The sequence below is a fragment of the Rhodococcus opacus B4 genome (assembly GCF_000010805.1).
GTDB lineage: Bacteria > Actinomycetota > Actinomycetes > Mycobacteriales > Mycobacteriaceae > Rhodococcus_F > Rhodococcus_F opacus_C.
In genome coordinates this window covers 3320393-3377715 of sequence record NC_012522.1, presented here as the reverse complement: position 1 = coordinate 3377715, position 57323 = coordinate 3320393, and the positions used below count along the sequence as shown (strand labels likewise).

At 65.4% G+C, this 57323-nt stretch carries 54 protein-coding genes and 2 pseudogenes (2 of these 56 running past the window's edge); 30 read left to right on the top strand and 26 right to left on the bottom strand.

Annotated elements, in window-relative coordinates:
* On the bottom strand, positions 1-609 hold the 5' portion of the coding sequence (locus ROP_RS15520) for a LysR family transcriptional regulator (protein WP_012690339.1). 339 nt of this gene lie to the left of the window's left edge; the window shows 609 of its 948 coding nt (coding positions 1-609); the start codon lies at positions 607-609; its stop codon lies beyond the left edge, outside the window.
* Positions 610-775: 166 nt separating this feature from the next.
* Between ROP_RS15520 and ROP_RS15515 the strand changes: the two genes are divergently transcribed.
* From ROP_RS15515 to ROP_RS15440, 16 genes are all read left to right on the top strand, one after another.
* Entirely contained in the window at positions 776-1567 is a 792-nt protein-coding gene (locus tag ROP_RS15515; RefSeq protein WP_012690338.1) for an RraA family protein, read from the top strand.
* Between the two features lie 35 nt (positions 1568-1602).
* Entirely contained in the window at positions 1603-2628 is a 1026-nt protein-coding gene (locus tag ROP_RS15510) for a tripartite tricarboxylate transporter substrate binding protein (protein WP_012690337.1), read from the top strand.
* The gene (locus ROP_RS15505; protein WP_063721419.1) at positions 2609-3160 is read left to right on the top strand and encodes a tripartite tricarboxylate transporter TctB family protein; all 552 of its coding nucleotides are present in this window, start codon (positions 2609-2611) and stop codon (positions 3158-3160) included. The genes ROP_RS15510 and ROP_RS15505 overlap by 20 nt, the downstream gene beginning before the upstream one ends.
* A gap of 15 nt (positions 3161-3175) precedes the next feature.
* Positions 3176-4771 (top strand): tripartite tricarboxylate transporter permease, encoded by a 1596-nt coding sequence (locus tag ROP_RS15500; RefSeq protein WP_012690335.1) that lies wholly within the window; start codon positions 3176-3178, stop codon positions 4769-4771.
* A 117-nt stretch (positions 4772-4888) separates the two neighbouring features.
* Positions 4889-5791, top strand: a complete 903-nt coding sequence (locus ROP_RS15495) for a LysR family transcriptional regulator (protein WP_012690334.1) — start codon at positions 4889-4891, stop codon at positions 5789-5791.
* A 122-nt stretch (positions 5792-5913) separates the two neighbouring features.
* The gene (locus ROP_RS15490; RefSeq protein WP_012690333.1) at positions 5914-6762 is read left to right on the top strand and encodes an SMP-30/gluconolactonase/LRE family protein; all 849 of its coding nucleotides are present in this window, start codon (positions 5914-5916) and stop codon (positions 6760-6762) included.
* Between the two features lie 5 nt (positions 6763-6767).
* The gene (locus ROP_RS15485) at positions 6768-7556 is read left to right on the top strand and encodes an HpcH/HpaI aldolase family protein (protein WP_012690332.1); all 789 of its coding nucleotides are present in this window, start codon (positions 6768-6770) and stop codon (positions 7554-7556) included.
* Entirely contained in the window at positions 7553-8980 is a 1428-nt protein-coding gene (locus ROP_RS15480) for an MmgE/PrpD family protein (protein WP_012690331.1), read from the top strand. Before ROP_RS15485 ends, ROP_RS15480 begins: the two co-directional genes overlap by 4 nt.
* Positions 8981-8993: 13 nt before the next feature.
* Complete coding sequence (locus tag ROP_RS15475) at positions 8994-9242, top strand: tautomerase family protein (RefSeq protein WP_012690330.1); 249 nt, start codon at positions 8994-8996, stop codon at positions 9240-9242.
* A complete protein-coding gene (locus ROP_RS15470) occupies positions 9239-10216 on the top strand; it encodes an ABC transporter substrate-binding protein (protein ID WP_012690329.1) in 978 nt (325 codons plus the stop codon). Before ROP_RS15475 ends, ROP_RS15470 begins: the two co-directional genes overlap by 4 nt.
* A gap of 131 nt (positions 10217-10347) precedes the next feature.
* The gene (locus tag ROP_RS15465) at positions 10348-11199 is read left to right on the top strand and encodes an ABC transporter ATP-binding protein (protein WP_050785078.1); all 852 of its coding nucleotides are present in this window, start codon (positions 10348-10350) and stop codon (positions 11197-11199) included.
* Positions 11196-12026, top strand: coding sequence for an ABC transporter permease (locus tag ROP_RS15460; RefSeq protein ID WP_012690327.1), 831 nt, complete (start codon positions 11196-11198; stop codon positions 12024-12026). The genes ROP_RS15465 and ROP_RS15460 overlap by 4 nt, the downstream gene beginning before the upstream one ends.
* 268 nt (positions 12027-12294) lie before the next feature.
* Positions 12295-12867: an ABC transporter substrate-binding protein gene (locus ROP_RS44140; RefSeq protein WP_012690326.1), complete on the top strand. Its 573-nt coding sequence runs from the start codon at positions 12295-12297 to the stop codon at positions 12865-12867.
* A 576-nt stretch (positions 12868-13443) separates the two neighbouring features.
* The gene (locus ROP_RS15450; protein ID WP_012690325.1) at positions 13444-14970 is read left to right on the top strand and encodes a class I adenylate-forming enzyme family protein; all 1527 of its coding nucleotides are present in this window, start codon (positions 13444-13446) and stop codon (positions 14968-14970) included.
* 109 nt (positions 14971-15079) lie between these two features.
* Positions 15080-15691: a TetR/AcrR family transcriptional regulator gene (locus tag ROP_RS15445; protein WP_231868925.1), complete on the top strand. Its 612-nt coding sequence runs from the start codon at positions 15080-15082 to the stop codon at positions 15689-15691.
* A 434-nt stretch (positions 15692-16125) separates the two neighbouring features.
* Positions 16126-16968, top strand: a complete 843-nt coding sequence (locus ROP_RS15440; RefSeq protein WP_005250628.1) for a mycofactocin-coupled SDR family oxidoreductase — start codon at positions 16126-16128, stop codon at positions 16966-16968.
* A 613-nt stretch (positions 16969-17581) separates the two neighbouring features.
* Here the strand turns inward: ROP_RS15440 and ROP_RS15435 are convergent.
* From ROP_RS15435 to ROP_RS15420, 4 genes are read right to left on the bottom strand one after another with little or no spacing between them, the layout of a single operon-like run.
* Positions 17582-18340 (bottom strand): SDR family NAD(P)-dependent oxidoreductase, encoded by a 759-nt coding sequence (locus ROP_RS15435; RefSeq protein ID WP_012690323.1) that lies wholly within the window; start codon positions 18338-18340, stop codon positions 17582-17584.
* Positions 18337-19902, bottom strand: coding sequence for an acyl-CoA carboxylase subunit beta (locus ROP_RS15430; RefSeq protein WP_012690322.1), 1566 nt, complete (start codon positions 19900-19902; stop codon positions 18337-18339). The genes ROP_RS15435 and ROP_RS15430 overlap by 4 nt, the downstream gene beginning before the upstream one ends.
* 41 nt (positions 19903-19943) lie before the next feature.
* Positions 19944-20693, bottom strand: coding sequence for an SDR family NAD(P)-dependent oxidoreductase (locus tag ROP_RS15425; protein WP_012690321.1), 750 nt, complete (start codon positions 20691-20693; stop codon positions 19944-19946).
* 1 nt (position 20694) lies between these two features.
* Entirely contained in the window at positions 20695-22485 is a 1791-nt protein-coding gene (locus ROP_RS15420; RefSeq protein ID WP_012690320.1) for an acetyl/propionyl/methylcrotonyl-CoA carboxylase subunit alpha, read from the bottom strand.
* A gap of 189 nt (positions 22486-22674) precedes the next feature.
* Between ROP_RS15420 and ROP_RS15415 the strand changes: the two genes are divergently transcribed.
* Positions 22675-23538 (top strand): acyl-CoA thioesterase, encoded by an 864-nt coding sequence (locus ROP_RS15415; RefSeq protein ID WP_012690319.1) that lies wholly within the window; start codon positions 22675-22677, stop codon positions 23536-23538.
* A gap of 15 nt (positions 23539-23553) precedes the next feature.
* Here the strand turns inward: ROP_RS15415 and ROP_RS15410 are convergent, their stop codons facing one another.
* The 3 genes from ROP_RS15410 to ROP_RS15400 form a co-directional block, all read right to left on the bottom strand.
* Positions 23554-23871, bottom strand: a complete 318-nt coding sequence (locus ROP_RS15410) for an EthD family reductase (protein ID WP_012690318.1) — start codon at positions 23869-23871, stop codon at positions 23554-23556.
* Positions 23872-23985: 114 nt separating this feature from the next.
* Entirely contained in the window at positions 23986-25572 is a 1587-nt protein-coding gene (locus ROP_RS15405; RefSeq protein WP_012690317.1) for a solute symporter family protein, read from the bottom strand.
* A complete protein-coding gene (locus ROP_RS15400) occupies positions 25565-25909 on the bottom strand; it encodes a DUF485 domain-containing protein (RefSeq protein ID WP_012690316.1) in 345 nt (114 codons plus the stop codon). Before ROP_RS15400 ends, ROP_RS15405 begins: the two co-directional genes overlap by 8 nt.
* 295 nt (positions 25910-26204) lie before the next feature.
* Here ROP_RS15400 and ROP_RS15395 point away from each other — a divergent pair, with 295 nt between their 5' ends.
* The 5 genes from ROP_RS15395 (at position 26205) to ROP_RS15375 (ending at position 32221) form a co-directional block, all read left to right on the top strand.
* Entirely contained in the window at positions 26205-27377 is a 1173-nt protein-coding gene (locus ROP_RS15395) for an acyl-CoA dehydrogenase family protein (RefSeq protein WP_012690315.1), read from the top strand.
* A 41-nt stretch (positions 27378-27418) separates the two neighbouring features.
* The gene (locus ROP_RS15390; protein ID WP_012690314.1) at positions 27419-27820 is read left to right on the top strand and encodes a cupin domain-containing protein; all 402 of its coding nucleotides are present in this window, start codon (positions 27419-27421) and stop codon (positions 27818-27820) included.
* A gap of 28 nt (positions 27821-27848) precedes the next feature.
* On the top strand, positions 27849-28952 hold the full coding sequence (locus tag ROP_RS15385) for an NADH:flavin oxidoreductase/NADH oxidase (protein WP_012690313.1): 1104 nt from the start codon (positions 27849-27851) through the stop codon (positions 28950-28952).
* Positions 28953-29139: 187 nt separating this feature from the next.
* Positions 29140-30603, top strand: coding sequence for an aldehyde dehydrogenase family protein (locus ROP_RS15380; RefSeq protein ID WP_012690312.1), 1464 nt, complete (start codon positions 29140-29142; stop codon positions 30601-30603).
* Between the two features lie 334 nt (positions 30604-30937).
* Complete coding sequence (locus ROP_RS15375; RefSeq protein WP_012690311.1) at positions 30938-32221, top strand: MFS transporter; 1284 nt, start codon at positions 30938-30940, stop codon at positions 32219-32221.
* Between the two features lie 267 nt (positions 32222-32488).
* On the opposite strand, the gene ROP_RS15370 is transcribed toward ROP_RS15375, so the two are convergent.
* The 11 genes from ROP_RS15370 to ROP_RS15320 all read right to left on the bottom strand — a co-directional run bounded on the left by ROP_RS15370 (position 32489) and on the right by ROP_RS15320 (position 43441).
* Positions 32489-33271, bottom strand: a complete 783-nt coding sequence (locus tag ROP_RS15370) for an SDR family NAD(P)-dependent oxidoreductase (RefSeq protein ID WP_012690310.1) — start codon at positions 33269-33271, stop codon at positions 32489-32491.
* A gap of 80 nt (positions 33272-33351) precedes the next feature.
* Positions 33352-33864, bottom strand: coding sequence for a nuclear transport factor 2 family protein (locus ROP_RS15365; RefSeq protein WP_012690309.1), 513 nt, complete (start codon positions 33862-33864; stop codon positions 33352-33354).
* A 43-nt stretch (positions 33865-33907) separates the two neighbouring features.
* A complete protein-coding gene (locus tag ROP_RS15360; RefSeq protein ID WP_012690308.1) occupies positions 33908-34768 on the bottom strand; it encodes an LLM class F420-dependent oxidoreductase in 861 nt (286 codons plus the stop codon).
* 48 nt (positions 34769-34816) lie between these two features.
* Positions 34817-35170 (bottom strand): EthD family reductase, encoded by a 354-nt coding sequence (locus ROP_RS15355; protein WP_012690307.1) that lies wholly within the window; start codon positions 35168-35170, stop codon positions 34817-34819.
* 46 nt (positions 35171-35216) lie between these two features.
* Positions 35217-36068, bottom strand: a complete 852-nt coding sequence (locus ROP_RS15350) for a mycofactocin-coupled SDR family oxidoreductase (RefSeq protein ID WP_012690306.1) — start codon at positions 36066-36068, stop codon at positions 35217-35219.
* Positions 36065-37090, bottom strand: a complete 1026-nt coding sequence (locus ROP_RS15345) for an ABC transporter permease (RefSeq protein WP_037237176.1) — start codon at positions 37088-37090, stop codon at positions 36065-36067. The genes ROP_RS15350 and ROP_RS15345 overlap by 4 nt, the downstream gene beginning before the upstream one ends.
* A gap of 3 nt (positions 37091-37093) precedes the next feature.
* Entirely contained in the window at positions 37094-39634 is a 2541-nt protein-coding gene (locus ROP_RS15340; protein WP_043826595.1) for an ATP-binding cassette domain-containing protein, read from the bottom strand.
* A 63-nt stretch (positions 39635-39697) separates the two neighbouring features.
* Positions 39698-40822 (bottom strand): substrate-binding domain-containing protein, encoded by a 1125-nt coding sequence (locus ROP_RS15335; protein WP_012690303.1) that lies wholly within the window; start codon positions 40820-40822, stop codon positions 39698-39700.
* A gap of 388 nt (positions 40823-41210) precedes the next feature.
* On the bottom strand, positions 41211-42047 hold the full coding sequence (locus tag ROP_RS15330; RefSeq protein WP_012690302.1) for a fumarylacetoacetate hydrolase family protein: 837 nt from the start codon (positions 42045-42047) through the stop codon (positions 41211-41213).
* Entirely contained in the window at positions 42044-42511 is a 468-nt protein-coding gene (locus ROP_RS15325; protein WP_005565830.1) for a MaoC family dehydratase, read from the bottom strand. Before ROP_RS15325 ends, ROP_RS15330 begins: the two co-directional genes overlap by 4 nt.
* Before the next feature lie 39 nt (positions 42512-42550).
* Positions 42551-43441 (bottom strand): HpcH/HpaI aldolase/citrate lyase family protein, encoded by an 891-nt coding sequence (locus ROP_RS15320; RefSeq protein ID WP_012690301.1) that lies wholly within the window; start codon positions 43439-43441, stop codon positions 42551-42553.
* Between the two features lie 282 nt (positions 43442-43723).
* Here ROP_RS15320 and ROP_RS15315 point away from each other — a divergent pair, with 282 nt between their 5' ends.
* Positions 43724-44221 carry a MaoC/PaaZ C-terminal domain-containing protein gene (locus ROP_RS15315; RefSeq protein WP_012690300.1) on the top strand — a complete coding sequence of 166 codons (498 nt, stop codon included), beginning with the start codon at positions 43724-43726 and terminating at the stop codon, positions 44219-44221.
* Positions 44222-44326: 105 nt separating this feature from the next.
* Entirely contained in the window at positions 44327-44773 is a 447-nt protein-coding gene (locus ROP_RS15310; RefSeq protein ID WP_012690299.1) for a cupin domain-containing protein, read from the top strand.
* Between the two features lie 129 nt (positions 44774-44902).
* Here the strand turns inward: ROP_RS15310 and ROP_RS44815 are convergent, their stop codons facing one another.
* The 6 genes and pseudogenes from ROP_RS44815 to ROP_RS15280 all read right to left on the bottom strand — a co-directional run bounded on the left by ROP_RS44815 (position 44903) and on the right by ROP_RS15280 (position 53566).
* Positions 44903-45280 (bottom strand): helix-turn-helix domain-containing protein, encoded by a 378-nt coding sequence (locus ROP_RS44815; protein ID WP_269454446.1) that lies wholly within the window; start codon positions 45278-45280, stop codon positions 44903-44905.
* 667 nt (positions 45281-45947) lie between these two features.
* A complete protein-coding gene (locus ROP_RS15300; protein ID WP_012690297.1) occupies positions 45948-47021 on the bottom strand; it encodes an alkene reductase in 1074 nt (357 codons plus the stop codon).
* 1129 nt (positions 47022-48150) lie between these two features.
* Positions 48151-50685: pseudogene (locus tag ROP_RS15295) on the bottom strand (AAA family ATPase); the annotation flags it as partial.
* A 253-nt stretch (positions 50686-50938) separates the two neighbouring features.
* The gene (locus ROP_RS15290) at positions 50939-51952 is read right to left on the bottom strand and encodes an LLM class flavin-dependent oxidoreductase (RefSeq protein WP_012690295.1); all 1014 of its coding nucleotides are present in this window, start codon (positions 51950-51952) and stop codon (positions 50939-50941) included.
* 94 nt (positions 51953-52046) lie between these two features.
* Positions 52047-52970 carry a nuclear transport factor 2 family protein gene (locus ROP_RS15285; protein ID WP_012690294.1) on the bottom strand — a complete coding sequence of 308 codons (924 nt, stop codon included), beginning with the start codon at positions 52968-52970 and terminating at the stop codon, positions 52047-52049.
* Positions 52971-53203: 233 nt separating this feature from the next.
* The gene (locus ROP_RS15280; protein ID WP_005250705.1) at positions 53204-53566 is read right to left on the bottom strand and encodes a MerR family transcriptional regulator; all 363 of its coding nucleotides are present in this window, start codon (positions 53564-53566) and stop codon (positions 53204-53206) included.
* A gap of 65 nt (positions 53567-53631) precedes the next feature.
* On the opposite strand from ROP_RS15280, the gene ROP_RS15275 reads away from it, so the two are divergent.
* From ROP_RS15275 to ROP_RS41185, 3 genes and pseudogenes are all read left to right on the top strand, one after another.
* Positions 53632-54681, top strand: a complete 1050-nt coding sequence (locus tag ROP_RS15275; RefSeq protein WP_231868923.1) for an MFS transporter — start codon at positions 53632-53634, stop codon at positions 54679-54681.
* A 79-nt stretch (positions 54682-54760) separates the two neighbouring features.
* Positions 54761-55756 carry an LLM class flavin-dependent oxidoreductase gene (locus ROP_RS15270; protein ID WP_012690292.1) on the top strand — a complete coding sequence of 332 codons (996 nt, stop codon included), beginning with the start codon at positions 54761-54763 and terminating at the stop codon, positions 55754-55756.
* Positions 55753-56289, top strand: a pseudogene (locus ROP_RS41185) (hypothetical protein); the annotation flags it as partial. The gene ROP_RS15270 and the pseudogene ROP_RS41185, both read left to right, overlap by 4 nt.
* A gap of 47 nt (positions 56290-56336) precedes the next feature.
* Here the strand turns inward: ROP_RS41185 and ROP_RS43715 are convergent.
* Positions 56337-56498: a hypothetical protein gene (locus ROP_RS43715; RefSeq protein WP_162471088.1), complete on the bottom strand. Its 162-nt coding sequence runs from the start codon at positions 56496-56498 to the stop codon at positions 56337-56339.
* Between the two features lie 2 nt (positions 56499-56500).
* Here ROP_RS43715 and ROP_RS15265 point away from each other — a divergent pair, with 2 nt between their 5' ends.
* From ROP_RS15265 to ROP_RS15255, 3 genes are all read left to right on the top strand, one after another.
* Positions 56501-56824: a hypothetical protein gene (locus ROP_RS15265; protein ID WP_043824798.1), complete on the top strand. Its 324-nt coding sequence runs from the start codon at positions 56501-56503 to the stop codon at positions 56822-56824.
* Positions 56825-56986: 162 nt separating this feature from the next.
* Positions 56987-57268, top strand: a complete 282-nt coding sequence (locus ROP_RS15260; RefSeq protein WP_012690289.1) for a type II toxin-antitoxin system RelE/ParE family toxin — start codon at positions 56987-56989, stop codon at positions 57266-57268.
* A gap of 44 nt (positions 57269-57312) precedes the next feature.
* A protein-coding gene (locus ROP_RS15255) for a HigA family addiction module antitoxin (protein WP_012690288.1) crosses the window boundary here: on the top strand, positions 57313-57323 show its start. It continues 283 nt past the right edge of the window; the window shows 11 of its 294 coding nt (coding positions 1-11); it begins with the start codon at positions 57313-57315; its stop codon lies beyond the right edge, outside the window.

Below are 57323 nucleotides of genomic sequence, written 5' to 3'. Positions count from 1 at the left end.
GAAGACCGGGTTCCGATCGCGCGGAGCCATGATGAAGTCCTCGTCGTTGAGTTCCGCAATTGAGGCCAGGCCGCGAGTTGCCAGTGGGTGCGAGCTGGCGACGGCCGCGTAGAGCGGCTCGTCCATGAGGGTGTCGACCGCGAGACCCGTTGGGGTGCTGCGGCTGCGGAGGATCCCGGCTTCGAGTTGTCCGTCGATCAGCTGACGGAGTTGAGCGTGACTGTTCATGGGGTGCAATGTCATTCGCACGTCGGGAACCTCGGCGCGAACAGACGACAGGATTCGGGGCATGAGCAGCCTCATCGCTGGGTTCACCGCACCGATTCGTAGCGCTGCGGTGCGCCCGGCGGCCGCGTCTCGGGTGACCTGCTCGAGGCGGAGCAGATCTGCCAGTAGCTGCCGGGATCCTTCGACCAGGGTCTCGCCGGCTGGCGTGAGTCGGCTCCGCCGCGTCGTCCGTTCCACAAGCGGCCCACCGATGTGCCGTTCGAGCTTCCTGACGGTCTGGCTGAGGGTGGGTTGCGAGATATTCAACCGGTCGGCGGCGCGGCTGAAGCTCAGTTCGTCGGCCAGCACTGTGAGGTACTGCAGGTCGCGGATGTTCATCATGCATCGATTGTGTCTGAGTCGCCGGACCGGGCATATAGATATTGATAATAAATGCATGCCTAAATCTGGCATTGTTTTATGAATTCCCGGCTCTTACGCTCACATTGTCTGGTTGAAGTGATCTAGCCAACTGGGCGAGCCAACCGCTGAAGGGACAAATATCTCAATGACTACGACGGAATCTCTCGCGAGCGAGTACGACGAATACCTTGCAGAAGGCCGCATCTGGGGTCTCGTCGATCGTGAGCGGATCAAGAAGATCAAGTTCCCGCGCGTGCCGAAGGAGGTTGTCGATCGTTACCTCGCAATCGAGGACCTGACGACGTCGGTGTCGGACGTGCTCGACTCACTCGGCATCATCGGTGCGGTTCCCGCCTCGTTCCTCAAGCCACTGGCTCCCGGGCAGCGGATCGTGGGCCCCGCGGTGACCATCCGCAATCTCGTCGAGCGCAAGACGCCGACCCAGGGGTATGTGGACAAGGACTTCATTCGTATGTCCACGCGCGACATCTACTACCTGGCCGAGGCAGGCGACGTCCTGGTGACCGACACCGCCGGAGACCTTTCGGTGTCCAACATGGGCGCGCAGTCCTGCACCGTTGCGAAATCGCGCGGTCTCGCCGGCAGCATCGTGTACGGCGCAATCCGCGACGCCGGATCGATCCGCGACATGGGGTACCCGGTGTGGAGCAGCGGCGTGACCCCGATTACCGGAAAGTTCCGGATCGAGGCCATCGAAATGAATGGGCCGGTCACGTTGCACGACGTTCGGGTGGAACCGGGCGACCTGATCGTCGCCGACGACTCCGGCGTATGCGTGGTGCCGTTCGAACATGCAGAGTACGTGATCAGGGAGGTGGAGAGAATTGCGGAAGCCGAGCAGACGATGGCCAAGATGATCATCGAGGGTGCCCCCATCGATCAGTTGCGTCCCCTCTTCCGTAAGCGCTACAGCTGAGCTTACGGTTCAATCTGACGAACAACGGAGTTCGCATGCTCGGAATACACCAAAGACCGCGCGCATCTCACGCGGTCCTGTCGTGGGCGACGCTCGCCACGGTCGCAGCCGTGTCGACGGCGTGTTCTGTCGGCCCGGGTGGGGCCTCCGGCTCCGGTCCGGTCGACGCGGGGAAGTATCCTTCGGACACGATCGAGGTCGTCGTTCCCTACGAGGCCGGCGGTGCGACGGACCAGATGGTCCGCTCGCTGTCGCAGCCGGTCGCCGAAGGTCTCGGTGACGAACCACTCGTGGTGCTCAACCAACCGGGTGGTGCCGGAACGATCGGCACCACCCGAGTCGTCGCTGCGAGCCCGGACGGGTACACCCTCGGGTTCATTGCGGGTGGGCCGCTGACGGTGCAGCCGCACTACGGTCGCACGGTCTACTCCTTTGAGGATGTGACGCCGGTCGCCCGTGTGGCGGTGGCACCGATCGTGCTGGCTGTGCCGTCAGACTCGCCCTGGCAGACGGTGGGCGACATGATCGCGAGTGTGCGAGAAGATCCGGGCTCGTTCCGATACGCCTCGACCGGCGCTGGGAATCCAGCGAACCTGGCCATGGAGAAGCTGGATGCAGCAGCAGACATCGAAACAACCCAGGTTCCGTTCGAAAGCAGCGCCGAGGCGGTGACCGCCCTGCTCGGCGGAAACGTCGAAGGGGCAGCCGGCTCCCCGTCCGGTTTCGCCGCCTCGGTTCGCTCCGGCGACCTCCGGATTCTCGCCAACCTCGGAAGCGTGAAGGGTGCCGAGTACGCCTCCGTGCCCACCTTGAAAGAATCCGGATACGACGTCGCGACGGACATCACGTCAGGGTTCATCGCTCCGAAAGATCTTCCCGACCCCTACTTACGCGAGATCTCCAACTCGATCCGGGATGCACTCGAAGACCCGGAGATCCGCAAACAGATCGAATTGACCGGCGCCGTACCCTATTTCGGGAGCCCGGAGGAGTACCGCGCGGACATCGCCCGCGAATACTCCGAGACAGGAGAGGTGCTCCATGAAGCTGGACTCATCTGATCGGATCGAAGAAGCCGAACGGCGCGAACACAACGATGTCGTTCGGACCCTCGATGAGCCGAGCGAGGTCGAGGTGACGAAGGATCTGTTCGGTCTGAAAGCATCCCTGTTCGTCCATTCCGGGGTGACCCTGCTGGGGGTGATCGCGATTTGGCTTGCGATCGACCTCGGAGTGGGGACGCTCGGCACCCCGGGGCCTGGGTTGTGGCCACTGGCCGCGGGTGCGTTGATGACGGCGGCCGGCGTGGCCACCATCGTCCAGACGGCACTGGGGGAGCGTGTCGAATCATTGCGGGGATCGGCTCGGCCCGCGTTCGGTGTCGCGCTGGCAATCCTGTTCGTGCTGCTGTTCAGCTTCGTCAGCGTCATCGTTGCGCTGATCGCGGTGTTCGCGCTCTGGACTCGACTGCTCGGCAAACTCCCCTGGCGCTCCGTGGTGATCTGGACAGTGCTCGGCACCGCAGCGCTCTATCTGCTTTTCGGAGTCCTCATCTCGACGCCGTTTCCGGCGCCGCTGACGGCGATTCCGTGACCGAAGGACAGACTCATGGATGCGATCCTGCACGGGTTCAGCGTTGCTACCGAACCCATCAATCTTCTCGCCGTGCTTCTTGGCTGCATTCTCGGCATCGTCGTCGGGGTACTTCCCGGGCTGGGCCCGATCACCACCATCTCCATTCTCATCCCCTTCACCTACGCCATGTCGCCGGCAACGGCGATCATCCTCCTCGCCGGCGTCTATGCAGGCGTCATGTACGGCGGCACCGTGACTTCCGTGTTGTTGCGGTTGCCCGGTGAGGCTGCTTCGGTGGTTACCGCGATAGACGGGTACGAGATGGCCCGCCGCGGACGCGCTGGGCCGGCTCTCGGAATCTCGGCGATCGGGTCCTTCGTCGGTGCGACCGTCGCCCTGGTCGGGCTCACCTTTTTCGCCCCCGCCCTCGCCGACCTGGCACTGCACCTGGGCCCACCGGAGTATGCGACCCTCGCGATCTTCGGGCTGATGCTGATCGCCTACCTGGGCGGAGGGTCGTTCCCCAAGGCAATGGTCGCCGCCGGTGCGGGACTGTTCCTGGCGACTGTCGGTCTGGACCCGATTTCCGGCGCCGTGCGGTTCAGTGGTGATTCCCTGCAACTGGTCGACGGATTCGAGGTCGTCGCCATTGTGCTCGGACTTTTCGGTATCGGCGAGGTGCTCTACAACCTGCGCCCGGGATCCAAGGACGACGGTGACGCTGTCACCACCAAGATCGGCAAGGTCTTTCCCTCCCGGGCGGATCTGCGTCGCAGCCGCGGTGCGATCGGGCGCGGGTCGGTGCTCGGCACCCTGGTCGGGCTGGTCCCCGGCGGTGGCGGTCTCGTGTCCTCGCTGGTGAGCTACGGCGTCGAACGTCGGGTCGCCAAGCATCCCGAGGAGTTCGGGAAGGGAGCGATCGAGGGGGTGGCCGGACCGGAGACCGCCAACAATGCCTCCTCGACCTCGGCGTTCGTGCCACTGCTGAGCCTGGGGATCCCGTTCAACGTCACAGTGTCCCTGCTGTTCAGTGTCCTGCTCGTCCACGGAATCACACCCGGACCTCAGCTGGTCGACGAGCACCCGGACGTGTTCTGGGGCGTCATCGCGTCGATGTACATCGGCAACATCGTCCTGCTGATCCTGAGCCTGCCGCTGATCGGTGTCTTCGTGCAGATCCTGCGCCTGAAGTTCAGCGTGCTCGCCCCACTGATCGTGACGGTCAGCCTCATCGGCCTCTACACGATCGACAACAACACCTGGAGCATGTGGGTCGCCATCACCTTCGGTGTCGTGGGGTACCTGATGCGGTTGTGGGGATTCCCGCTCGGACCTATGGTCCTCGCATTCATCCTCGGGGAAATCCTCGAATCTGCGTTGCGTCAGTCGCTCATCCTCTCCGGAGGCAGCTTCGACATCTTCGTGACCAGACCAGGTTCGCTCACGATCCTGCTGCTCGTCGCCGCGATCATCTTCTACTCCGTGGCCAGCTTGCTCCGGGCGCGAGCCAAGCGCGAAAGGGGTGGCGCCGTCTCATCCGAGTCGTCGAGGGCTCCGGAGAACGGGCCGTCCGCTCCGGACGGCAGCGCACTCTCCGCCGGGCAGCACCGTCTCGTCGAGAAGAAATAGCGGCCGCAGGTCCTCCACCACCCAGTTCTCCAAGACCGTTCCGATCCCTCCAGGTACTGGGCACGAGCCAGAAGGACTGCCCGGTACCTGGAGAGCGCAGAGAGGAAGGAGTGGTCAATGGAGTTGCGGCAGTTGCGATATTTCATAGCGGTGGCCGAGGACGAGCAATTCAGTAAGGCGGCCGCACGGCTGGGTGTCGCCCAGTCCACGATCAGTGAACAGGTCCGCCTGCTCGAGAAGCATCTCGATGCCGAACTGTTCCTTCGATCGAGCCGCAGCGTGCGCCTCACCTCCGCAGGGGAAGCGCTGCTGGCGGGAGCCCGAACCACGATCGCCGAATTGAGCCGACTCGAAGACGTCGTCCGCAAGCACTCGATGGGACAATCGGGGGAGTTGCGAGTCGGAGCGGTCGGGCCGGCGTTGCACCGGGCCGTCCCCCTGATCCTGCGGCGACTGATTCGAGCGTCCCCCGATCTCGCCGTGAGCATACACACCCTCTCGACCGAGGTGCAGGTACGCAAGCTCGTCGCCGGTGAGCTCGACGTCGGGTTCGTGCGCGGCCTAGTCAGGCGCCGCGGCTTGCGGGTCGAAACGCTGATGGAAGAGGCGCTGTGGGCCGTCCTGCCCTCGGATCATCGCCTCGCGCAAGCCGACACGCTGTCCCTTTCCGACCTCAACGGTGAACCCTTCGTGTTCTGGCCCCGGGGTCGTAACCCCAGTTTTTACGACCAGCTCATCTCAACGTGCCACCAGCACGACTGTGTGCCCAGCCAGATGATCGAGGGCTCCGACATGCAAACCCAGATGGCTTTCATCGGTGCGGGTTTGGGGGTGTCGGTTCAACCCGAGTCGTTCCGGGACAGATCCCGCGACGACGTCGTCTTCGTCCCCTTGTCCGGGGCGGTGCGCAAGGTCGCGCTGCAACTCGCGTGGAGCCCGACCTTCGAGACACCGGCGGTGCGCACCTTGCTGCACAACGCACGGCTGGGTCGTGCCGAACTCCGCCGCCGCGCCAGCTGACAAACTATCGGAATTTCCGATGCAGCTATCGCCCAATGCCGGTTGTACCGAAGGGAACTCGAAAATAGTGTGAGGTGCAGCACCAGTAAGACGCAGCTGGGCTTCACATCACAGGAGATCTCGTGGAATTTCACACCATTGCAACCGATGTCGGGTTCACCGAAGGGCCAGTTTTCACTCAGGCCGGCGACATCGTCTTCACCTCCATCGACCGAGGCCGCGTGTACCTCGTCCGAGACGGCGAGACCTCGAGCCTCGGCCTCACCGGAGCGGGCCCGAACGGTGCCACCGAGGGTGCCGACGGCAGCATCTACGTCGCCCAGAACGGTGGCCAGTTCCCGGCCCACCGCTGGCCGGGGGTCACCGGCGGCGTGCAGGCCATCAGTCCGGACGGCCTCGTGCGGACCATCTCGACCGACCCGTGCTTCCCGAATGATCTCTGCTTCGGACCCGACGGATTCCTGTATGTCACCGACCCGAGCCGCGGCCCGCGACGGGACGACGGACGGCTGTGGCGGATCGATGTCACCACAGGCGAATCCGAGCTCCTGACCTCGACTGCGTGGTACCCGAACGGAATCGGATTCGGCCGCGAGGACGACGCCATGTACGTCGCCCAGGGCGCCGAGGGTCGCATCCTGCGATTCCCGTTTGCTCCCGGAGGCAAGCTCGGGACCCCCGAACTTTTCGTCCAACTCGCTCACGGCCGCCCGGATGGATTCGCCTGGGATGTCGACGGCAACATGGTGATCGGTGCCATCACCGGTACCGCGCCGGGTGACCTGCAGGTCTACGGCCCCGACGGCAAGCTTCTCGACATCATCGCACCAGGCGAAGGTACGAAGTACACCAACGTCGCGATCTCGCCCGACAAGCAGCTCATCGTGACCGACTCCGACAAGGGCCAGGTTCTGAGCGCCGAATGGCCCAGCGCCGGTCTGCTGCTGCACCCGTTCCGCAACAAGGCCTGATTCTCATGCCAACCCTGCAGCACCGACACGATCGAGACGGCCACGTCACCGCGGTCACCCTCGACTTCCCCACGCCCGGAACCGCAGAGTTTCTCGCGCACAACGGGTTCACCGCGATCGCGATCGATTTCGAGCACAGCAACCCCGATTGGGCCACCGTCGAAGACATCGTGCGGGCATGTGAGCTCACCGAGGCCACTGTCATCGCCCGAGTCCCGCACTCACCCGAACTGGTTGCGAACTGCCTCGACCTCGGAATAGCGCACTTCCAACTCGCCCACGTCGATACCGCGCAGCAAGTAGAGAAGATCCTCGACTGCGCCCGGTTCGCCCCCCGCGGCACCCGCGGCATCGGACGGTCCAGGGCAAACCGTTTCGGACACTACCCGGGTGGCTACCAGCAGTTCCAGCACGTCGCGGAGACGGTGTCCCTGATCGTCCACATCGAATCCCTGGACGGGATCGCCTCGCTGCCCGAACTGGTCGCGATCGACGAGGTCGACATCGTCCTCGTCGGCGCCCAGGATCTCGCCGCCTCGATGGGTCACATCGGTCGCAGCGATCATCTGGAGGTCCAGTCGGCGATGGACCGCATCATCGACACCGTTCGTACCAGTGGGAAGGCAATCGGAATGTCAGCCAGTTCCCCAACCGACGCCGCCGCGGCGGCCGAACGCGGCGCAACCTTCCTCTTGGCGTCACAGGCGCGGCTGATGTCGGGTGCGGCGTCGGTACTGCACTCCGCGCTCGACCGCACCCCGGCTGTTCAGCCGGTAACCGGAGGCACCCGATGATCCCTCCCGTTACCCGTCAGATCGCCGAGTTCGTCGCGGCCGCACCGACGCATCCACTCCATGCCGACGCCGCCCGGATGGCCGTTCGGGCCTTCGTCGACACCGTGGGCGTCGCGGTCGCCGGCGCACACGAGCCGGTGGTGTCTGCGGCGCAGAGTGTGATGGTTCCCGAGGGCGGATCGTCGCACCGCGCAGCCACCCTGTTGACCAACGGGGAGCGTGTCTCCGCCGCGCACGCCGCACTGATCAACGGCACGGCGGGTCATGCACTGGACTTCGACGACCACCTGTCCGATGTCAACGGGCACCCGAGCGTGGTGCTGGTGCCGGCGATCCTCGCCAGTGGTGAGGAGAACGGGCTGTCCGGCAGTGCCATGCTCGAGGCCTACGTCGTCGGCCATCAGGTGATGTGCGCAGTGTCCGAAGCGCTGCCGGTTCGGCCGCACTGGGCTCACGGATGGCACGCGACCGAAACTGTCGGAGTGCTCGGTGTCGCTGCCGCAGTGGCACGGCTCGAGGGTCTGACCATCCGGGAGATCCAGTCTGCGCTGGGAATCGCCGCCTCCATGGCGGCGGGAAGCCGGCAGAACTGCGGGTTCAGCGTCAAGCCGGTCCATGCGGGAATGGCGGCTATGAACGGCCTGCTCGCCGCCCGCTTCGCGGCGGCAGGTATCGACGCCGATCCGGATCAGCTCGAAGCCCCGATCGGGTTCTTCCACCTGTTCGGTGACGACTCGGACCTGTCGAAGGTCGAGTCTGTGCTCGGAGAACGGTGGACCGTCACTACCCGTGGCCTCAACGTCAAGCGGTACCCGGCGTGCTATGCCGTCCACCCCGCGGGCGATGCCGCAGTCGATCTCGCCAAGGCGGGACTGAACACCCGAGATGTCGCGGCGATCAAGGTCACCGTGCAGCCCACTGGCTTGACCGGGCCGATCCATCATCGCCCGACCACCGGAAACCAGGCGAAGTTCAGCATGGAATATACGGTGGCGGCAGCACTGGTCGACGGCCGGCTCGGGCTCGATACCTTCACCGACACCCATGTGATCGACGAGAAGATCCAACACCTCGTCCCGCTGGTCGACACCTGTGAATCCACGACCCCTCCCGTCGGGCCCGGTGAGTACGAAAAATGGTACGCAACAGTACAAATCACTACCAAGAACGGCGAGAAGATGCAGGCACGTGGAGACATGCCCCACGGCTACACCCTCGACCCGCTCACCGACCGTGAGCTCGACGACAAGTTCGGCGAATGCATGACCGTCCCCGGAGTCGTGTGGGACGGCACCGAACTGCTCGCCCGGCTGCGCAACCTCGAGCACTGCACGAACGTCCGCGAGGTGCTGGCCGAATCTATACGCACACATTACTTCCCGAGTTCGCCGACCGAACTCGAATCCGCAAGCACCGCACTCTGAAGGAGACCCGAAAATGCCTAACATCACCGTCGAAATCTTCCGAGGCCGCACCCTCGACCAGCGTCGTCAGTTCGTCCAGGGAATCACCCAGGCTGCCGTCGACGCCTTCGATATCTCCCCCGAAGGGGTCCGGATCACCTTCTTCGAGATCGACCGGCACGACCTAGCCCGCGGCGGACGTCTGTTCGGCGACCCCGCACCGGCCGCCGTCGACGCCGCCGCCTCCCAGCCCGCGGATCCGTCAGCGGTGGGACAGCGATGAAGCGACGCGCGCTGCTCGCGGGTACCTGTGCCGGAGTGCTCGCCCTCGTCGTCGGCTGTGCCAACAGCACGGAGTTGTCCGCGGCGAACGGGCGCACGACCATCACGCTGGCGTCGTCGATCACCGGTAGCTCGTTCCTCGCCGTGACCGCCGGTATCGAGCGGGGGATCTTCGACAAGAACGGCATCGACGTCGAGGTCATCAAGGTCAAGAGCACCGCTGAGGGAGCCGCGGCGGTGGCGAGTGGGCAGGCCAACGTCGCGGCCATGCTCACCGAAGGCGTGATCTCCTCCCGGGCATCGGGTTCGGACCTGAAGATCATCGCCAATCTCCTCACCGAGGATCAGCACATCCTGTACAGCAAGCCGGACATCGACTCCATCGAACAGTTCGCCGGCCGGAGCTTGGCCATCGTCGGACCAGGCAGCGGCACCGAGATCCTCGCCAAGGGACTCTTCGAACGATCAGGGGTGGATCCGGCGAGCGTGCAATACATTCCGTCCGGTGCGGCGTCGACCCAGATGGCTGCACTGGTCGCCGGGCAGGTCGACGGCGCCGGCCTCGTCCCGCCCTATGACCTGACCGCGGCAGAATCGGGGTCGAAGGAGATCGTGGAGTACCGGGACATCCTCCCGAAGCTCACCCCGCAGGTGTTCGCCGCCAGTGAGCGCGTCCTCGCACCCAACCCGGACGAATTCCGCGCCTTCCTGTCGGCGTACAAGGAAAGCGCTCGATGGGTTGTCGATCACCCCGACGAAGCCATCTCGATCCTGATGGACGACAGCCAGATCAGTTACGACGCCGCCAAGGACGCCTACGAGTTCGCGAAGCCGGACTACTCGACCGACGGGCTCGTAGACAAGCAAGGCCTGCAGACCTGGCTCGACCTTACCGACAAATACGGGACGGTCCACGACGAATTGCCCACCGTCGACGACCTTTACGACCCAACCTACACGCAAGTAGCGCCGTAAGCCCGTTTCCCGGCGATGACACCTCCGCACACTCCCAGAGTATCCGCGAAGTCCTCAGATCTGCGGGACTGAAAGGTCCGATCTGACCATCCTGCCGAGCCGATCGGCATGGAGACCAACTTGGAGAACCAATGACTGCACCGACGAGAATCCCCGCAGCGGCATCAACGCGCGTGGCCACGACCGACCGCAGTGGCCCGCCGATCCTGGAAGTCGATTCCGTGGTCTTCGGCTATGGGGCCGAGACGATCATCGACAACGTCAGCTTCGACGGCCGAGCCGGCGACTTCATCTCGATCATCGGGCCCAGCGGTTGCGGGAAGAGCACCCTTTTGACGTTGCTCGATGGAATGGCGCAACCACTCGCAGGAAGCGTGCGGGTCAATGGGCAAAGGCCACTACCAGGCGAGCCCTCGCGCTCGATGGTGTTCCAGAACTTCGCGCTGATGCCGTGGAAAACCGTGCTCGACAACGTCGAGCTCGGGTTGCGCTATCGCCGCAGAGATCTGGCGAAGAAGGATCGGTATGACATCGCGCACGAGTACCTGAAGAAGGTCGGCCTGGATCGATCGTCGAAGTTGTACCCTCGGCACCTCTCGGGAGGCATGCAGCAACGAGTCGGACTCGCCCGCGCCTTTGCCGTGCAACCGCAAATTCTTCTGATGGACGAACCTTTTGGCGCGCTCGACGCGCAGAACGCCGAGATTTTGAGGGAAGATGTTCGCGCCCTTGTCCAAGAGGAGCAGCGGACGGTCGTCTTCGTCACCCACAACCTCGACGAAGCGCTGCAGCTGTCCAACCGAATCCTGCTGATGACCGCCGGCCCCGGCCGGATCCGCGAGGCCGTCACCGTCGACCTCCCCGACGAAGACAGTGACGACTACCCGGCCCGCTATGAGGCCTACCGCAAGCAACTCTGGATGCACCTGCGGCAAGAGGTCAACGAGACCCGCGCACGTGAAGAAGAAGGACCGACCCGATGAACACGACAGCAACCCGATCCGAGCGGTCGCAGAAGGATCCGACACCCACCCGGCAGCCCAGCATTTGGCGGCGCTACGAACGCTACTGGTTGCCGATCGGCACCGTCGTCATCATCCTCGTGGTCTGGGAAATTCTGGGCAAGATGGGCCTGTGGAACCCGCTGTTCTTCAGCTCACCGAGCGAGATCTGGGGTGGGTTCACGTCCTTGACCGAAGGTCCGCTCTGGTCCGATCTGCGGGTGAGCGGCACCGAGTTTGCGATCGGCATGGCGATCGCCCTGGGACTCGGCGTCCCGATCGGACTGCTCCTCGGCTCGAATCGCCGCCTCAACCACGCTTTCGATCCGATCATCAACGCCCTGTACTCGACCCCGATCCTCGTCCTCACCCCGCTGCTGGTGATCTGGTTCGGTCTCGGCATGGGATCGAAGATCGCCAACGTCGCGATCCTCGCAATCTTCCCGGTCATCATCAACATGATCGAAGGCGTGCGAACCGTCGATCCTGTGCTGCTGCGCGCGGCCCGTTCCTTCGGCGCCAGCGGACTGTCGATCTACAAAGACGTCACGTTTCCCTCCGTGATTCCGTTCTTCATCACCGGTGTTCGACTCGCGATCGGCAAGGGAATGATCGCGGTGGTCGTCGGCGAGTACATCGCAGCAACCGAAGGCATCGGCTACCGCATCCGCGCCGACGCCGAGGTCTTCAACACCTCTCGATACCTTGCCGCAGTCATGATCATGGTCGTCATCTCGGTCGTGATGATGGGGCTTCTCAAGGTCGTCGAGAAGAAGCTCGCACCCTGGCGAGACACCACAATCGCGTGATCGACCTCGCGCCCTACCGTCGCATTCCGCCACCGATGCGCTGATCGGCGGTTCGTCCGGCACGTGTCCAGCGCTGCCCAACTGCCAACAGCGCGCATGTATGAGGAGTCCCAATGCACATGAGCACAGCACTAGAGCAGATTCGGCAAGCTCACCACACCGTCAGATGCATGAGAGGTACAGGCCGGCGTCAACAGCACGTGCCCACGCGCTCGGCGCGGCGAGCGCGCCTGCTGCGGCAACTGCACGCGACCTCGGCAGGACAGCGATGAAACGACGCGCGCTGCTCGCGGGTACCTGTGCCGGAGTGCTGGCCCTCGTCGTCGGCTGTGCCAACAGTACGGAGTTGTCCGCGGCGAACGGGCGCACGACCATCATGCTGGCGTCGTCGATCACCGGTAGCTCGTTCCTCGCCGTGACCGCCGGTATCGAGCAGGGGATCTTCGACAAGAACGGCATCGACGTCGAGGTCATCAAGGTCAAGAGCACCGCAGAGGCAACCGCGGCGGTGGCGAGTGGGCAGGCCACCGTCGCGGCCATGCTCACCGAAGGCGTGATCTCCTCCCGGGCATCGGGTTCGGACCTGAAGATCATCGCCAATCTCCTCACCGAGCAGCAGTCATCCCTGCACGACTGGTTCGCCAGGCGCGGGATTCCCGATCCGTGGGCTCGGTACCTCGGAGAAGCGGCATCCGAGCGCACTCCGGTTCGCGGGCGCCGCGGCAATCGAGCCAACGAGGGCGACGCAGAATCGTCGTCTGCCACCCGTCCCGGCATAGCTACCCCCCGGCACCGGAATCCACGGATCCCGGGCCTAACAGGTGAACCCAACACGGCCTAATGGGTTAACACCCAGAGGAACTCGGCACGGTGAAGGTGCCGGTACAGATCGTGTGGGGCGCGACGACGAATGGCTGAACCGTTCGTTCGCCGACGATCTCGCGAGCCGCATCCCCGGGGCGAACAACGTTCGTTCCCGGCGCCGGGCACTTTCTCACCGAGGACGAGCCCGACCTCGTGGCGCAGGCTCTCGCCGACTTCCTCACGCAGTGAGCGCCGGTGTCACTGTCGGTCGGGAGTGTGCAGCGGGTCGGTAATGGTGATCTCCGCCGTCGGCGTCAGGACGTTTCGGTGGGGCGGCAGGTACGGCCCGTCGCTCGAGGGGTGCCTCGGGTGAGGTGTTCCGAGGCCGCCCTTCCGTCGAGGCGCTCGGGTAGTGAGGGCGCACGCCGGGCCGAGACCGGGCAAGGAAGCTTCGGGGCGCGCGACGTCGATACGCCTTCGATCCGGGTTGCAGCGACCTGGGGGTCGCACTGCTGAGAAACGCGAGAATTCCAGAACCGTGGGACTAGCGAACGTACGTACGCCTAACGTAGTGTTGAAGGCCACAGCAACACTTGTACGGCTAAGGAGAACGATGTTTACTCTCGTCGACGCTATTCGTCGCAACGAGCGGCTGGTGCCTGGGCGCGAAGCGATCTTCGACGGTACGCGCCGGCTCACCCATGGAGAACTCGCGGACAGGGCGTGGCGGATCGCCGCCGGCCTGCGGGCGCGGGGTGTCGAGCCCGGTGACACCGTCGGCGTGCTGGCGGGCAACACTGCCTTCAGCATCGAAACCTTCCTGGGAATCGTCGCCGCCGGCGCCGCCTTTGTCCCATACAACTGGCGATGGGCGACGGAGGAGCTGGCCCATGGAATCAACGAGACCGGCGCCCGTGTCGTACTCGTCGGCGATGGCTTCGACGCCGCCATCGCGGAGGTCCTGGCCGGTGACGGCCTCGAAGCGCCGGTCACCGTGGTGCACGAGGGAGACGAGTTCGATCACCTCCTGCGGTCGGAACCGATCAAGGATGTGCCGGTTCAAGCATCGGATGCTGCCTGCATCCTGTTCACCGGCGGCACCACCGGTTTCTCCAAGGGGGTCGTGCTCTCGCACTCGGCGATCCTGACCAACGCAGTCAACGAAATCGCCGACTGCCGGATCGGTGGCCGCCCGAACGATCGCGGCCTCGTCGTCACCCCGCTCTTCCACTCTGCCGCACTGTTGTGCTGGTTCCTGCCCCATTACGTCACGGGGAACAGTTCGGTCCTCGTCCACAAATTCGTGGAAGAGGAGATCGCGGACCTCGTCGCCCGCGAGTCGATCACCAACATGTTTCTCGTGCCCAACATGATCCGGCGCATGCTCAAGTCGGGCACGTTCGACACCGACGGGTTCCGCAACAATTTCAAGGCCCTCCACACCGGTGCCGGGTTGCTGCGCATGCCGGACAAGCTGGCAGTGTCGGCACTGATCCCGGATGTCGACCTGTTTTTCCGCTACGGCCTCACTGAAGCAGGGCCGATGGTCACCCGTTTGCTCCCACAGGACATGCTCCGGCCGGAGATAGACGGCTCGATCGGCACCGAATACCTCCTCACCGAGGTCGAGTTGCGTGATCTTTACGACGGTGCCCCGACCGCGGTGGGGGAGATCGGAGAGATCTGCGTCCGCGGCCCCAATCTGATGACCGGATACTTCGGTCGACCGGAGGCCACCAAGGAGGTACTCGACAACGGCTGGCTGCGTACCGGTGACCTGGCGGTTCGCGACGAAAATGGCTACCTGTACTTCCGCGACCGGGCCAAGGACATGATCAAGACCGGTGGCGAGAACGTGTACAGCTCGGAGATCGAGCAGTTGCTCCACACGCACCCGGCTGTCATGGAAGCCGCCGTCCTCGGCGTGCCGAGTGAAGAGTGGGACGAGGAGGTGCGCGCTGTGATCGCCGTTCGGCCGGGTCAGACCGTCACGGAGACGGAGATCGCCACGTTCCTGCGCAAGCACTTGGCCGGATACAAGGTTCCGAAGATGATCGCGCTTGTGGGCCCGAACGCCTTGCCGATGAATCCCAGCGGCAAGATCGTCAAGACCAACATCCGGGCGACGATGGGCTGGTGACAACGGTGCCGACAATCAGCGAGAATAGCGATCGACTAACGTACGATTGTTCCTGAGACCGCTTGCCGGCCCCTTCGGGGACCGTCCAATTTACCTCGGAGGGGGCACAGTGACGCGAGCAACTCGGGTGACACGCGGCGGCGCGCGCACCAACGTCGCTATACGGGAGGCCGCGGCCAGCCTGTTCTACGAGCACGGCTACGAAGCCACGTCGCTGCGCACCGTTGCGAGCGAGGTCGGCATCCAGGTCGGCAGCCTCTACAACCACATCAGCGGCAAAGAAGAGTTGCTGACCGACATCATGGTGTCGGTCATGGACGAACTCCTCGAAGCCGTGAACAATGCGCTCGTCAGCGTCGATGGGAGTGCGCTGGACCGGTTCAAGGCGGCGGTCGACTGCCACATCCGTTATCACGCGGAGCATGCGCGAGAGACGTTCATCGGCAATACCGAGCTCCGGGCCCTGAGCAACGGAGACTTGGAGTTGGTCCTCGCCAAGCGTGCCGAGTACGAGCGCCTGCTGCAGAAACTCATCAAGGATGTGGCCAAGGAAACCGGCGCGGACATCCTCGATGCCAAATTGCAGACGTACTCGATACTGGCTCAGGGTGCGCACGTGTCGTCCTGGTACAAACCCGGCGGCCCGAAGTCCCTCGACAAGGTCGTCAACACCTACATCAAGATGGCGCTGCGCCAGCTCGGCGTCGAGAACGCCGGCTGACCCGACCGTATATCCGTTCAGCCCGCGCCCGGGGCACCAGCCCGGGGTGCAGGCTGTCAACTTTGGTGACACACACGCAACGAATGCCCCGGAGCGGTGCGTAGCGAGGATGTCGCTGCATGCGCGGCAGCGCGGTGCGTGGTTGCGGGCGTCTCCGATCGATGACTACGGCCGCGTACTCACGTGGGATCGCTGCGCTGTCAGTCCCGTTGTCTCGGTATTGCTTTCGTGGGGAATGCTTCCCGGACTGTGTTGATCTCTTGGTGGCGCTCGTCTGCCGCAATGGCACATGCAGCGGCCCCTCGTCCTCGCTCTGCGCACATGGTTGACATTTGCTGTCGCTCACATCACACTCTAATTAAACAAACGCACGTACGTTTGTTGGTTGCTCCGCCGGCATCGGCAGGGTCGTACATCGAGAGATTGGAAACTCAATGAGCCGCTTGGAGGGCAAGGTCGCCCTGATTACCGGGGCCGCACGCGGCCAGGGCCGTTCGCACGCACTGGGGCTGGCCAAAGAGGGCGCTGACATCATCGCCATCGACATCGCCGACCAGATCGGCAGTGTGCCGTACCCGATGGCGTCGCTCGACGACCTGAAGGAAACGGCGCGACTGGTCGAGGAGCTGGGCCGCCGGGTGGTCATCGCGCAGGCCGACGTGCGCAACCTGAAGCAGATGGAGGCTGCGGTCGCCGACGGCCTCGCCGAGTTCGGCCGTATCGACATCGTCTGCGCCAACGCAGGCATCATCTCGGCCAATAAGGTCCTCGACCTGACCGAAGAGCAGTGGAATGACATGATCGACACCAACCTGACCGGTGTCTTCCACACCGTCAAGGCCGCGGTGCCGAACATGGTCGAGCGGGGCGAAGGTGGCTCGGTCATCTTTACCGGATCGACGTCGAGCTTGAACGGCTACCCGAACGTCGGCCACTACGTCACCGCCAAGCACGGCATTGTCGGACTGATGCACACCCTCGCGAACGAGCTGGGCCCCAAGGGGATCCGTGTCAATGCGGTCCATCCGACGAACGTCAACACCAAGCTCTTGCAGAACGAGACCTTCTACGGACTCTTCCGTCCGGACCTTGCACACCCGACGCTCGAGGACTCCCGCGACGCGTTCGCCACGATGCACTCGCTCCCGAACATCCCGTGGGTCGAACCCATCGACATCACCAACGCCGTGCTCTTCCTGGCCTCGGACGAGTCGCGGTACATCACCGGAATCAACCTGCCCATCGACGCCGGCGCAAGTCAGAAGGTCGGCGGCTAGAAGCCGTCGGATTCCGTGGCCGGTTCAGTTCCGGCCGCGGGACCATCCCCGCTACCCCTTCACCCGAGACGTTTCCGTCGCGGGTGAAGGGGCAGCGGGCTTTGCGCTGCGTGTTTTCTCGCCTGTGCTCAGTGAGGGCGGCTCATACGCGCACCACGGCCGGGCCTGACGCTGACAAAGTGCGCAGTGGAACAGAATGCAACTGGTGCAGGTGATTCGTCGGACTGTGTCGGAATCACGCATGTCCTCGACGGGTGACTGCGCTTCTTCCCTGCTGGCCGCCACCTGTTCGAGGGACGTTCCTGCGGACTCGCCGGATTCGACGACTCTCGGTGCGTCGTAGTGGGTGGCCGTGATTGTTCTACCTCATGACGTGCTCGGGTCCGGCCGGGTACGAGGGGCCGGTGGCGCGATGCACTCCCGGGGGCCGGGACGCGAGGCGGGTACGTCTGGTCTGACGGACGCGCTTGGTGCGAATGATCAGGCACTGCGGGATAGGTCGCTTTCGGAGTCGAACGTCGACTTGATCCGACGGGAGGCACCCGGATCCCGGGCCCTCGTCGTGAGGGCCCGGGATCCGGGTGCTGAAAGCGAATGGCGAGGATGCGCGGCGTCAGAGCGCCATTCCACCATCCACCGGAAGAACGACGCCGGTCGTCCAGTCGTCTTCGAGTGCGAACCGTGCGATCCACCGGGCGGTGTCGACGGGATCGCCGACCCGGCGTAGTGGAATTGCCTCAGCCCGCTCGCGGAGTAGCGTCGACTCTTGCTCCGCGCTCATCCCGGCGGTCCGGTAGATCGCGGTCGGCGTCGGTCCGGGAGCGACGGAATTGACCCGAACCCCCTCAGGCCCCAACTCGAGGGCCCAGCATCGGGTCAGGTGCGCGACCGCCGCCTTCGACGCCGCGTAGTGAGCGTTACTGGCGGTCGGTTTGAGGGCAACCGAGCTGGCCACGTTCACGATGGACCCCCGGGTGCTCTTGAGCGCCGGGAGCAACGCCTGCGTGACCACCGTCGTCCCGAGTACGTTCACCTCGAACAGCGCACGCACCGACGCGGCACTGACGTCGGCTAGCGGACCGACCAAAAACGCGCCTGCGCAGTTGATCACGAAGTCAATGCGGCCCCAGTGCTTCAACGCCGCCGACGCTGCGGATGCGACCACCGCCGCGTCGGTGACATCGACGGTACGGGTAGCGACATCCTCCCGCCCGGCAAGATCTGCCAGCGCCTCGTCGCTCCGATCCCACGCGTCGACGCGGGCGCCGTGGTCGACCAGCACATCGAGACAGGCCCGACCGATCCCGGTGCCCGCACCGGTGACGACACCGGTGAGACCTTCTCGCCGCGGTGCGAGCACCGGCGCGCTCATACCGGGGTGACGCCGTTGCGACGGGCGGGCGCGGTGCGGTCCCGCTTGCGGTAGAGCGCCAGACGCTGGGTGAGCTCGTTCCGCAGCTCGTTCGCAGGCACGACCGCTTCGACGGCGTTCTCGTTCGCGATCTTGAACACGTCGATCCCGGCGGCGTACTCGGCCTGCTTCTCGGCGATGAACGCGGCCCGCTCCTCCGGATCCTCGATGGCCTGGATGCGGTTGTAGTGGATGCCGTTCACGGCAGCGTCCGGGCCCATCAGGGCGGGCTTGGCCGTCGGCAGCGCGATCAGGGCGTCCGGCTGCATCGGGGCACCGGACATTGCGAGATACCCGCCGCCGTATGCCTTGCGCAGCAGCACGGTGATGCGGGGGACGCGGGCCTCGGAGACGGCGAAGATCATCTTCGCGCCGTGCCGGATGATGCCCTGGCGTTCGACCTCGGAGCCGATCATGTAGCCGGCGATGTCGACCAGGAACAGGATCGGGATGTTGTAGGCGTTGCAGATCCAGATGAACCGGGCGGCCTTGTCGGAGGAGTCGGGGAAGATCACCCCGCCCTTGACGGTGGGCTGGTTGGCGACGATGCCGACGCTTTGGCCGTTCAGGCGCGCGAACCCGGTGACCAGTTCCGGGGCGAACAAATCCTTGTACGGGAAGAAGCTGGCGTCGTCGACGAGGGAGTCGATCAGCTCGTGGATGTCGAAGATCTCGGATTCGACCTCGGGGACGATCTCCTTGATGGTCCGGGCACCGGACGGGTCCGCCGGTGCGGTGACCGGGGGTTCCTGCTCCCAGTTGGACGGAAGGAACGACAGCCACACCCGCACGGCGGCAATGGCTTCGGCGTCGTCCTCGACGAGGACGTCGGACAGGCCGGAGACGGTCGAGTGCATCTCCGCCCCACCCATCTCCTCGAGGGTGACGTCTTCGCCGGTGACCATCTGTGCCAGCCTCGGGGAGCCCAGGTAGGCGGTGGCGTGGCCGCGGACCATGATGGTCAGGTCGCACAGGGCGGGCACATAGGCGGAGCCGGCGGGGGAGGGCCCGAACAGGGCGCAGACCTGCGGGACGCGGCCGGAGATCTGGACCTGGTTGTAGAAGATGTTGCCCCAGGCACGGCGGCCGACGAAGCTTTCGAACTGTTCGTCGATGCGGGCGCCGGCGGAGTCGAACAGGTACACGATCGGGGTGCCGGTGGAGTCGGCGAGTTCCTGGGCGCGCACGATCTTCTCGAAGGTGCGCTTGCCCCAGGTGCCGGCCTTGACGGTGTAGTCGTTGGCGATGACGACGACGTCGCGGCCGTCGACCTTGCCGACCGCGGTGACGACGGCATCGCCGGGCAGGCCCTCGTCGAAGCGGGCGAGCAGGCCGTCCTCGAAGGACCAGCTGTTGTCGAAGAGAAGCTCGAGGCGATCGCGCACGAGCATCTTGCCGGCGTCGATCTGCTTCTGGCGCTGCTTCTCCGAGCCGCCGAGTCGGGCGGCGGTCAGGCGCGCTTCCAACTCATCGTGCGGGCTGTGGGTGGGCGCCGTCTGGGTGTCGTCCAGGATGTCAGTCATCGGAACTCCAAATAAATTCGGTGCGAGAAGGATTCGGGTTGCTAGTTGTAGCTGAACAGCAGGGAGGCGCCGCCGTCGATCACGGTGGTCGTCCCGTTGACCCCGCGGGAGGCGCGGCCGGCGAGGAATCCGATGACCGCGGCGACGTCGTCGGGGTCGAGGATGCGTCCGGTCGGTGTCTTGGCCGCCATCCGCTCTGCCGCGGGGCGGTCGAGCATCGGGGTGACCATCGCGCCGGGGGCGACGGCGTTCACGGTGACCGCGGTGCCCCAGAAGTCGAACATCAGGGAGCTGGTCAGGTTGATCAGTGCGGCCTTGGAGGCGGCGTAGGCGGGGTATTCGTAGCCGCGGGTGCCGGCGAAGGAGGCGCAGTTGATCACTCGTCCGTATTCGGCGGCCTTCAGATCGTCCGCGAAGGCCTGGGTGAGCAGGAACGGGGCGGTGACGTTGACGTCCATGACCTGCCGCCAGGAGTCGGCGGTGGTGTCGGCGAGATGGGTGCGGCGCAGGATGCCGGCGATGTTGACCAGATGGGACACGGGGCCGAGGTCCGCGTGCACCGCGTCGACCAGCGAACCGGCCGCCGATTCGGAGGTGATGTCCACGCCGTAGGCGGCGCTGGTGACCCCATTGTTGCCCAGTTCGGTGGCGGTGCGCTTGGCCGCGGCTTCGTCGATGTCGACGCAGGCCACCGCCAGGCCGAGTTCGCCGAGCACCGTGGCGGTGACGGTTCCGAGTCCGCCTCCGGCGCCGGTGACGACCGCGACCGGCGGCCCTGCGGGTGTGGTCATCTCACTCACCTGCCGCCACGACGGTGGCCAGGGATGCTCCGGCCGCGACGACCTGCCCGACCTCGACGTGCAAGGACTCGACGACACCGTTAACGGCGGCGCGGATCGGGTTTTGCATCTTCATCGCCTCGAGGACCATCAGCACCTGCCCTGCCTCGACCTGGGCGCCGACCTCTACGTCGATCTGCGCGACTGTGCCCTGCATCGGGCTCTTGGCCTCACCGCTCGCCGCGGCGCCGCCGCCCCGCTTCTTCCGTGGTCCGCCGGTCGCGGCGCGGCGCGCCTGCGGCTCGGCGACGGGTGCGGCGGCGGCCGGACCGGCGGGAGTGAAGAACGGGATCACGTAGCGGCGATCGCCCACCCACACCTCGTTGCGGGGCAGCATCTCCTCGGTGTCCTCGGCATCGGTGTCGGACAGGTCCTCGACCGGCGGCAGCAGGGAGGCGAAGTCGATATCGCGCTCGAGCCAGTTGGTGTGCATTGCGACGTTGCGGAAGTCCTTGTGCGCAATGATCTGTCGTGCGGCAGGGACGGTGGTCGGGACGCCGTCGATGATCAGCTCGTCGAGGGCGAGGGTCAGCCGGTCCAGGGCGCGGTCCCGGGTCGGTGCCCACACGATGAGCTTGCCTACCAGGCTGTCGTAGTACGGCTGCACCTCGTCGCCGGATTCGTAACCGCCGTCCCAGCGGACGCCGGCGCGCGTCGGTGCCTGCACGGTGGCAATCGGGCCGGGGCTGGGCATGAACAGGGCGCCGCGGGTGTCCTCGGCGTTGACGCGGACCTCGATCGCGTGCCCTCGCGGGGCGGCGCCGGACTCGGTGATCGACAGCGGCTCGCCGGCAGCCACGGCGAGTTGCTCGGCGACCAGATCCAGGCCCAGGGTCATCTCGGTGACCGGGTGCTCGACCTGGATGCGGGTGTTCATCTCCAGGAAGTAGAAGGCCTCCCGGTCGGCCTCGACGAGGAACTCGACGGTGCCGGCGCCGACGTAGCCGACCTGCTTGGCCAGGCGGACCGACGCCTCGCCCATGGCGCGGCGCAGCTCGTCCGACAGGCCGGGAGCGGGTGCTTCCTCGATCAGCTTCTGGTGCCGGCGCTGCACCGAGCAGTCGCGGTCGCCGATCCACACCGCGTTGCCGTGGGTGTCGGCGAAGACCTGGACCTCGACGTGGCGAGCGCTGGAGAGGTACCGCTCGAGGTAGACGTCGTCGCGACCGAACGCGGCAGCGGATTCCTGCTTGGCCGAGGCGAACGCGGATTCGGCCTCCGCGGCCGAGGCGACCGTCCGCATGCCGCGGCCGCCACCGCCGTAGGTGGCCTTGATCGCCACCGGGTAGCCGTACTCGTCACCGAACGCAATCACGTCCGCCGCGGAGGCGATGGTGCCCTGCGAGCCGGGGACCTGCGGGACGTCGGCCTTCGCGGCGAGATCGCGGGCGGCGATCTTCGAACCCATCACCTCGATCGCCGAGGAGGGGGGCCCGATGAAGATCAATCCCGCGTCTTCCACGGCCTTGGCGAACGCGGCGTTCTCGGCCAGGAAGCCGTATCCGGGGTGCACGGCCTGCGCGCCGGTGCTCTTGGCGGCCTCGATGATCTTGTCGATCGCCAGGTACGACTCCGACGCGGAGGCCGCGCCGAGCAGGACCGCCTCGTCGGCCAGCCGCACATGCAGTGCCTTCTCGTCCGCCTCCGAGTACACGGCGACGCTGGCTACACCGGCCTCTGCGCAGGTGCGAATGATGCGGACCGCGATTTCGCCGCGGTTGGCGACGAGGACCTTGGACAACATGCCCGGACTCCTTGGGGTTTCGAAATACCTGTGCGATGGACGCCCCGGTGTGGGGTCGCCTTCGTAAGACCATGTCGCTTAGACAAACAATCGTACGTTCGCTTACGGTACCGTCAGATGTGGTAACGGTCAACGATGGTCCCCCGCCGCATCCGTGCGGTGGGGTCGACGACAGAGAGGGCGCGGACAGTGATTGCCTCTGCCGAACAACTCGAGTCCCTGGTCGACGCTCTGCGAGTGACCCCCGCGGGGGTGAACCGGTTCGATGGACCGACCTCGGTGCGCAAACTTCCCCGGCTCTTCGGCGGACAGGTTCTCGCCCAGGCCGTGATGGCGGCCGGTGCGACCGTGCCCGCCGACCGGTATCCGCATTCGCTGCATACTCTGTTCCTGCGGGGTGGGGACCCTGGTGCGCCCGTCGCCTATCAGGTGGCGATCCTGCGAGACGGCCGCTCCTTCAGCGCTCGCGCCGTCACCGCCACCCAGGGCGATGATGTGCTGGCGACACTGCAGCTCTCGTTCGCGACCGAGCAGGACGGCCCCGAGCACGAATGGTCCCCGCCGCTGACCGAGACGCCGCCGGACGAACTGTTGCCGCTGCACGAGCAACTTGCCGGCGAGAGTGCGGTGCTGCCGGAGTGGTGGTCGAGGCCCCACCCCTTCGATTTCCGCTTTCTCGAACATCCCGAGGCGCTGGCTGCGGCCGGCACCCGGAATCCCGAGCAGAGGTTCTGGGTGCGCGCGGCCACCCGGGTCCCGGACGAGCCGTTGCTGCACACTGCCCTGATGGCGTATGTCAGCGACCTGACCCTGCTCGATCCGGCGCTGATGCCGCACGGGCGCTCCTGGTACGGCAACCGGGTGATCGCCGGTGCCAGCATCGACCACGCGATGTGGTTTCACCGCCGGTTCTCGATGAACGACTGGATGCTGTGTCGGCAGGTCAGCCCGATCGCCACCGGTGGCCGGTGCCTGTGCACCTGCGACTTCACCACCGAGGCGGGTGCGCGCATCGCGTCGGCCTCCCAGGAAGGCATCCTGCGCGAACCCTGATCTCGACGCCGCCGTTCAGACCGGCACGATCTCCGACTCGGAGGCGAGAAACCAGGTGATGTCCCCGATGAACTCTTCCTCGTGCTCGCGGACGGCGTCCGCCTCCGGCGAGGCGAACGCCTGGGCCACCGCGGCGACGGACGGGAACCACAGCTCCGCCATCCCGTCGTACGCCCATTCCGTGCGATGCTCGATCGCCGGATTCTGCACGTAGCGCTCGAGCTCCGGGAGCTTCCATACGTACTCGGGGTGCTCGACGTTCCAGTACCGAAGGAACTCATCGCGAGAGAGCTCGGACTTCGACGTGATCAGCGCAACGATCTTGACGGACATACATTTCTCCTTCAGTCGGGGTCGGCGACGGTAGAAATTCGGCGACAAATAGGGAATGCACGGCGGCGTTCGGCCGGAGATGACAGCTTCCGGTCGAACGCCGCCGCGAGGGGATCAGTGCGCGAGGGTCTTCGTCTTGTCCAGACCAGCCCCGGTCAGGGCTCGCACTTGAAGTTCGTCGAAGGCGGCGTCGTCTGCGGGCTCGCGACTGAGGTAGCTGCCCACGATGCACCCGAGGAATCCGGCGGGCACCGACAGCAGAATTGGGAAGGCCAGCGGGAAGGGCGCTGTGGTCGACAATGAATCCGACAGCAGCGGAGCCAGACTCGGCCACACCAGCGGACCTGTCAGAATCAGCGCCAACGCCGTCAGCAGACCCGACAGCGCCCCGACTACGGCCCCGAGGGTACGCATCCGCCGCCAGAGCAACGTCATGATCAGGACGGGGAAGTTCGCGCTGGCCGCGGTGGAGGTCGCCAGCGTGGCCAGGAAGGTCACGTTCTGGGTGCCGCCGATGGCCAGGGTGACACCGACGGTGACGATCACCAACGCCACCGCCGCGATCCGGCCGACCGTCATCTCCTCGGTTTCGGGACGATGGAACGTCTTGGCCCACAGGTCGTGGGCGATCGTGCTCGACGCGCTGAGCACCAGGCCGGCCGACACCGCCAGCAGCGTGGCGATCGAGACCGCGACCACCAGCGCCAGCAGCAGGTCGGACGCGAAGCCGTCTCCACCGCCGAGCCAGACGGTCAAGGCGGGTAGGGCGAGATTGCCGCCCTTGCCGGCGATTTCCTCCCCGCCGGCGCCGAGGGCGGCGCGTGCCGAGATGCCGAGGAACGCGATGAGGACGTTGAATCCGCCGATCAGACTGATCGCCCAGATCGCGGACTTGCGTGCCTCGATGGCGTCGGGGACGGTGAAGAACCGCATCAGCACGTGGGGCAGGCCGACCGCGGACAACGTCACGGCCACTGCCATGGAGATGATGTTCCAGGGCCCCTTGAAGGAGTTGCCGGTGGCCAGGTAGTGATCGCCGAATTTACTCTGCGAGACCGCCTGCTCGATGATGTTGAGCGGGTTGGGATCGATCCGGATGAGAACCAGGATCACCAGCAGCGCGACGACGCTCATCAGGGCCACGGCCTTGATGATCTGCAGCCACGTCGTGGCGAGCATTCCGCCGAAGAGCACATAGGTCAGCATCAGGACCGCGGCGATCACCACGCCCCAGGAAAAGTCGATCCCGGCGAGTGCCTCCATCAGCACGCCGCCGGCAACCATCTGGGCGAGCAGATAGAAGACGCAGATGAACAGCGTCGAGATCGCCGAGACGATGCGGACCGGACCGGACCGCAATCGGGTGGCGAGCGCGTCGGCGAACGTGAAACGCCCCAGATTACGCAGCTTTTCGGCGATCAGGAACATCACCATCAGGAAGATCCCGCACGCGAAGATCGCGTAGACGATGCCGTCCATGCCGTAGAGGTAGGCCAGCCCGGCATAACCCAGCAGCGAGGCCGAGGACAGGAAGTCGCCGGCGATGGCGGTGCCGTTCTTGCGTCCGGTCATACCGCCGCCGGCCGTCCAGAACTCCGCCGACGTCTTCGTGCGGCGCGAGGCGAAGTAGGTCGCCACGAAGGTCGTGGCCAGCAGCAGGATCGTGACGACGACGGCGGTGGTGTTGAATCCGTCAGACATTGCCCGCGACCTCTCGCTCGGGAGCGGCGGCGGGCACGCTCAGCACGGCCGCGGCCAGGATGTCCCAGTGGCGTGCGCGCCGCACGTACCAGGCGCCGAGGCTCATCACCGTCGCGACGTAGGCCAGGGACAGGATCAGCCCGACGCTCAGACCCGGGACGGGACGTGTCGCGATGATCTCCGGGGCGAAGGCGGCGAAGCCGACGAGCGCGCAGAACGCCACCGCGAAAACGCTCCAGGCAACGGTGAAGAAGCTGCGGCGGTCACGTCGCAGGCGGAGCATCGCCGGATCCGACCAGAGCCGACTCCAGTCGACAGCGGTCTCGGTGGGAGGCATGGTCACCCTTTCTCGTGATGGTCGGTGCCGTCTTTCGCGGGTGAAAAGCGAGTTCACGACGAGTGATGGCGGGGCCGGTTGCGTTGTGGGACCGTGCGGCCTGCACGCCCTCTGTAATGGGCATCACACACGCTATACGAACGTGTGTTTGTTTGTCTAGGCGGAAGGAAATGGCTGCCTGAGCCCTTGGAAAAACGTGCGTTCGTTTGTATCGTGGGATGGGTGACCAGGTCACAGCGCGACGGCCGCACCTTTGCGCCCGAAGGCCGCGGTCACCCCGAGTCGGAGGAGTCTCATGATCGGAAGCGGCACCTTGCCGGACACCACGGAGCAAGCGGATCTGCGCGAGATGGTGCGCGAGATCATCGAACGATTTGCACCCCCGCAGCGGGTCAGCGAACTCGACGACGCCAACGCGTTCGACCTCGAGCTGTACCGGGCGCTCGGGGAAGCCGGGCTGATCGGACTCGACGCCCAGGCCGACGGCACGACCGGCGCCGACCCCCGACATCAGATCATCGTCCTCGAAGAGCTCGCCGCCGGCCCGACTTCGATGGCGGTGTGCCTGGTCGTGCAGTATATGGGCGTCGGACTGCTCACCGAGTACGGCAGCGACCAGCAGCGCAGCAGCGTCCTGGCCCCGCTCCTCGACGGCAGCGAGCGGGTGGCCTTCGCACTGACCGAACCCGACGGCGGCACCGACGTCGCCCGCGTCATGCGTACCCGGGCGAAGCAGTCCGACGGCGGCCGGTGGGTACTCAACGGCGCCAAAACCTGGATCTCGGGTCCGCAGCACGCGAGGAATCTCATCGTCCTGGCTCGGACCTCGACGCCCGAGTCCTCTCCGATCGACGGCATCACCATGTTCGTGGTCCCGACCGACGCTCCCGGCATCACCGTGCGGGAACTCGATACCTTCGCCATCCACAGCCTGGACACCTGCGAGGTCACCTTCGACAACGTCGAAATCGATGCTTCCGCCGTACTCGGGCACGTCGACCAGGGGTTCCGGCAGGTGCTGGGCACCCTCAACGGGGAACGGCTCAACGCCGCCGCCGCCGCACTGGGGATCGCGCGGGGTGCGTTGGAAGCGGCCGTCGACTACGGCCGCCAGCGTCAGGTGTTCGGGCGTCCGGTCGGCAGCTTCCAGGCCGGCCAGCACCGGCTCGTCGACGGCGCCATCGCGATCGAGTCGGCCCGGGCCCTGATGCTGCAGGCCGCCGAGGCCACCGCCACCGGGCAACGCGCCGACATTCTCAGCGCCATGGCCAAGGTCGCCGCCTCCGATGCGGCGGTCGCCGTCACCGACGCCGGCATGCGTCTGATGGGCGGATCCGGGTTCAGCAAGGAGTACCCGATGGAACGGTTGTTCCGCGACGCCCGCCTCTACACCTTCGCCCCACTGACCAACGAGATGCTCCGCAACCACATCGGTGAGAAGTATCTGGGATTGCCGCGGTCGTTCTGACTCGCGTACCCGCACAACACAACACAGAAAGAAACACCATCATGCCCGCGATCACCCCCTTCGCCGATGAACTCAACGCACTTCCGCCGCTGGCCTCGCGCTACGTCGACGTCGACGCCCTGCCCTGGCGCCCCTCCGGGTACGAGGGCATCGATATCAAGGTGCTGCTCAAGGATGAGGAGAGCGGTCTGCTCACCGCCCTGTTCCGCTGGCAGCCCGGATCGGTCCTGCCGCTGCACGAGCACGTCCGGATCGAGCAGACCTGGGTGCTCGAAGGCAGCATCGTCGACGAGGAAGGCGAGACCACCGTCGGGAACTTCTCGTGGCGACCGCAGGGCAACCAGCACCGCGCCTCGGCGCCGAACGGGGCCCTGGTGCTGTGTTTCTTCCTGACACCCAACAAGTTCCTCGAGGGGCCGAACGCCGGCGCCACGCTGGAATAGCTGCACCACCCGAGCTGAGGAGTTCGTGTTGTCTCAACCCACCATTCATCGCACGCGGCTGTTCTCGCCGCTGACCCTGCGCGGTGTGACTTTCCGTAACCGCCTCTGGGTGGCGCCGATGTGCCAGTTCTCGGCCGACGACGGCATACCCGACGACTGGCATCTGGTGCACCTCGGCTCGTTCGCCAAGGGGAAGGCCGGCCTGGTGCTCACCGAGGCGACCGGGGTCAGCCCGGAGGGGCGGATCAGCTCCAAGTGCACCGGGCTGTGGAACGACACGCAGCTCGACGCGTTCGCCCGCATCAACCGGTTCGTCACCGAGCACGGATCGGTCCCCGGAATTCAACTCGCGCACGCCGGCCGCAAGGCGTCCGCGCAGGTTCCCTGGGAGGGCGACGGCACCGTCCCGATCAGCGAGGGCGGCTGGGAGACGGTCGGTCCGTCGGCGACGGCCTGGGGGGATCAGGCCGTGCCGCGCGAGATGACCGTCGCCGACATCGCGAAGGTGGTCGCCGACTTCGCCGACGCCGCCGCCCGTGCCCTGGCCGCAGGATTCCGGGTCGTCGAGATCCATGCCGCACACGGCTACCTGCTCCACCAGTTCCTGTCGCCGATCACCAACCGGCGCACCGACGGCTACGGCGGAGACCCCGACCGCCGCGCCCGGCTGCTGCGGGAGATCATTGCCGCGGTCCGTGCGGTCTGGCCGGAGGAGCTGCCGCTGTTGCTGCGGATCTCCGCCACCGACTGGGCCGAGGACGGCTGGGACGTCGACGACAGCGTCGCACTGATCCGCTCGCTCGAGGGCTCCGGGATCGACCTCGTCGACGTCTCCAGCGGCGGCCTGACCCCGGAGCAGAAGATCGCCGTCGGACCGGGATACCAGGTGCCGTTCGCTCGCCGGATCCGCAACGAAACATCCCTGCCGGTCGCGGCCGTCGGGCTGATCACCGACTCCTCTCAGGCCGAGCAAGTCCTCGTCGACGGAGCCGCCGATGCTGTTTTCGTCGGACGGAACCTGCTGCGCGAGCCGATGTGGCCGCTCAAGGCGGCAAAGGAACTCGGAGTCGAGGACACGCTCGACTGGCCGACCCCGTACCGGTCGGCCCGCTACCGCGGCAACATCCCCTGATCTCCTGGTGGGCGCCGATCGTTGACATGGATGGGTGCCCACCCGGTACCGTAAGAAAACAATCGTTCGTATGTGGTAAGCGTGCCGGGTCCCGCGGACTTCCGCGCGCGCCGGGCGGCACCCACGGCCGCATCATCGCCGCCGGCGTTCGTGTGTTCGCCGAACAGCTCTACCTGAAGGAGAAAAGATGTCCGAGACCAGCCCCAGCCGTCATCAACTGCTGATCGACGGTAAGTGGGTGGATCCGGTCGAAGGCGGCACTGTCGACGTCTTCAACCCGTCGACCGGAGAAAAGCTCGCCGAGATCGCCGCAGGCGGCCCGCGCGACGTCGAACTGGCGGTGCAGGCTGCCCGCCGCGCATTCGACGACGGCCCGTGGCGGCGGATGCCGGCCGAGGCCCGCGCCCGGATCCTGCACCGCTTCGCGGACCTCATCGAGGCCAACGCGGACGAGATCGCCCTCGTCGACACCCAGGACTGCGGAAAGCCCTACGCGTTCATCCGCGACATCGACCTGCCGAACATGGCCGACCTGCTGCGCTACATGGCCGGGTGGACCACCAAGCTCGAGGGACGCACCATCCCGCTGTCGCGGCAGAACCCCGGCGACTTCTTCTCCTACACCCGGCGGCAGCCGGTCGGCGTCGTCGCGCAGATCATCCCCTGGAACGGCGCCGCACTCGCCGCGATCTGGAAGCTCGCCCCGGCGCTCGCCGCCGGATGCACCGTGGTGCTCAAACCCGCCGAACTCGCCTCCCTGGCGCCGCTGCGCCTGGCGGAGTTGGCTGTCGAAGCCGGTGTGCCCGACGGAGTGGTCAACGTGATCACCGGAACGGGCGCGGACGCCGGTGCTCCGTTGGCCGGTCACCCGCAGGTCGACAAGGTTGCGTTCACCGGCTCGGTCGAGACCGGCAAGAGGATCGTCGTCGCGGCCGCATCGAACCTGAGCAAGCTGACCCTCGAACTCGGCGGCAAATCCCCCAATGTCATCTACGACGACGCCGATCTCGACATCGCCGTCGACGGAGTGCTCGGTGCCGTCCTCTACGCCCAGGGTGAGGCCTGCACGGCCGGGTCGCGGCTGTATGTGCAGCGCAACGTCTACGACGAGGTCCAGACCCGTATCGCCGCCAAGGTGCCGCAGATCAAGATCGGCCCCAGCGCCGAGCGCGGTGTGCTGGTCGGCCCGATGATCTCCGACCAGCACCGCTCCAAGGTCAAGACCTTCGTCGAGGGCGCGCTCGGTGACGGAGCCGAAATTATTGCCGGTGGTGCCCAGACCCGTGAGCCTGGCTACTACCTCGAACCGACCGTGCTCGGTGGGGTCGATGACGGCATGACCATCGCCCGGGAGGAGATCTTCGGCCCGGTGGTGTCGCTGATGCCGTTCGACGACGAAGCGGAGGTGTTGCGCCGCGCGAACGACACCACCTACGGTCTGGCGGCCGGAGTGTGGACGAGCAACGTCGGTCGCGCCCACCGCTTCGCCGAGGCGGTCAACGCCGGTGCGGTCTGGGTCAACTGCTACAACGTATTCGACGCCGCGCTGCCGTTCGGCGGCTTCAAGCAGTCCGGTTGGGGTAAGGAGATGGGCGGCGAAGCCCTCGACGGCTACCTGCAGAGCAAGGCGGTCACCGTCTCGCTCGTCTGATACCGCTCGAAGCCCTCGCATACGCCCGGCTGGTGCACCAGCCGGGCGTATGCGTGTTCTGTGGCCGAAGCCTGTTCGACCTCACTACTTGGACACTGCGGGGTTGTTCGGCACGCACGCCTCGTTGTGATCGTTGACACGACAACCGAGACCGAACTAACATACGTACGTTCGTTTCTCGGGTTGTGGCCCCACCTTGCGTCACCGCCTGCATCGGTTCCGACTGCAATTGACGGTCGAATCCGCCGCGTGCCGTGTGCACTTCGGTTCACCGCGCCCACCGAAGACGCCTCCTGCCTTGTCGGCGGAGAATCCAGATACCAGGAGTCACGTCATGACAACATCGACGCTCACCGGCGCGCGTGTGACCTACACGCGTGCGCCCCTCTACAGTTGGTGGGTCCTGCTGGTCAGCCTGCTGTGCTTCATGTGCTGCTTCATCGGCCTGAACACCGTCGCCGTGTTCGGCACGGTCATTCAGGACGACTGGGGAATCAACGCCACCCAACTGTCGTTGCTCACCACCGCATCGATGCTCACGTTCTGCGTGGTTCCGGTCTTCGCCGGCAAGTGGGCCGCCCGTATCGGGGTGAAGAAGATCGTCGTCATCGGCCTACTCTGCAACGCCGTTTCGGCGCTCTTGATCCCGGTGGTCGGTGAGTCCTACACCGGCATGCTCCTCCTGCGTCTGCTCCTGGGTTGCTGCGGCGGCGTGATGAATGCCTCGCTCGCCACCCATGCATCCTTGTGGTTCCCCAAGAACCGGCGCGGTTTCGCGACCGGCCTCCTGATGGGCTTCCTCGGCGTCGGCTTCTCGATCACCTCGTTCGCCGGACCGCTGCTGACCGACAGCGGCATGTCGTGGGAGATCGCCTCGATGTGGCTGACCGTGGTCCCGAGCATCGCCTGCGGTACGTTGTTCGTGCTCACTGTCAAGGACTTCCGCAAGACCCACCCCGGTGTGCCCTCGATGGACGCCCTCGTTGCCGAACCCGTCGGACTCCGGCGCCCGCACTCGACCCGATTCGACGCGCTCCCCAAACCGGGATCACTCGCCGAGGCGCTGCGCAGCTCCCGCGTCTGGTGGTCCTCGCTCTACGGTGCAGGCACGGCGATCACCCTCTACGGGCTTTCCTACGCCCTGCCTTTGTTCCTCGAACAAGACCGCGGCATGACGCTGCTCGAAGCCTCGGCGATCATCGGCGTCACCTTCATGTTCAAACTCGTCGCCGCCCCCATCGGGGGGCTGATGTCGGACAGGCTCTTCCGCGGCGAGCGATTCCAGACGAACATGATCGGTGCCGGTCTCGCCGGTGTCATGGTTGTCGCATTGCCTGGGATTCCCGCGAGCACTCTGGGGATCTACCTGTGCATGATGTTCCTGGCAGCATCGCTCTACGGTGGCACCTACTGGGCGTGGGCGGCGGAACTGTCTCAGCCGCAGGCGAATTACCAGACGAGTGGACTCATCGTGACCGTCAGCAATGTCGGCGCCGTGCTGGCCGCCCCGATGCTGGGGATGATCATCGACGCCACCGGCAGCGCGACCTACGCCATGGTCACCGTCGGAGTCCTCGGCCTGCTGAGCGTGGAGTGCGCCCGCCGCTCCCGGCTGTAGACCCGCACTCCAACCCCCTGATCGCCGACCCGCGAGGCCCGCTATCCCAGCCTCTGCGCTCTCGCGGGTCGGCCTCCAAACGCTCTCCGGTTCCGGGCGGTTCACACAATATCGGCGCGCGAGCCCGGATCCGGAGAGCTTCAGCTGTGCACATCCCGCGCAGTACTGCACCGTCCGCAGCGCGTCACAACCGTGACGCCGAGTGGACGGACGTCGAACGGCTCGGACCGGGAACCGGTCCGAGCCGTTCGGCTACGCGGGCACATCTCAGCGGATGGTCCAGCCGCCGTCCGCGACGTAGACCGCGCCGTGCACGAAGCTCGCTTCGTCGCTGACCAGGAACAGCGCGACGTTCGCCAACTCCTCGGGCTGCGCGTGCCGGCCCGCCGGTGCACTACGCAGCGCCTCGACGACCGGCAGATCCTCGTTGTACAAGATGTCCTTGGACATCCCGGTTTCCACCGCACCTGGCGCGATCGCGTTCACCCGCACATTCTGGTGCGCGTAGTCGAAGGACATCTGCCGGGTAAACCCGACGACACCGTGCTTGGAACTGGTGTATGCAGTACCGCCCCCACCGGCGATGAATGCGGCGACCGAGGCGGTGTTGACGATCGACCCGCCGCCGGCGGCGATCATCGCCGGCAACACCGCGCGGGTCACCAGGAACATGCCCTTGAGGTTGACGCCGACGATGCGGTCCCACAGCGCCTCGTCGGTGTCGAGGATCGGGGCATAATCGTCGAGAACACCCGCGTTGTTCATCAGCACCGTCACCTCACCCGCCACAGCTGCAGTCTCAGCGGCCGCCGCTGCCACCGCCGACGCGTCGGAGATGTCGACCGCCACCCCGTGAGCCCGTCCGCCCTCCTGGCGGATCTCGGTGACCACGGCATCGATCCCGACCGGATCGAGGTCCCACACGACGACCTCGGCACCCTCGGAGGCGAACCGTAGAGCGCTCGCGCGGCCGATACCCGACGCGCCGCCGGTGATCACTGCCGTCCGATCGGCAAGTCGAGTTCCCGTAGCGCTAGCCGTTTCGATCATTACTTCCTCCCCTGAATATGAAATGGCGGAACAGAATTGAATTCCTTGCTACCCTGCCCACCCGCGATGGTGTACGTGGCTCAGTCGCGGAACGGCTGCTTGACCCAACCCTGATCCCAGTTGGACACCTGGTGTGTGCGTCCGCGCAGTTCCTGGAAGTACCAGGTGCCGTCGCGCTTGACGAACTGATCGGTGTAGTTGATGGTCAGGATGACCGGGTCCTTCTTGGTGGCGTCCTGACTGTTCTCGATGGTGCACAGGCACAGCAGATAGAAGTATCCGACTGCGCTCTGGCCGTCGTCGGCGAGTTCCACACGTGGGGCGATCATGTAGTGCAGAGCCCAGGTGATCTTGTCCGACAACGTCCGGAAGTGCGCCTTGATCTCCTCGTGGCCGGTCATGGATCCACCCTCGCCGTCCACGACCCACCGACCGTCTTCGACGAAGAGACTGGCGATGCCTTGCGGGTCGTAGCCGTTGTCGCAGAAGCCTGCGTAGCGATACTTGAGCTGTTCGATTGCGCGGACGTCCTCGAGTCGTGTCAGTCGCTCGGCGAGCTCGGTGACGCTCACATCCGCGGTAGCAGCGTTCATGATAACGGGTCCTCCTGTGAGGGTTGATTTCTGGGAATTTTGGTTAGGAGATCTGTGCGAGAACCTTGGAAACAGTCTCGAGGTTGCGCATGCCCTCGCCCGGGTCGTCTGCCGGGTCGACCCACAGCACCGCCCGTTCGATCCCCAATTCTCGATAGCTCTCGAGCAGTGCGGGATCCGGTGGCGCCGAGGCCACCGCAATGCCGACCGACTCAGGGTCGCGGCCGGACTCCTCGACGACTCTGCGGAATTCGGGCACCGTCTTCGACAGACTCGGATCTTCTGCGGAGGGCACGACGTACCAAGCGTCGGCCCACTCGGCGGCATGCCGCATCGTGGTGGGACCGGCGCCGCCGAGGTAGGTGCGCGGGCCGTTCGGCTGCGCGGGCTTCGGCCAGGCCCACGAGGGGGCGAGCGACGCACGGGGGCCGTCGAAGCTCGCCACCTCCTCGGTCCACAGTGCCTGCATGACTTTGAGTTTGTCCCGCACGGTGGAGTAGCGCTGCTTCCACACGACGCCGTGCGCTTCCGCTTCCTCGACGTTCCACCCCATTCCGACACCGCAGATGACGCGTCCGCCGGATAGGTGGTCGAGGGTGGCGATCTGCTTGGCCTTCGCGATCGGATCGTGTTGGGCCAGCAGGCAGATACCGGTGCCGAGCATGATCGTCTGCGTGTGTGCAGCGATCATCGACATCGTGACGATCTGGTCGTAGGTGCGTAGGTAGAACTCGGGTAGTTCGGGTCCCCCGTAGGGGATCGGGTAGTCGGTTTTCCGGGATACCGGAAAATGCGTGTGCTCGGGCACGAACAGGGACTCGAATCCGTACCCTTCCGCGGCCTGCCCGAACTCCACGGGGTCCGGACCCTGATCGGTGAAGAAATAAACTACGCCCACATCCATGACGGGATCCTTAACTCATTGTCATTCTTTGAGGTGACGCCGAGGGGTTCAGGCGTCGTCGACCACGACATGGTCCTCGAGGACCACTACGTAGTGCTTGCCGATGAAGTTCTCGACGTCCGCGAGGGCTGCCTGGCCGGCCTCGGACGCCCAACCGGCCTCCATCGCCTCGGCGCTCTCGTAATCGAGGACGGCGAGACCGTCGATTCCGAATCCGTTGTCGGGTTCGGTGGCACCTTCTTGCGGAACGACGTGCCGCTGCACGTAGCGGATCACACCGGGCACCTGCGCGGCGAGCGGGGCGTGCTTCTCACGCCAGTACTCGTCGAACTGGGCGAACGACATACCCGGCTTGCGTCCGATCAGTGCGATCGTGCGGACCGGTCCACCATTGAGTGTCATTGAGTTTCCTTCTCTGTTGGGGTCGGTTGAAGGGGAGTAGGGGTTGTCAGCCGGGGTACTTCGCGAGCATTCCGGCATCGACGGGCAGCGCGGTGCCGGTCACATACCGCGACTCGTCGCTGGCCAGCCACAGGACGGCCTCGGAGATGTCGGCGGAGTCCACCCATGGCACCGGCAGCAGGTTGATCCGCCCGAGAACGTCGATCCCGTCGTCGAGGGTCGGGTTCTCGAGGTCGGGCCGGAAGATCTTCGCCGCCGTCGGATTGTCGATCATGTCCGTGCGGACATTGGTCGGATGCACGGTATTCACCCGGATGCTGTGCGGAGCAACCTCGTTCGCGACCGAGCCGACCAGTCCGACCAGCGCGTGCTTGGCGGCGCTGTAGTGCGCCACGTGCGGCACTCCGCGAATGCCCGCGATGGAACTGATCGCGATGATCGACCCGCCTCGGCCGCCGGCGATGATGTGCGGCAGCGCCGCCTTCATCGTCTGCCAGACGCCGGTGAGGTTGATGTCGATCAGGGTGTCCCATTCGGCACGGGTGAGCTCCCAGGAGGGCTTGGCTGCTCCGAGTACGCCCGCGTTGGCGACGACGATGTCGAGTCGACCGAGTTCGGCGGCGGCCTCGGCGACCGCGGCGATCATCGACTCGTCACGGACGTCGGCTTCGATCATCACCACCCTGCGGCCCCGTTCCTCCACCAGGCGTGCGGTTTCCTTCAGGTCCGCGTGGTCAGGCATTGCGTAGCTCACCTGGTCGATCGGGCGTACCGAGTCGAGCAGGATGAGATCCGCGCCTTCGTCCGCGAGGGTGAGAGCGTGCGATCGACCTTGGCCGCGGGCGGCGCCGGTCACGAAGGCCACCTTCTCGTGCAGTCGCTGACCGATGTTCGTCATGCAGATTCCTTTCGGGGAGTCAGACGTTGGATGACGTGACGCAGGTCCAGTTGCTGTGCTCCCACCGCGACGGCGATGACCACTGCCTGGACGAGGAACTGAGTGGAAGAGGGTGCTCCGAGGGAGAGCACGAGCTGGGTCAGCTGGCTCAGAAACAGGGCCCCAACCGCCGTGCCGATGATGTTGCCGCGACCACCGGTCAGCGCGGTGCCGCCGACGACCACAGCTGCGATGGCCGGCAGGAGGTAGCTGGTGCCGGCATTGGTGTTCGGTGTGCTCACGTACCCGGCCAGCAGGACACCGGCGCCGCTGTAACACAGTGCCGCGGCGACGTATCCGCTGATCTTGATTCGGGAGGTGCGCACACCCGCGGCGCGGGCGGTCCGCTCGTTGGACCCGACGGCGACTACCCGGCGCCCCCAGGCGGTGCGCCCTGTCGCGAATACCGTCACGATCATCAGCAGCACCGCGAGCCATACCGTGTTGGAAACACCGACCGTTTTTTCCAGCGCGAAGTCGGACACACTTTGCGGTGCGCGGGTCGGGGTTCCTCCGGAGTACGCGAGGGCGGCGCCCATCAGGACGGCGTTGACTGCCAAAGTGGCCACCAGCGGGGTCACTGAGAATGCCGAGACGACGATGCCGTTGACCAGTCCGACGACGACGGCGATGGCGGCGACGACCAGCAGAGCGGCGAGGATACTGCCGTGATCCTGGGCGTACTGGCTGCTGACCAGCGCGGCGAGGGTCATCATGCCGGGCAGCGACAGGTCGATGCCCTTGAGCATGACCACGATGGTCTGACCGATCGCCGCGATCGCCAGGATTCCGGCGAAGGGCAGTAGCGAGTCGATAGCGCTGCCCGAGATGCTGCCGGGGGCGATCAGCCAGCTGAACAGGAACAGTGCCACAGTGATCGCGATGACCGAGCTGGTGCCGTTCCAGGTCGGGGTCCAACGGCGACCGCCGGTGGACTCGTTCCCGGACTTCTGGGGGAGTCGTTGTTCTTGTGTCGCGCTCACCGGTCAGCTCCGCTCTGCGAGGGTTCGGGACTTCGAGTAGAAGGCGGCCGCGGCGATGGTCAGACCGCCGAGAAGCCACTGCTGCCAATACAGCGGCAGCCCGATGAACTGGACGACCGTGTTGATCTGGATCACCAGCACTGCGCCGAGGCAGGCTCCGATGAACGAGCCGCGCCCGCCGAAGATCGAGGCGCCGCCGAGGACCGCGGCACCGATGCTGGCGAGGGTGTAGCTGTCACCGATACTGGCGTTGCCGGTACCGGCCTGAGCCATGAGCAGCACGGCTGCCGGGACGATCAGCACCGAGCAGCTCACGTAGGCGGCGAGAGTGATCCACTTGGTGCGGACTCCGATACGGTCAGCTGTGGCGTGCTGGGATCCGGTGGCTCGCAGTCGGACACCGAACATGGTGCGGTACATGGCGACTTCGAGAAGCACCGCCACGATGATTGCCACAACCAGCATGATCGGTACGAATCCGAGCTTGGTCGATGCGTACGAGGTGAAGACTGGATCGATCTTGCCCGCGGGCAGCGGACGCAGGAGGTAGGCGATGCCCTGGATCGCGGTGTAGGTAACGAGCGTTGCGATCAACGGGTTGATCTTGACGACCACCGCCAGCGTCCAGTTCACCAGGCCGACAACCGCGGCGACGATCGCGAGGACGACCAGGCCGATGATCATGCCGATGGGTGTCTTGTACGCCGACAGCACGAATGAGCCGACAACGACGAGCAGACCGGCGAGTGGGCCCACCGACAGGTCGATGCCCCCGATCATCATTACCACCTGCTGTGCCATCGCGAAGAACGCGAGGGTGGCCAGCAGCGGCAGGATCAGACCAAAGTTGCGTGACGTGAGGTAGAACTCGCTCTGGCTGATCGCGACGATCGCCAGCAGCACAGTGGCGAGCGCGAGAATCGCGGCGGGCGTCAGGTCGCTGCGGGAGATCTTCCGGCCGAGCGTGACCTTCCGCAGTGCCGTACCGACCCGGCTACGACTACCGGTCGCGCTGAGCGCGGCCTGGGCGATGCCGTGCTCGGTCAGTTCGTCGCCGACGAGCTCCTTCGCGGCCTTCCCCCGGGAGAAGACGATGACCCGGTCACAGAGCTGCTCGAGTTCCGCGGCCGACGAGGAGAGCACGATGACCGCCGCCCCGCGCGCCGCCGCCTCTCGGAGGATGGTGTAGATCTCCTCCCGCGCGCCGATGTCGACACCCTGGGTGGGCTCATCGGCGAGAATCACCGTGGACTCGGTCATGAGCACCCGGCTGAGCACGACCTTCTGCTGGTTTCCGCCCGACAGAGTCGTGATGTCGACCTCGGGGGAGGGAGCCTTGACCCGCATCGACGCGAACGTCTCGGAAGTGGCCTTGCGCTCGCGCAGGCGTGAGAGGGCAACGAAGCGCGTGAACCGCCCCAGCGAGGCCAGCGAGGCGTTCTCCCGAAGACTCAGTCCCGGCAGGATGCCCTCGTTGTGCCGGTCGTGGGGGAGATAGGCGATCCCACCGGCCAGTGCGGTGGTCGGGCTCGACGTCCTGACCGGACGGCCGTCGATCTCGACGGTGCCGTGGTTACCGACCAGACCGCCGAGCGCGCGGAGCACCTCACGCTGGCCTTGTCCCTCGACACCGGCGAACCCGACGATTTCGCCGGCCCGTACCTGCAGGTGAAGGTCGTCGAAACCCTCGCCGGAGAAGTCGGTGACCTGTAGCAAGGTGTCACCGAGCTGGCTCGAGCGGGTGTCGGCCCGCGTGTGACCGCGCGTGAGCTCCCGACCGACGACGAGGTTGACCACGTCCTGCTCGGTGACGTCGGCGCCGGTGAACGTGCCGACCAGCGCACCGTCGCGCAGCACCGATACGGCGTGGGCGATCTGCTTGACCTCGTTGAGGCGGTGCGAGATGTAGACAACGGCACCGCCGGCCGCGATCAGCTCCGACACCAGCCGGAACAACTCCGCGACTGCGGGCGGTAGGAGGTGCTCGGTGGGCTCGTCGAGCACGATGACCTTCGGCTCCTCGGCCAGAGCCTTGGCGATTTCGACGACAAACCGAGCGTCCGGCTGCAACTCGCGCACCGGAGTGCGTGGATCGATCGACGCCACGTTGCTCCACCGCGCGAGGATGCCTTCTGCCCAGCCGACCTGGTCCCCGACGGATGGACGTAGTTCCTCGGGCATGCTCAGGCGCATGTTCTCGGCGACCGTCAGGTCCGGAAGGAGCGCTGGCTCCTGGTAGACGATGGCCAAACCCTGTTCGCGGCACCACGCCGGGGACGGGTCGGCGGCGGCGACGCCACCGATCTCCACCGTCCCCGAATCGGCGGTGATCGAACCGGCCGCAATGCCGACGAGCGTGGACTTGCCTGCGCCGTTCTGGCCGACCAGCGCATGAACCTCGCCGCGCCGGACCGTCAGCGAGACGTTCTTGATTGCGTGCACGCCCGGGTACTTCTTGTCCACCGCTTCGAGCCGGAGAACGACGTCCTGATCGGGCACTTCGTGGACGGGACTTTCCTGAACCTGTACGTCACTCACGTACATCACATCCTCGACAATGTCTTGCTGAGTCATAGTTGACCACTCCTTATCCCTGGCGCCCAGCCGCTACTGGAAGACGGCCGAGAGCTGCTCGGGCGAGAGCGCCGAGGACAGGTCGGCGTCCGGCGGCAGATCCTCGCGGCAGGTCGGGAGCTTGCCGCCCAGGGTGTCGACGAACGTGGGCAGTTCGAAGTTCTCCGGCTCGTTGTCGGGCTGGTCGTTGAGCGCAGCGAGCGCCTTGCGGGCTGCGATGCGTACGACCGTCGTGGTGCCGTCGAGGGTCAACAACTGGAAGCCGGGGTTGGCCTCGTGGTGCTGCAGCCACATGCACCCGAGTTCGTTGTCGGTAGCGGAGGTGGCCAGCGGCGGGATCGGCCGACCGGCGTTGATGAAGGCGCGCAGTCCACCCTTCGATGCGACACCGTAATCCGATGCCAGGGCGTCGATCTCGGGGTACTTGGTCAACGCGCCGGCCATGGCGCGCTGTTCGTATGCCGCGTCCCAGCTCGAGGGCTGCGGCTCGTTGGTCAGGGGGGTGAAGGCACCGCCGAGTTCCTTCGAGGTCTCGTTGATTCCGTCCCACAGGGCGACCGTCGAGGGGCTTCCGCCCGGTAGTCCACCGCTGAAGAGCAGTGTGCTGCCCGGCTGGACCTGGCCGCCCAGCCACTTGGCCATCGTGTCGCCCTCGACATCGAAGTTGTACTGGACGTAGCCGTCGTAGTCGACACCGACCTCACCGCCGGGATCGGCGATGTAGGGGACGACGACCACGCCGGCGTCATGGGCGTTCTTCAGGGCGCTGAGGGCCTGGCTGCCGAAGTCGTCGTACGTGACGATCGCATCGAAACCCTGTGCGGTGTACGAATTGATTGCGGTGATGTACTTCTGCAGATCGTTGTCGGCCTGGGTGTACTCGAGGGTCACGTTGGGGCAGGCGGAAAGCTCGTCGGTGAGTTCGGCCTGCGTGATCTTGCGCCACGAGTTGGCGCCGAATCCGGCGACGTGCGCGATCTTGAGTGGCTGGTCACCGCAGAGCTGCCCGACCGGCAGGGCCTGGCCGCCGTCGCTCGTCGAACCTGCTGAGCTGCCACCCGATTCTGCCGGGGCACTGGCCGTGCATGCCGCGACGCTGAGGACTGCGCTGAGGGCAACTCCGGCAAGGGTTGCGCGACGACAAAACAGAGCGTTCATGGATTTTCCTTCTTCTGCCAGACACAGACGAACGTTTGCTCGTTTGTTTGTATTGTGGCGTAGAGCACAGCATCCGTCAACGGGTGATCTGCGGCATGCCACTACCTGGACGATTGGGTATTTCGTGGCCGTCACGCCGACAGGGCTGTGTCGCAGGTGACGCGCCTTCACCATCGACGCACCAACCCTGTTGCGTCGGTAGGTAACCGCTCGTGCGGTCGCTGCCGTGGGGTCGGTGTCGCGCGAACACCGGGGCGGGAACCGATGTGCGCGATCTGAGGCAGCGGGGCTCGAAGGACGCTCGCGAAGCAACGGCCACTAGCCCTCCCGGTCCGTGACGGACTGGAAGGGCTGGGCCGTGCCGTATTCGATTGCGGAGCGCGGAGGGTCAGCCGACCGGGACCGGGGCGGCAACGCACACGGCATTGCGCAGCGTGCCCAGGCCGGTGATCTCCGTGGTGAGTGTCTGGCCGTCAGACAGATGTGTTCCGGTCGGGTGGCCGACTCCGCCGGGAGTTCCGGTCAAGATCACGTCCCCGGCCTGCAGGGTGACGATGTGGGAGATGTACTCGATCAACCGGGCCGGTGTGAACACCAGGTCGCCGGTCGAGTCCGACTGTACGGTGGCACCGTCGACGAGAGTGTTCAGGGTGGCACCGAGCCTGAACTCGTCCGGGGTCACGAGCGTCGGACCGAGCGGGCACGTTCCCTCGAAGGTCTTGCCCTGCAGCCACTGTTGAGTCCGATATTGGTAGTCGCGCATGGTGACATCGTTGGCGACCGCGAAGCCGGCGATGTACTCCCCGGCGTGGGCGGCCTGCACCGATCGCGCCTTCTTGCCGATGACGACGGCGAGCTCCCCTTCCCAGTCGACCTGCTGATCGGCGTAGGCCGGGACGTGGATGTCGTCGTAGGCCCCGATGAGCGCTTCGGGGAACTTGGCAAACAAGGTGGGGTAGCGGGGGAGTTCGCGTCCCATTTCCGCGATGTGATTCGCATAGTTCAGGCCCACGCACACAATCTTCGTCGGGTGCGTGACCACGGGGGCGTACTCCACGGCACCGAGGTCGACAACCTGCCCGGAGGCCTCGGTGGCGATGCGGTGCCAGTGCGGGTCGCGTAGCAGATCCGAGAGGCTGGGATAGGGCTCGATCAGCACCGCGTTTCCGCCGTCGATCCGCGCGGCGGCGGTCGATCCCTCCACACGCAGCGTGGCCAGTTTCATGAGACGGCGACCTCGGCGGGCTTCTTGAGCATCAGACCGGATCGCTGGACGCGGCAGACCAGTTTGTCGTTCTGGTTGAAACCGCGGTGCTCGAAGCGCACGATGCCGGTATCCGGGCGGGACTTCGACTCGCGGCGCGACAGAATCTCGGTTTCCACGCGCAGGGTGTCGCCGATCAGTACCGGCGCGGGGAAGGCGATCTCCTCGAACCCGAGGTTGCCCAGCGTCGTTCCGAGGGTCGTTTCCTGCACCGGAATGCCGACGACGACGCCGAGGGTGAAGACGCTATTGACGATGCGCTCGCCGTACATGCTGTCCTTCGCGAACTCGGCATCGAGGTGCAGCGGCTGCACGTTCATCGTGAGCGTCGTGAACAGCAGGTTGTCCGTTTCGGTCACTGTACGGGTCACCGCGTGCTTGATGGTGAGCTCCGGCTCGAGTTCTTCGAAATACAATCCACTCATTTTGGGGTCCTCAAGGGTTCGGTCGGTCGGGTGATGGGGTCAGTGCGACTGGATGGTTTCGGCGAGGGCAACCACGCCGCGAGCGGTTTTGATGTGGGCGATGTCGACGTGTTCGCCCTCGAACAGTGCCGCCGCCTGCCCGTTCGCCTGGGCCTGCTCGAAGGCCTCGATCATGCGGCGGAAGCGGTCGACGATTTTCGGGTCCGGCGCATAGACGTCGTTGATCGTCTCGATGTGCGAGGGATGGATGAGCACCTGCCCGGTAAAGCCCAGTCGCCGGTTGCCTTCGGCGAACCGGCGCAGGCCGTCCAGGTCGGAGATCTCCTGCCACAGTCCCACGATCGGATGGGCCAACCCTGCGGCTCGGCAGGCGAGCACGGCCTTGCTGCGGTAATGCAGGGTTTCCAGGCCCTCGGCGGTCCACTCGAAACCGACCTCACGCGAGACATCGGCATCGCGAGCCGCCGCGACCATCAGCGATGCGACCCGGGGATGGGCCGCCGCGATCGACTCGCAGTTCACCAGCGACTTCGCGGTTTCGAGAGTGGGGATCACCTCGATGCTGCCACGGACCAGGGCGGCCTCGATCTCGAAGTGCTCGAGCAGCGCGGCGAAGTCGAGAACCTCTCGGGCTCCGTACACCTTCGGCAACAGTAACCCGTCGAGTCCCGCGCGCACCACGGCCGCGAGATCTCGGCCGAAGTGGTCCGTGTCGAGTGGGTTCGGGCGCACCAGCACCGTCACATCCGGATGGTCACTGCGCAGGGCGTCGATCGTCTCGGCTGCCATTGCGCGGGCATCTGCCTTGCTCGGCTCGGGAACCGAGTCCTCGAGATCGAGGATAACGGCGTCGGCGCCGGCACGCACAGCTTTCTGCGCCCAGCCCTCACGATGAGCCGGCACGAACTGGAGGGAACGTAGGGGTCGCATTACTTCCTCACTCGATTGGGCACCGCCGGTGCGGCGACGACACAGGCTCCCCGCAAATTCCCGGGGGAGATTGACGGTCGCCGCCTCGGCCACTCGGCCGTATGCGAACCCGCCGTGGACGCGGCGCGATATTTCGTGGTGTGCGGCATTTCGTCACATCCAGACTTCGTGGTGCAGGCTTTGACCAAATGATTGACCAGCGGGTTGGTGGTCCGTACTGTTAAACGAACAATCGCTCGTACGTTAACACGGCCGGCGGCGCCGGCGCTATGAGGAGTTTCGATGACAATCAACGACGTCAGCACTGCCGCCCGAGTGATCGGGCAGCCTGATCGCTGGTGGGAGGACCTCGACCTCGGGGACGTGCTCCGCGGGCCCGGCATGACCGTCACCGACGCACACCTGGTGCACTGGGCAGGGCTGACCTGCGACATCGTCTCGCTGCACCTCGACGAGGAGTATGCCGCCGGCACCCAGTTCGGACAGCGGATCGCACACGGGCCGTTCACGCTCTCGCTCGCCCTGGGGTTGACGACGCAGACCGGATACTTCAACAATGTCGTCGCCTGGCTCGGCCTCGACGAGGTGCGCGCTGTGCGTCCGGTGCTCATCGGCGACACCCTGCATCCCGAAGCCGAACTCATTGCCACCCGCCCCACCAAGAAGCCCGACCAGGGTATCTGGTCTTTCGCCTACAGCGCGCTCAATCAGCGGGGTGAAGCCGTGATGACCTTCCGGAGCAGCTTCATGATCCGCCGACGTCCCGAGGCGCTTTGCTGACGACATGCAGGTGACGGATTGCGACCCTCGCGCACTCTTGTGCGATCACGGTCGCACTCGTACGCTGCGCTGCAAGCGAACGTTTGTTCTTGAAAGGAATTGAGCATGGCCGAACATGACAAGCCGGTAGTCACTCGTAAAGGAGAGGAAGCGCAGAATACGGGCCAATCGGGTGGCGCGGTGCGTGTGTCCGGGGTCAGTGTCCAGCACACGCCGGCGACGAAGATTTGGTTCGGGAAGGTCTTCAACGAGCCGGGATATCGGTCCCTGCCGCATCATCACGGTGAGGCCGAGACCGGCGGGTACGTCTTCACCGGCAAGGCGCGAATCTACTTCGGCGAGAACTTCAGCGAGTACATCGACATGTCCGAAGGGGACTTCGTCTTCGTCCCGCCCTTCATGCCGCACGTCGAAGCCAACATGAGCACCACCGAGGAACTCATCTGGCTCACCACCCGCACGCCCGAGAACATCGTCGTCAACCTGCCCGAGGTCGAGGACAGCACCCTCACCGGATACGTCCGTGTCGGCACTCACGTCGAGGCGCACTGACGTTCCCGTCATCGCCTCATCCGCAGACAATCTTTCGCTGCGGCTCAATATTTTCCACCCACGGAAGTCCTCCGGTCGAATCACGGCTGGAGGGCTTCGGTGTGCCGAGACGGGCGCCTGGCGGAAGTGTCAGCGCGCGCCGGTGCCGGTTGTCATCTTCGCGACCGCTGCAGTGCGATTGTTCACCGACATCTTGCGCAGAATGTTGCTGACGTGAAACCGGACCGTGTTCCTCGAAATGAACAGGTCACGACCGATTTCGGCATTCGACGCACCATCGGCGATCATGCCCAGTATCTCGTGCTCGCGACCGGTCAGCGGGTCGTCGTGATCCGAAGGGCATGCGGTCTCCGCGCGGGCCGCGAGACCGGCGTGAACACACGAATTGGCGTGGGCGCCGGAGAGGAGGACCCTCTCCAGCGCCGATGCGGCACGAAGGCGTGCTGCCCGGTCATCCACGTGCTGTGAGTGAAGCAAGTCGAGGATTCGGCTCAGCTCGGCGTCCATCGTCATTGATTCCGCAGCCTCCGCGTCCAATCCGGCCTTGGGCGTTCCGAAGAGGAGTTCGACACCTGTTGACGCTCAGTCTGAATTGGTTGCTCGACAAAGGGGTTCTTGCGATCTGCCGGGAAGAGTCGTAGGCCAAAACAAACAAACACACGTTAGATTAACCGGGTGTCGGGTACCGAAGCAACTCCACGAAAGAAGCGGTTCCATGTCGATCGCCATCGGAGATCGAGCAGCACATCTCCCGCTCGAGTTGACCACCTTTGTCGGGAGGCGCACCGAACTTGCGGAGGCCGGACGACTGTTGGGGACTGACCGGTTGGTCGCCGTGACCGGCCAGGGGAGTGGGGAAGACACGTCCGGCGTTGCGCGTGGCGGCACAGCAGATCTTCGGACACCCCGACGATCTTTGCTGTTTCCTCACCCTCGGCGGCCCGGGGAGCGCCCGCACACCAGCAGAGCCTGCGCGCGAGCCTGGGCTGGAGTTGCGACCTGTGCTCCGCGGCTGAGCGGTGTCTGTGGGAGGTGCTGTCGACATTCGCAGGCGGGTTCGAGCTCGACGCCGCCGAAGCACTATGCGCCGATTTCGCCACCTCAGATGAGCTACTCGCCGAGACACGGAATCGGGCCGGGCCGGAGGAACTCCGGCCCGGCCCGCCCAAGGTTGTCAGCCGACAGCGCTGTCCGACCACTCCGGGTAGTCGATGTAGCCCTTGTCGCCGCCCGAGTAGAAGGTGTCGAGATCGGGCATGGTCAGTTCGAGGCCATCGCGCAGGCGACGCACCAAGTCCGGATTGGAGATGAAGTACCGGCCGAATGCGATCAGGTCGCCGCCGCGCGCCAACCACCGATCGGCATTTGACTTGTTGACGAAGTCTGCACTTCCGACAATTGCCGGGTTCACGATCAGCGGGCCGGTCCAGATTTCCCGGATCCGGTCGTTGATGTCGTCCGATGCAGTCTCGAGGATGTGAAGGTACGCCAATCCCAGCGGATTCAGGGCGTTGAGGAGCGTTGTGTACAGGCCTTCGGGATCGTTTTCGTTCATGTCGTGGAACTTTCCGCCGGGAGAGAACCTGATCCCCACCCGGTCAGCGCCGATGGCGGCGCTGACGGCGGTAGCGACCTCGACCGCGAAGCGTGCCCGGTTTTCGTGCGACCCGCCGTACTGGTCGGTGCGCTGATTGCTGTTGTCGGACAGGAACTGCTGGAGCAGGTAGCCGTTGGCACCGTGGATCTCGACGCCGTCGAAGCCGGCAGCGATCGCGCGCTCGGCCGCTGCGACAAACACATTGATCTGCTCTTGAATCTGCTCGACGGTCATCTCGACGGGAGTGACGAAGGCGAGCCGGCCTCCGGAGTTGAAGATCGTGCCCTGGGCAGCGATGGGCGAGGCTCCGAGCGGCTGCATTCCGTTGATCTCAGGGTGTCCCACGCGGCCGCCGTGCATGAGCTGGGCGAAGATCCGGCCGCCGGCATCGTGAACAGACTGGGTGATCGGGCGCCAGGCTGCCTCCTGCTCGTCGTTGTAGAGACCGGGAATATTCGGCTCGGACTGTCCTTGCTTCGACGGCGAGATACCTTCGCTCACAATGAGACCCGCGCTGGCCCGTTGCGCGTAGTAGAGAGCGGCACTCTCGGAAGGCAGTCCCGTCTCGGAGGCGCGAACCCGCGTCATGGGTGCCATGACTACTCGATTCGACAGCTCGAGTGAACCCAATTTGTATGTCTCGAACAACATGACCTGAGATCTCCTTACTGTGGGGTGTTTGTCCGCCCGGTCATAGCCTGGCTCGCATCGGCACCAGTAGTGCCCTTTGCATGGCTAGGTGTCGACCGCGTTATCGGTGTTTGTCTGGTGCGCGTGAATTTCGGTGGGGTAATCGTCGGTCGACCCCCGGGAGCTCAGTCTCATCGACGCAGTATGACGAATCGACAGATCTCGATAATGCTCAGGTGAGGTTGATGTCTCGATTGAACTCGTCTGTTGACACCGCGTGCGATCGATCTCTGATCGAAGTCCCTCTCCGAGTAACAAACGTACGGACGTTCGTAAGTATTAGCGGGAGAGTTCGATGTGTCAACCCTCACAGGGGGCGTACCGCCGGGTGCGTGTCACGGATCGTGTCGATGCGGCGCGATCGGCGCGGACGGGTGCGCATTCGGTGTCCTCAGCTGCTTGCGTCCACGTGAAATATGATCTACGTTATATCCAGCGAACGAGCGTTTGTAGGCATCGTCAAGTTCGTCGCCTCTACTTTGTCGTTCCTGACGCGCCGTTCGAATCGTCGGCCGCCCTTCTGGCTGCGCGGTGTATCCGTAGCCACCACGGACGGCTCGCAGCAGATCCACCCAAGCGCTCCCATCGGACCGGATAGGTATCCCTAGGCGAGGAGGATCCGTAATCGTTTCAGAGTCAACAACTGCGGACACGCGAGAAGGAAGGAGTCACTATGTCGTCAGCGGCGGCGAAGCGACGGCGCGGGTCATCGCGGGTGCGGTCTCCGAGGTCATCTCGGTTCATCAAGGACACGGCCCGCAAACTGAGTTGATCAGCCCGCATCGCGCTGTGGGGCGGTGGTCGATGTACGACCGTCGGAGTATTGCGACGAGGTCATGCACGGCTATGGGCACTACCACGAGAAGTATGAGCGCGTGGGCGGGGCATGGAAGTTCTCTACGCTTACCCTGACCCGGCTTCGCGTGGTCTGGTCCGACAAATAGGCATGTGCTTCGGCCCCGGCCGATCGGTGACGAGGATCGTCAGGCGGGCAATCGAGACTGCCCGCTACCCCCGTGGACACAGCTCGGCGGGACCGCCGACCACATCCCATCGGCAGTGACCCAGGCAAGCGCGAGGCTGAAATTCATCAGATCCTGTGCGGTGCCTCGGCAGTCACCACGTCCGCGAGAAAAGCGGCCGGGACCGGTGCCCAGTCCTTGCGCCACCGCCCCGCGACCTGGTCCCCCCGCAATGCCGCGATGAGCGAGACGATGTGTGGTCCGCCATCCGGAAGGTGACGCATCATTCCCAGCGCGGCGCATTGAGCTGCGATCGAGGTGAGCAGTTCCTTGGCTTCGTCGATGCGGCCCGAGGCGGACAAACACGCCACGAGCAGCCTTCTGCCCTGCATCAACAGCCGGTGCGCGCCGCGACCTCGGAGTAAGTCCACCCACTCCTGTGCCCACGTGCAGGCGAGCTCGTCCTGGTCCGGTGCATGCTTGTCGAGCAGCAGTCTGATGGCTGTTGCCTCTTCGATCTGCGCCGTCAGTGCCTCGATGCCGTCGACCGGTCGTCGACGAGAGGAATATTCTGCGGGCGGCGAGACCGGGATGTCGGAGCTCAAGGGAAGCCCCAGCCTGATCCGTTCGTTCTCGACATTGGCGCGCAACCGCGGAAGGGACAGTGTCACAGCGATCCTCGCCCCCTCATCCAGTCGCTGCGCTGCCGCTATTCGATCGCCCCGCAGGGCCTTGATACGCGCCCCGAGGACATACCGAGGGATCTTGAATTCCACGAGACCGCCCTCGCCCCCAAGCTCATAGCCTTCGTCGAGCAACTGTTCGGCTTCGTCGATCTCGCCCCGTTCGTACAACATCGCGCCGAGGAGAGAATCGGCCAGGCGCGCGGCCTCCGAGTGTTTACCGCCCATCTTCCTTGCCACACGCACCCCCGTCCGGAAGCTGCTTTCTGCTGCGGCGACATCGAGTTGTTCGTAGGCGGCAAGGCCGGCGAAACAGTGCCCGTGCATCACCAGGTACGGACCGTTGGTTCGCGCATGAAATGTGGAGGCCCATTCCTGCAGTCGGCGCGCTTCGTCGAAATCGAACTGGTACGTCGCGCGATAGGTTGCCATGTTCGCGGCACTCGACACAACCCACGGCCGCAACGTGTCCATCCGCGGCAGGCATGCCTGGACCAACTCGTCCGCGCCGTCGATTCGGTCCGCGCGGAACCGAATAACGCCCCGCATCACGGCGGCCTCTACTCTCAGATCGGCGACCTCGTCGGTGGAGGGAACACGATCGAGCGTTGATTCGACGAGGTCGAGTGCTCTCTGTGCAGGTTCGGCACGGTGCAGCATGATATTGGCCCAGGCTACGGCGAGTTGCAACCACGGACGCGACTCCGTCAGCGCGGGAGGGAGTTTCGCAACCATACCGAGGAGGGTCGTCATGTGCGAGTACTCGATCAGGTGCATCCCATCGCGCTCGACGAGCTCGACCGCCCGGACCTGATCCCCAGCCATGAGCGCGTGATCGACGGCCTCGCCGAGTAGCTCGTGATCGGCGAACCATGTCGATGCCGTGCGGTGAAGTTCGTCGATCCGCTCGGGCTGATCACGCTCGAGTCGTCGTTGCAGGAACTCGGCGAACACGTGGTTGTACCGGAACCACACTCCGTCCTCGTCCACCCGTCGCAGGAACAGATCCCGCTCCTCGACTACTTCGAGTAGCGCCTGCCCGCGCGACACGTGCGCCAGCGCGCCCGCGAGGCTGCCGCTGATCCGTTCGGTAACCGACGTCGCCAGCAGAAAATCGAGGATCTCCGGTTCCAACGTGTCGAGCACGTTCTCGGCGAGGAACTCGCCGATGGCGTGATGCCGACCCGACATGTGCCCGATCAGCTCGGTGGGGTCGTCGCGTCCGCGCAGTGACAGGTACGCCAATTGCAACGCCGCCACCCACCCGTCGGTCGAGTCCCGCAGGTCCGCGACATCCTCCTGCTCCAGCTCCAGTCCGCCCAGGTCGACCAGGAAGGATCGTGCCTCATTGTCATCGAAACGTAATGCTGTGTAGTCGATTTCGACAAGCTCATCACGCACGCGCATTCTACTCATCGGAAGGCCGGCCCGGGTGCGGCTTGCCACGACGACCTGGATGTGGTGGCAGCCGTTGTCGAGCAGGAATCCCATGGCTCCGCGTGTCCCGGCGTCGGTGACCCGGTGCCAGTCGTCGATCACGATCGCCACCCGCTCACCGCGGGCGTGGATCTCGTTGATCAGCGAAGACAGGACGTACTGCTCGGCCTCGTCGCCGTGCTCGTCGAGCGCCTGCCCCAGGTCGCGCGCCAGGGTCGGGCGGACCCGTCTGATCGCCTCGACCAGATGCGAGAGAAACCACACCACGTTGTTGTCATCGTGATCGACCGTCAGCCACGCGACCGCCACACCCTCCTCGGTCAGCACTTCACCCCATTGGGCGGCGAGGGTGCTCTTGCCGAATCCGGCAGGCGCGTGAATGACCGTCAACCTGCGCCGCTCTCCGGCGCGTAAGGAGTCGATGAGTTGTCTACGCTCGACCAGTTGCCGGGTCGGCGTCGGCGGGCGGAATCGGGTGGAGGGGGCCGGCGGTGTCCCTGGCGTCACTGCATCGTTCCGGCCGGCCGTCGTCATCGGGCCGGACCTGCCCGACGCAGTCCTTACGGTACTCGGGAGTTGTTGTGCCCAAATAACCTTCGGTTGCCGATTTACGGCGGCATCGCGGGGATCACGCAGACTCTCTTCGCTGCTCGCGGGCGCTAATCGTATTAGGGTCGCTTGCAACGTGATTCGGTTGATTTGCATTCATCGAATGGCCCGAATGGGGTACCAGATGTAATCGGCACCCGGGAACTGCGCGCCGGGCAGCCCAGGCCGCAGTCCTTGCGCTGTCGGGCTACCGTGCCGTCGCGGGGTCCCAGAGGCTGGCGATGAGCTCGTACGAGCGCATACGTGCTGCTTGGTCGTAGGTCTCCGACATGAAGACGAGCTCGCGGGCGCCCGTCCGAGCCACGAGCGCTTCGAGTCGAGGACGGACGGTCTCAGGAGTGCCGGTGTAGGACTGGTTCAGCTGCTCCGCCACTGCCGCGGCTTCGCCCCGGGTCCACAGCCGGTGTATGTCGTCCACCGGTGGATCCAGCGGCTGCATCCGGCCGCGCACCGTTGCGAGGAACCGCTGTTGGACGGAGGTGAACAGCCGGGCCGCCTCTAGGTCGTCATCCGCGAGGACTGCGTTCACGGCGACCATCGCATACGGCTCTGACAGCGTCTGCGAAGGGCGGAATGTGGAGTGGTAGAGATCCGTTGCTTCCTGCAGCCGAGACGGGGCGAAGTGTGCGGCAAAGATGAACGGCAGCCCGAGACGCGCGGCCAAGGCCGCGCTGTAGACACCGGAACCCAGCAGGTGGATGGGTATGTCGGCGCCCTCTCCCGGGATGGCCCGAACCTGTGGTCGTGTGCCGTGGAGGTAGGAGAGGAGTTCGGCGAACTGCGCAGTGAACTCCTGATCCGGTCGCCCGCGACGGATCTCAGCCGCTGTCCACGGGTCCGTTCCCGGTGCGCGTCCCAGCCCGAGATCGAAGCGGCCGGGGTGCAGGGCTGTCAGAGTGCCGACCTGCTCGGCCACGACGAGCGGCGCGTAGTTGGACAGATTGAGACTGCCGGTGCCGACCCGGATGGTCCGGGTCCCGGCGGCGACCGCGCCGGCCAGGATGATGTTGGCCGAGCTCGCCATCGGCGCCATGTTGTGGTGCTCGGCAAGCCAGTAGCGGTGGAAGCCCAGGCGCTCGGCATAGGCGGCGAGTTCGACGGTGCGGTGCAATGCGTCACCGACGGTGTGGCCGTGCCGGATCGGTGCGAGATCGAGAAGCGAGAGTGCCGGACGATCCGGAGGAGTGGAAAGGGTATCCATCGCGTGCCGTTTCTTGTCTGGGGGTGGTCAGGGGTGCGTTCGGCGGGGAAAGACACCTGGGAGGCGGCACGGCGGCCGCGACTCGGCGGGCGGTCTACCGTTCCGTCGCGGTGATCCAGCCGGGTATGTATTCGAAACGCGAGATCTTCCAGGTGTCGTCTTCGCGGCGGAGATCCAACTGGTAGTGGGCCCCGTAGAGGTCCTGCCCACTCGGTGTAGCCGGCCGCTGAGGGATGATCCGGCCGATGACAAGGTGAGCGGTGTTGCGAGCTTCGTCGACCGTGATCTGCAGCGGGCGGCCGAAATGTTGCATCCACGGCCACAGGCGACGGAAGGACTTCATCTGTCCAATGACTTCATGGCGTCCCTGGAGGTCGCCCATTGGGGGGAACGCCCCGAAGACATCCTCGGTGAAGCAGCCACGCAGGAGCGTGATGTCCCCTTGGTCGATGGCCCACGAATAGCGCGAGTAGAAGTCGGCGACCTGCCGCACGGCATCGTGGGGGTCGAGATCGGGGATACCGCGGGCCCAGGGCGAGTCCAACTCGCTCACGATGCTGGGCGTCGCGTCGCCGATCTTCCATCCTTCGGGGGACGGGATGCTCCATTTCGCGAACCGAGCCTCGTCCCCGTCGATCCATGGGATGGACAGCCGCAGGACCTCGAATTGCCAACCGGACTCGGTCCGGACGAGGTCGGCCACGAGTGTCGCGCCGAACGTCGAAGGCGCCGGTTCCGTTTGCGGCGTGAGACCGTACAGGTAGGAGGTAAGTACTGTCCGCTCGTCGTCACCGCCGACGAAGTGGTTCGTGGTGACTATGTCGAGGGGCATGGTGGGATCGAAATCGGCGCTGAACAGAGCCGTGATTGCCCTGGCTCCGCGGGCCTGACCATGCGCACTGGAGTACAGGACGCTCGCGTCGGCGAAGACGGTAGTCAGGGCGTCCTGGTCACTGTCGGCCCAACCTGCCACGAAGATGTCCAACGCCGCGAGTACCCCCTCGGCCGTCGGGGACATCGACCTTTGTCCTGATTCTGGGTCGAGGCGGCCTCGCTCCGATGTGATCGATCCATTGTTGTTGCGGGTCATGTCGACGACGCTAAACAATGACATTGATGTCAAGGTCAAGCGATAGCGGAGTGAAGCACGTCACCACCCGTGCACGGTGCTATGCGCAGAACGGAATTCGACCGAACTCGGAAACCTGAGATCCACACCCTGTCGGCGGGCGCCCTTCTCTCTCTCGCCTCTCAGGCGGCCGGGCTGGCGACCGTCAGGTAGGCGCGGATGGCGTCCCGATTGCGCGTCAGGGTGTCGATGCGCCGCTCGATCTCGCCTAACTCGCGGGCGAGATTCGCGGCCAACTCCGCGTCGACCATCGGGCGCAAGGCGGCGCCGGCGCCGAGGAAGCAGGGCACGATCTCGCGAATGACCCCGGTGCTCAGGCCCGCCTGGAGCAGATCGCGAATCTGTTGGACGCGCTGCACTGCGCTCTCGGGGTAGTCCCGGTAGCCGTTGGCCAGGCGGTCGGGGTGCAGCAAGTCCTGCTGTTCGTAGTAGCGCAGGAGTCGGGTGGCGACTCCGGTGCGATGGGAAAGTTCACCGATCTTCATGGTGATGTGCTTCACTCCGTTTCGGCTTGACCTTGACATCAATGTACAAGTTTAGCGTCAGTGGCGTGACCGACGTAATGAACGACTCCTCCAGATCGAAAAGGGGCGGCCTCGCCGTCCTGTTCGTGGCCGCCTTCATGGCCATCACCACCGAGACCCTGCCCATGGGTCTGCTGCCGCAGATGGGCCAAGGCCTGGGGGCATCAGAGTCGCAGGTCGGACTGTTGGTCGCGATCTACGCCTTCGTTGTCATGCTCGTGACCTTGCCCGTCACCGCATGGACCGCCAACTGGCCACGGCGTCGACTCTTTCTGGTGATCATGGCAGCTTTCGCCGTGAGCAACCTCTTGATGGCCCTCGCCCCCACCTTTCCCGTCCTGGCCGGGGTTGCGGTCCTCGTGATGGCCGGGGCTCCTGCCCTGTTGCCTCAGGTTCCTGGCACGCGCTCCGCCGACTCGTCGGCCGCCAAGGCGTTCAGGATCCCTGGAGTGCTGGCCATCGCCGTCACGACCACCGTGGTCATGCTGGGTCACTTCACGCTCTATACCTATGTCGCCCCCTATCTGCAGGATGCCGGTATCTCCGAGAAGGCGGTCAGCCCTGTCCTTTTCGCCTTCGGTGTCGCGGGCATCGCCGGGGTGTGGTGCGCCGGAATGCTGGTGGACCGGCGCCCGCGGGGTGCCCTGCTGAGCGCCGCTGGCCTCGTGGTTCTGGCCCTTGCCGGATTGGGGGCAGTCGGCTGGTTCACTCCTGCGACGATCGCTCTGATTGTGCTGTGGGGACTGGCCCACGCGGCACTACCGACCTTCCTGCAGTCGGCCGCGCTCAAAGCAGCGCCAGCCGCACAGGCTGCCGCCTCCGCGCTGTTCATAATCGGCTTCAACCTCGGCATCGGCGGCGGTTCGCTGGTCGGCGGCCGGGTCCTCGATCACATCGGCGTGGCCGCCGTGCCCGGTGCGGCCGCTGCACTCACCGCGGTCGCCTTGCTCATCGTCGTGTTCGCGCGCACGTCCGCCCTCCCCCGGCGCACGACGTCGGCCGTCATCGCCCGACCCGGCAACAAGGACGAGGCCAGCCTCACTCACGAACTCGCCGAGCTCGGTCAGCACCGCTGACCTGCACCACCCTCATCCGCACATATCCAGGCGTGATCACACATCCGCCGCAGCAAGCGAAAGGCAATCTCGCACAGTCATGAACAACCTCCGCGATATCCCGCTCTCCCTTCTCAACCTCGCCCCCATCCGGCACGGCGGCACAGCCACCGAGGCGCTGCACGAGACCATCGAACTCGCACGCAAGGCAGAGGAGTTCGGCTACCACCGCTACTGGATCGCCGAGCACCACAACATGGCCGCCGTGGCCTCGGCGGCGACCTCCGTCCTGATCGGGCAGGTGGCCGCTGCCACCGAGAGGATCAAGGTCGGCTCCGGCGGCATCATGCTCCCCAACCACGCCCCGTACGTGGTCGCCGAGCAGTTCGGCACCCTCGCCTCCCTCTACCCCGGACGCATCGACCTCGGGTTGGGTCGCGCACCGGGTACCGACCCGTGGACCGCCCAGGCACTGCGGCGCGGTGAAGCCACCGCCGAGGACTTTCCGGCCCAGGTGGCGGAGGTTCGCCGCTACCTCGCGCCGGACGGACCCACCCGCCGGGTCCGCGCCATCCCCGGCGAGGGCACCAACGTCCCGCTGTACATCCTCGGTTCCTCCACCTTCGGCGCGGCCCTGGCCGCGAAGGAAGGCCTGCCCTTCGTCTTCGCCTCGCACTTCGCTCCCAACCAGCTGTCCGCTGCCCTGGACATCTACCGTGCGAACTTCCGCCCCTCCGAGAACCTGGACAAGCCACACTCCGTTGTCGGCGTGAACGTGATCGCCGCCGACACCGACCGAGACGCCCAGCACATTTTCACGACCCTCCAGCGCAAGTTCCTCACCCTGATCCGCGGCGAACTGCAGAACCTGCCTCCCGTCGACGACATCGACCAGCTGTGGTCCCCGCAAGAAGCGTCGGCCGTCGGTGCCATGCTCCGCGCGTCCTGCGTCGGCTCGCCTGACACCGTCCGCGACGGCCTCAACCAGTTGGTCGAGCAGACGCAGGCCGACGAACTCATCGTGCTCACCGAGACCTGGGAGTTCAAGGACCGGATCCGCAGCTACGAACTCCTCGCCGAACTGAAGACAGCATGACACCCGACTCTCACCGTTCCCCCCGCGTGCCCCGCCGCGTACAGAGGGGACCCGACACCCTGAACACCACGTTGTTCGACAGCGCAACAGTGGACGCCCTTACCGTGCCTAATCGCATCGTGATGGCTCCCATGACCCGATCCCGTGCCGCCTCGGATGGCACGCCCAGCGCGTTGATGAGCACCTACTACGCACAGCGCGCCAGCGCCGGACTTATCATCGCCGAGGGCACCCACCCCACCGCGGCCGGACGACTCGGACCCGGCGTGCCAGGCCTGCACAATGACGCCCATCGGCACGGCTGGTCTCGTGTGGCTGATGCGGTGCACGATGCCGGGGGCCGGATTTTCGTGCAGCTGATGCATGCGGGACGCCTCGCTCACCCATCTTTCCTGCCCGATGGGTTGTATCCCGTGGCGCCCTCAGCCATCGGAGCCCGGGCGGCGGTGTACACCGCAGACGGCAGGAGACCGGCTGTCCGCCCGCAGCCGCTCACCTGCGCTCAGACCCTTGCCATCGTCGATGACTTCGCTCGCTCAGCCGAGCGGGCGATGGCAGCGGGACTGGAGGGTGTCGAGATTCACGGTGCCAACGCCACCGCGCGATCGTCACCGGCCGCGAATGTCTCGATGCCGAGCTGCTCGACACCGTCAGCAACGACGAGGACGCCGAGACCGCGCGGCGAGAACTCGCCGCCGCCCTCGAAGCGCGGCGCATCACCACCCGGCCGACACGTCGCCACCGATGACACCGGTGCGGACCCTGCCGATCCGGGTGCCCCCGCTGCCCGGTGAGGCAATCGATTCCTGGCTCGAGGCCATCGCGCACCGCACCGACACAACGTTCGTCGACCTGGACACGGCCCTGCACCACGAGGAGCCGGTCGATCCGGCATGGCTTCACCACCAGTACGTCAACCAGCGGCGAACCCTGCGGGAACTCGGACACGAGATGGGGCGCAGCGTGTCGCGGATGAGCCGAATCGCAAAGGACTACGGCATCGCGATTCGGCCGCCAACCGACGCCGGCAACCCACAGTCCGTAGCGATGCGGCGGCCGGCGCACTGATCGGTCTCGGCCTTCGTGCGGTGCACGCCCGAGTCGTGCACGGTGCAGGGCCGGGCAAAACGTTGCCCGGAGAACAAGACCGCGGGTGACTGCGGCGCTGGTCCCGACGCTCGATCGCGTTTAACGTTGCGCGTTATTAACGCAGTGCGTTATAGTGGTGGTGTGATCGAATCGTTCGCCGACAAGGAGACCGAGCGAGTCTTTCGCCGGCAGTTCTCGAAGAAGGTCCCGCAGGACATTCAGCGGATCGCGCGCCGGCGTCTCCTGTTGATCGAGGCGGCCACCGACGTCAACGACCTGCGGGTGCCCCCAGGCAACCGCCTGGAGAAGCTCTCCGGGGACCGGGTGGGCCAGTACAGCGTCCGGATCAACGATCAGTACCGCATCTGTTTCATCTGGCGCGCCACCGCCGCATACGACGTGGAGATCACCGACTACCACTGACCACCCGGAACCGACACCTCCGACCAAGGAAAGGAACACCGACAATGACTACAGA

Coding starts and splice junctions, on each gene's coding strand:
- ROP_RS44140 (WP_012690326.1), top strand. CDS start 12,295: ATGAAACGACGCGCGCTGCTCGCGGGTACCTGTGCCGGAGTGCTGGCC.
- ROP_RS15310 (WP_012690299.1), top strand. CDS start 44,327: ATGGCCGAACATGACAAGCCGGTAGTCACTCGTAAAGGAGAGGAAGCG.
- ROP_RS15280 (WP_005250705.1), bottom strand. CDS start 53,566: ATGAAGATCGGTGAACTTTCCCATCGCACCGGAGTCGCCACCCGACTC.
- ROP_RS15475 (WP_012690330.1), top strand. CDS start 8,994: ATGCCTAACATCACCGTCGAAATCTTCCGAGGCCGCACCCTCGACCAG.
- ROP_RS15350 (WP_012690306.1), bottom strand. CDS start 36,068: ATGACGAACATCGGTCAGCGACTGCACGAGAAGGTGGCCTTCGTGACC.
- ROP_RS15300 (WP_012690297.1), bottom strand. CDS start 47,021: ATGTTGTTCGAGACATACAAATTGGGTTCACTCGAGCTGTCGAATCGA.
- ROP_RS15500 (WP_012690335.1), top strand. CDS start 3,176: ATGGATGCGATCCTGCACGGGTTCAGCGTTGCTACCGAACCCATCAAT.
- ROP_RS15405 (WP_012690317.1), bottom strand. CDS start 25,572: ATGTCTGACGGATTCAACACCACCGCCGTCGTCGTCACGATCCTGCTG.
- ROP_RS15450 (WP_012690325.1), top strand. CDS start 13,444: ATGTTTACTCTCGTCGACGCTATTCGTCGCAACGAGCGGCTGGTGCCT.
- ROP_RS15480 (WP_012690331.1), top strand. CDS start 7,553: ATGATCCCTCCCGTTACCCGTCAGATCGCCGAGTTCGTCGCGGCCGCA.
- ROP_RS15515 (WP_012690338.1), top strand. CDS start 776: ATGACTACGACGGAATCTCTCGCGAGCGAGTACGACGAATACCTTGCA.
- ROP_RS15380 (WP_012690312.1), top strand. CDS start 29,140: ATGTCCGAGACCAGCCCCAGCCGTCATCAACTGCTGATCGACGGTAAG.
- ROP_RS15495 (WP_012690334.1), top strand. CDS start 4,889: ATGGAGTTGCGGCAGTTGCGATATTTCATAGCGGTGGCCGAGGACGAG.
- ROP_RS15315 (WP_012690300.1), top strand. CDS start 43,724: ATGACAATCAACGACGTCAGCACTGCCGCCCGAGTGATCGGGCAGCCT.
- ROP_RS15425 (WP_012690321.1), bottom strand. CDS start 20,693: ATGACCACACCCGCAGGGCCGCCGGTCGCGGTCGTCACCGGCGCCGGA.
- ROP_RS15360 (WP_012690308.1), bottom strand. CDS start 34,768: ATGGATGTGGGCGTAGTTTATTTCTTCACCGATCAGGGTCCGGACCCC.
- ROP_RS15265 (WP_043824798.1), top strand. CDS start 56,501: ATGACACCGGTGCGGACCCTGCCGATCCGGGTGCCCCCGCTGCCCGGT.
- ROP_RS15375 (WP_012690311.1), top strand. CDS start 30,938: ATGACAACATCGACGCTCACCGGCGCGCGTGTGACCTACACGCGTGCG.
- ROP_RS15430 (WP_012690322.1), bottom strand. CDS start 19,902: ATGACTGACATCCTGGACGACACCCAGACGGCGCCCACCCACAGCCCG.
- ROP_RS15370 (WP_012690310.1), bottom strand. CDS start 33,271: ATGATCGAAACGGCTAGCGCTACGGGAACTCGACTTGCCGATCGGACG.
- ROP_RS15420 (WP_012690320.1), bottom strand. CDS start 22,485: ATGTTGTCCAAGGTCCTCGTCGCCAACCGCGGCGAAATCGCGGTCCGC.
- ROP_RS15325 (WP_005565830.1), bottom strand. CDS start 42,511: ATGAGTGGATTGTATTTCGAAGAACTCGAGCCGGAGCTCACCATCAAG.
- ROP_RS15505 (WP_063721419.1), top strand. CDS start 2,609: ATGAAGCTGGACTCATCTGATCGGATCGAAGAAGCCGAACGGCGCGAA.
- ROP_RS15320 (WP_012690301.1), bottom strand. CDS start 43,441: ATGCGACCCCTACGTTCCCTCCAGTTCGTGCCGGCTCATCGTGAGGGC.
- ROP_RS15270 (WP_012690292.1), top strand. CDS start 54,761: ATGAACAACCTCCGCGATATCCCGCTCTCCCTTCTCAACCTCGCCCCC.
- ROP_RS15365 (WP_012690309.1), bottom strand. CDS start 33,864: ATGAACGCTGCTACCGCGGATGTGAGCGTCACCGAGCTCGCCGAGCGA.
- ROP_RS15400 (WP_012690316.1), bottom strand. CDS start 25,909: ATGCCTCCCACCGAGACCGCTGTCGACTGGAGTCGGCTCTGGTCGGAT.
- ROP_RS15435 (WP_012690323.1), bottom strand. CDS start 18,340: ATGAGCGCGCCGGTGCTCGCACCGCGGCGAGAAGGTCTCACCGGTGTC.
- ROP_RS15510 (WP_012690337.1), top strand. CDS start 1,603: ATGCTCGGAATACACCAAAGACCGCGCGCATCTCACGCGGTCCTGTCG.
- ROP_RS15290 (WP_012690295.1), bottom strand. CDS start 51,952: ATGGATACCCTTTCCACTCCTCCGGATCGTCCGGCACTCTCGCTTCTC.
- ROP_RS15390 (WP_012690314.1), top strand. CDS start 27,419: ATGCCCGCGATCACCCCCTTCGCCGATGAACTCAACGCACTTCCGCCG.
- ROP_RS15460 (WP_012690327.1), top strand. CDS start 11,196: ATGAACACGACAGCAACCCGATCCGAGCGGTCGCAGAAGGATCCGACA.
- ROP_RS15485 (WP_012690332.1), top strand. CDS start 6,768: ATGCCAACCCTGCAGCACCGACACGATCGAGACGGCCACGTCACCGCG.
- ROP_RS15470 (WP_012690329.1), top strand. CDS start 9,239: ATGAAGCGACGCGCGCTGCTCGCGGGTACCTGTGCCGGAGTGCTCGCC.
- ROP_RS15285 (WP_012690294.1), bottom strand. CDS start 52,970: ATGTCCCCGACGGCCGAGGGGGTACTCGCGGCGTTGGACATCTTCGTG.
- ROP_RS15355 (WP_012690307.1), bottom strand. CDS start 35,170: ATGACACTCAATGGTGGACCGGTCCGCACGATCGCACTGATCGGACGC.
- ROP_RS15395 (WP_012690315.1), top strand. CDS start 26,205: ATGATCGGAAGCGGCACCTTGCCGGACACCACGGAGCAAGCGGATCTG.
- ROP_RS15340 (WP_043826595.1), bottom strand. CDS start 39,634: ATGTACGTGAGTGACGTACAGGTTCAGGAAAGTCCCGTCCACGAAGTG.
- ROP_RS15410 (WP_012690318.1), bottom strand. CDS start 23,871: ATGTCCGTCAAGATCGTTGCGCTGATCACGTCGAAGTCCGAGCTCTCT.
- ROP_RS15465 (WP_050785078.1), top strand. CDS start 10,348: ATGACTGCACCGACGAGAATCCCCGCAGCGGCATCAACGCGCGTGGCC.
- ROP_RS15330 (WP_012690302.1), bottom strand. CDS start 42,047: ATGAAACTGGCCACGCTGCGTGTGGAGGGATCGACCGCCGCCGCGCGG.
- ROP_RS15440 (WP_005250628.1), top strand. CDS start 16,126: ATGAGCCGCTTGGAGGGCAAGGTCGCCCTGATTACCGGGGCCGCACGC.
- ROP_RS44815 (WP_269454446.1), bottom strand. CDS start 45,280: ATGGACGCCGAGCTGAGCCGAATCCTCGACTTGCTTCACTCACAGCAC.
- ROP_RS15335 (WP_012690303.1), bottom strand. CDS start 40,822: ATGAACGCTCTGTTTTGTCGTCGCGCAACCCTTGCCGGAGTTGCCCTC.